The 51,623-nt window shown below is 47.8% G+C and carries 43 protein-coding genes (1 of these 43 running past the window's edge); 19 read left to right on the forward strand and 24 right to left on the reverse strand.

Annotated features, from left to right (window positions below):
* Window positions 1-276, forward strand: partial view of an O-acetylhomoserine aminocarboxypropyltransferase/cysteine synthase family protein gene (locus ACKI61_RS03905; protein ID WP_407456477.1) — the final stretch only. 1,029 nt of this gene lie to the left of the window's left edge; the window shows 276 of its 1,305 coding nt (coding positions 1,030-1,305); its start codon lies beyond the left edge, outside the window; the stop codon is at window positions 274-276.
* Window positions 277-398: 122 nt separating this feature from the next.
* Here the strand turns inward: ACKI61_RS03905 and ACKI61_RS03910 are convergent, their stop codons facing one another.
* The 5 genes from ACKI61_RS03910 to ACKI61_RS03930 form a co-directional block, all read right to left on the reverse strand.
* Complete coding sequence (locus tag ACKI61_RS03910; RefSeq protein WP_407456478.1) at window positions 399-1,763, reverse strand: aminotransferase class III-fold pyridoxal phosphate-dependent enzyme; 1,365 nt, start codon at window positions 1,761-1,763, stop codon at window positions 399-401.
* Between the two features lie 108 nt (window positions 1,764-1,871).
* Complete coding sequence (locus tag ACKI61_RS03915; protein WP_407456479.1) at window positions 1,872-2,672, reverse strand: ABC transporter ATP-binding protein; 801 nt, start codon at window positions 2,670-2,672, stop codon at window positions 1,872-1,874.
* 9 nt (window positions 2,673-2,681) lie between these two features.
* On the reverse strand, window positions 2,682-3,659 hold the full coding sequence (locus ACKI61_RS03920) for an ABC transporter permease (protein WP_407456480.1): 978 nt from the start codon (window positions 3,657-3,659) through the stop codon (window positions 2,682-2,684).
* A 63-nt stretch (window positions 3,660-3,722) separates the two neighbouring features.
* Complete coding sequence (locus ACKI61_RS03925) at window positions 3,723-4,769, reverse strand: ABC transporter substrate-binding protein (protein ID WP_407456481.1); 1,047 nt, start codon at window positions 4,767-4,769, stop codon at window positions 3,723-3,725.
* 84 nt (window positions 4,770-4,853) lie between these two features.
* Complete coding sequence (locus tag ACKI61_RS03930; protein ID WP_072977545.1) at window positions 4,854-5,408, reverse strand: carboxymuconolactone decarboxylase family protein; 555 nt, start codon at window positions 5,406-5,408, stop codon at window positions 4,854-4,856.
* A gap of 242 nt (window positions 5,409-5,650) precedes the next feature.
* Here ACKI61_RS03930 and ACKI61_RS03935 point away from each other — a divergent pair, with 242 nt between their 5' ends.
* The 3 genes from ACKI61_RS03935 (at window position 5,651) to ACKI61_RS03945 (ending at window position 8,078) form a co-directional block, all read left to right on the forward strand.
* Entirely contained in the window at window positions 5,651-6,493 is an 843-nt protein-coding gene (locus ACKI61_RS03935) for a metallophosphoesterase (RefSeq protein WP_407456482.1), read from the forward strand.
* Window positions 6,494-6,646: 153 nt separating this feature from the next.
* Window positions 6,647-7,234 (forward strand): hypothetical protein, encoded by a 588-nt coding sequence (locus ACKI61_RS03940; RefSeq protein WP_407456483.1) that lies wholly within the window; start codon window positions 6,647-6,649, stop codon window positions 7,232-7,234.
* 265 nt (window positions 7,235-7,499) lie between these two features.
* On the forward strand, window positions 7,500-8,078 hold the full coding sequence (locus ACKI61_RS03945) for a hypothetical protein (RefSeq protein WP_407456484.1): 579 nt from the start codon (window positions 7,500-7,502) through the stop codon (window positions 8,076-8,078).
* A gap of 12 nt (window positions 8,079-8,090) precedes the next feature.
* Here the strand turns inward: ACKI61_RS03945 and ACKI61_RS03950 are convergent, their stop codons facing one another.
* The 6 genes from ACKI61_RS03950 to ACKI61_RS03975 all read right to left on the reverse strand — a co-directional run bounded on the left by ACKI61_RS03950 (window position 8,091) and on the right by ACKI61_RS03975 (window position 13,724).
* Window positions 8,091-9,002 (reverse strand): PLP-dependent cysteine synthase family protein, encoded by a 912-nt coding sequence (locus tag ACKI61_RS03950; RefSeq protein WP_163414514.1) that lies wholly within the window; start codon window positions 9,000-9,002, stop codon window positions 8,091-8,093.
* Between the two features lies 1 nt (window position 9,003).
* A complete protein-coding gene (locus ACKI61_RS03955) occupies window positions 9,004-10,164 on the reverse strand; it encodes a trans-sulfuration enzyme family protein (RefSeq protein WP_407456485.1) in 1,161 nt (386 codons plus the stop codon).
* 282 nt (window positions 10,165-10,446) lie between these two features.
* Window positions 10,447-11,118, reverse strand: coding sequence for a histidine phosphatase family protein (locus ACKI61_RS03960; RefSeq protein ID WP_407456486.1), 672 nt, complete (start codon window positions 11,116-11,118; stop codon window positions 10,447-10,449).
* Entirely contained in the window at window positions 11,097-11,630 is a 534-nt protein-coding gene (locus ACKI61_RS03965) for a phosphatase PAP2 family protein (RefSeq protein ID WP_407456487.1), read from the reverse strand. The genes ACKI61_RS03960 and ACKI61_RS03965 overlap by 22 nt, the downstream gene beginning before the upstream one ends.
* Before the next feature lie 63 nt (window positions 11,631-11,693).
* Window positions 11,694-12,512: a hypothetical protein gene (locus tag ACKI61_RS03970; protein WP_407456488.1), complete on the reverse strand. Its 819-nt coding sequence runs from the start codon at window positions 12,510-12,512 to the stop codon at window positions 11,694-11,696.
* An 81-nt stretch (window positions 12,513-12,593) separates the two neighbouring features.
* Window positions 12,594-13,724: an ATP-binding protein gene (locus ACKI61_RS03975; RefSeq protein WP_072800073.1), complete on the reverse strand. Its 1,131-nt coding sequence runs from the start codon at window positions 13,722-13,724 to the stop codon at window positions 12,594-12,596.
* Window positions 13,725-13,888: 164 nt separating this feature from the next.
* Between ACKI61_RS03975 and ACKI61_RS03980 the strand changes: the two genes are divergently transcribed.
* The gene (locus ACKI61_RS03980) at window positions 13,889-15,061 is read left to right on the forward strand and encodes an acetate/propionate family kinase (RefSeq protein ID WP_407456489.1); all 1,173 of its coding nucleotides are present in this window, start codon (window positions 13,889-13,891) and stop codon (window positions 15,059-15,061) included.
* 149 nt (window positions 15,062-15,210) lie between these two features.
* Here ACKI61_RS03980 and ACKI61_RS03985 read toward each other — a convergent pair whose 3' ends face one another.
* The 3 genes from ACKI61_RS03985 to ACKI61_RS03995 all read right to left on the reverse strand — a co-directional run bounded on the left by ACKI61_RS03985 (window position 15,211) and on the right by ACKI61_RS03995 (window position 21,907).
* A complete protein-coding gene (locus tag ACKI61_RS03985; protein ID WP_407456490.1) occupies window positions 15,211-17,916 on the reverse strand; it encodes an Ig-like domain-containing protein in 2,706 nt (901 codons plus the stop codon).
* A gap of 202 nt (window positions 17,917-18,118) precedes the next feature.
* Window positions 18,119-19,957 (reverse strand): ATP-binding cassette domain-containing protein, encoded by a 1,839-nt coding sequence (locus ACKI61_RS03990; RefSeq protein ID WP_407456491.1) that lies wholly within the window; start codon window positions 19,955-19,957, stop codon window positions 18,119-18,121.
* 21 nt (window positions 19,958-19,978) lie between these two features.
* Window positions 19,979-21,907 carry a Gfo/Idh/MocA family oxidoreductase gene (locus ACKI61_RS03995; RefSeq protein ID WP_407456492.1) on the reverse strand — a complete coding sequence of 643 codons (1,929 nt, stop codon included), beginning with the start codon at window positions 21,905-21,907 and terminating at the stop codon, window positions 19,979-19,981.
* 419 nt (window positions 21,908-22,326) lie between these two features.
* On the opposite strand from ACKI61_RS03995, the gene ACKI61_RS04000 reads away from it, so the two are divergent.
* Window positions 22,327-22,545: a type II toxin-antitoxin system RelB/DinJ family antitoxin gene (locus tag ACKI61_RS04000; RefSeq protein WP_407456516.1), complete on the forward strand. Its 219-nt coding sequence runs from the start codon at window positions 22,327-22,329 to the stop codon at window positions 22,543-22,545.
* Between the two features lie 279 nt (window positions 22,546-22,824).
* Here ACKI61_RS04000 and leuS read toward each other — a convergent pair whose 3' ends face one another.
* Window positions 22,825-25,518 (reverse strand): leucine--tRNA ligase, encoded by a 2,694-nt coding sequence (gene leuS / locus ACKI61_RS04005; RefSeq protein WP_407456493.1) that lies wholly within the window; start codon window positions 25,516-25,518, stop codon window positions 22,825-22,827.
* 152 nt (window positions 25,519-25,670) lie between these two features.
* Between leuS and ACKI61_RS04010 the strand changes: the two genes are divergently transcribed.
* Complete coding sequence (locus tag ACKI61_RS04010) at window positions 25,671-27,239, forward strand: glycosyl hydrolase family 8 (protein WP_407456494.1); 1,569 nt, start codon at window positions 25,671-25,673, stop codon at window positions 27,237-27,239.
* A 45-nt stretch (window positions 27,240-27,284) separates the two neighbouring features.
* Here the strand turns inward: ACKI61_RS04010 and ACKI61_RS04015 are convergent, their stop codons facing one another.
* Genes ACKI61_RS04015 through ACKI61_RS04035 form a run of 5 tightly spaced genes read right to left on the reverse strand, consistent with a single transcriptional unit; the run spans window position 27,285 to window position 31,424 of the window.
* Window positions 27,285-28,280, reverse strand: coding sequence for a bile acid:sodium symporter family protein (locus ACKI61_RS04015; RefSeq protein ID WP_407456495.1), 996 nt, complete (start codon window positions 28,278-28,280; stop codon window positions 27,285-27,287).
* A gap of 32 nt (window positions 28,281-28,312) precedes the next feature.
* Complete coding sequence (locus tag ACKI61_RS04020; RefSeq protein WP_407456496.1) at window positions 28,313-29,524, reverse strand: SGNH/GDSL hydrolase family protein; 1,212 nt, start codon at window positions 29,522-29,524, stop codon at window positions 28,313-28,315.
* A gap of 25 nt (window positions 29,525-29,549) precedes the next feature.
* On the reverse strand, window positions 29,550-30,365 hold the full coding sequence (locus tag ACKI61_RS04025) for a TIGR02452 family protein (RefSeq protein WP_407456497.1): 816 nt from the start codon (window positions 30,363-30,365) through the stop codon (window positions 29,550-29,552).
* A gap of 58 nt (window positions 30,366-30,423) precedes the next feature.
* A complete protein-coding gene (locus ACKI61_RS04030) occupies window positions 30,424-31,146 on the reverse strand; it encodes a DUF4783 domain-containing protein (protein WP_407456498.1) in 723 nt (240 codons plus the stop codon).
* Window positions 31,143-31,424: an ORF6N domain-containing protein gene (locus ACKI61_RS04035; RefSeq protein ID WP_407456499.1), complete on the reverse strand. Its 282-nt coding sequence runs from the start codon at window positions 31,422-31,424 to the stop codon at window positions 31,143-31,145. Before ACKI61_RS04035 ends, ACKI61_RS04030 begins: the two co-directional genes overlap by 4 nt.
* Before the next feature lie 221 nt (window positions 31,425-31,645).
* Between ACKI61_RS04035 and ACKI61_RS04040 the strand changes: the two genes are divergently transcribed.
* The 12 genes from ACKI61_RS04040 to ACKI61_RS04095 all read left to right on the forward strand — a co-directional run bounded on the left by ACKI61_RS04040 (window position 31,646) and on the right by ACKI61_RS04095 (window position 49,214).
* The gene (locus ACKI61_RS04040) at window positions 31,646-34,129 is read left to right on the forward strand and encodes an N-6 DNA methylase (protein WP_407456500.1); all 2,484 of its coding nucleotides are present in this window, start codon (window positions 31,646-31,648) and stop codon (window positions 34,127-34,129) included.
* Between the two features lie 33 nt (window positions 34,130-34,162).
* The gene (locus ACKI61_RS04045; protein WP_407456501.1) at window positions 34,163-35,479 is read left to right on the forward strand and encodes a hypothetical protein; all 1,317 of its coding nucleotides are present in this window, start codon (window positions 34,163-34,165) and stop codon (window positions 35,477-35,479) included.
* Entirely contained in the window at window positions 35,479-36,852 is a 1,374-nt protein-coding gene (locus ACKI61_RS04050) for a restriction endonuclease subunit S (RefSeq protein ID WP_407456502.1), read from the forward strand. Before ACKI61_RS04045 ends, ACKI61_RS04050 begins: the two co-directional genes overlap by 1 nt.
* A gap of 13 nt (window positions 36,853-36,865) precedes the next feature.
* Window positions 36,866-37,801: a hypothetical protein gene (locus ACKI61_RS04055; RefSeq protein WP_407456503.1), complete on the forward strand. Its 936-nt coding sequence runs from the start codon at window positions 36,866-36,868 to the stop codon at window positions 37,799-37,801.
* Window positions 37,798-39,780: a RecQ family ATP-dependent DNA helicase gene (locus ACKI61_RS04060; RefSeq protein WP_407456504.1), complete on the forward strand. Its 1,983-nt coding sequence runs from the start codon at window positions 37,798-37,800 to the stop codon at window positions 39,778-39,780. The genes ACKI61_RS04055 and ACKI61_RS04060 overlap by 4 nt, the downstream gene beginning before the upstream one ends.
* A 271-nt stretch (window positions 39,781-40,051) precedes the next feature.
* A complete protein-coding gene (locus ACKI61_RS04065) occupies window positions 40,052-40,594 on the forward strand; it encodes a hypothetical protein (RefSeq protein WP_407456505.1) in 543 nt (180 codons plus the stop codon).
* Window positions 40,594-41,391, forward strand: a complete 798-nt coding sequence (locus ACKI61_RS04070; RefSeq protein WP_407456506.1) for a nucleotidyl transferase AbiEii/AbiGii toxin family protein — start codon at window positions 40,594-40,596, stop codon at window positions 41,389-41,391. The genes ACKI61_RS04065 and ACKI61_RS04070 overlap by 1 nt, the downstream gene beginning before the upstream one ends.
* A gap of 47 nt (window positions 41,392-41,438) precedes the next feature.
* The gene (locus ACKI61_RS04075; protein WP_407456507.1) at window positions 41,439-44,582 is read left to right on the forward strand and encodes a type I restriction endonuclease subunit R; all 3,144 of its coding nucleotides are present in this window, start codon (window positions 41,439-41,441) and stop codon (window positions 44,580-44,582) included.
* Window positions 44,582-45,277 carry a M48 family metallopeptidase gene (locus tag ACKI61_RS04080; protein WP_407456508.1) on the forward strand — a complete coding sequence of 232 codons (696 nt, stop codon included), beginning with the start codon at window positions 44,582-44,584 and terminating at the stop codon, window positions 45,275-45,277. Before ACKI61_RS04075 ends, ACKI61_RS04080 begins: the two co-directional genes overlap by 1 nt.
* A 28-nt stretch (window positions 45,278-45,305) precedes the next feature.
* On the forward strand, window positions 45,306-46,241 hold the full coding sequence (locus ACKI61_RS04085) for a hypothetical protein (protein ID WP_407456509.1): 936 nt from the start codon (window positions 45,306-45,308) through the stop codon (window positions 46,239-46,241).
* Window positions 46,222-47,685, forward strand: a complete 1,464-nt coding sequence (locus ACKI61_RS04090) for a hypothetical protein (protein ID WP_407456510.1) — start codon at window positions 46,222-46,224, stop codon at window positions 47,683-47,685. Before ACKI61_RS04085 ends, ACKI61_RS04090 begins: the two co-directional genes overlap by 20 nt.
* A 2-nt stretch (window positions 47,686-47,687) precedes the next feature.
* Window positions 47,688-49,214 carry a helicase-related protein gene (locus ACKI61_RS04095; RefSeq protein ID WP_407456511.1) on the forward strand — a complete coding sequence of 509 codons (1,527 nt, stop codon included), beginning with the start codon at window positions 47,688-47,690 and terminating at the stop codon, window positions 49,212-49,214.
* 6 nt (window positions 49,215-49,220) lie between these two features.
* Here the strand turns inward: ACKI61_RS04095 and ACKI61_RS04100 are convergent, their stop codons facing one another.
* The 4 genes from ACKI61_RS04100 to ACKI61_RS04115 form a co-directional block, all read right to left on the reverse strand.
* Window positions 49,221-49,406 (reverse strand): hypothetical protein, encoded by a 186-nt coding sequence (locus ACKI61_RS04100; protein WP_088628998.1) that lies wholly within the window; start codon window positions 49,404-49,406, stop codon window positions 49,221-49,223.
* Window positions 49,403-50,008, reverse strand: coding sequence for a nuclease-related domain-containing protein (locus tag ACKI61_RS04105; RefSeq protein ID WP_407456512.1), 606 nt, complete (start codon window positions 50,006-50,008; stop codon window positions 49,403-49,405). Before ACKI61_RS04105 ends, ACKI61_RS04100 begins: the two co-directional genes overlap by 4 nt.
* A 9-nt stretch (window positions 50,009-50,017) precedes the next feature.
* A complete protein-coding gene (locus ACKI61_RS04110; protein WP_407456513.1) occupies window positions 50,018-50,701 on the reverse strand; it encodes a hypothetical protein in 684 nt (227 codons plus the stop codon).
* On the reverse strand, window positions 50,688-51,623 hold a 936-nt coding region (locus ACKI61_RS04115), incomplete at its 5' end, for an AAA family ATPase (RefSeq protein ID WP_407456514.1). The genes ACKI61_RS04110 and ACKI61_RS04115, both read right to left, overlap by 14 nt.

Below are 51,623 nucleotides of genomic sequence, written 5' to 3' on the forward strand. Positions count from 1 at the left end.
GGTGCCGGCGCAATCCTGAGCTTTGGCCTTAAAAAGAACGACCGCGCCACCATTATCAAGTTCTTGGAAGCCGTTAAAGTTTTCAGTTTCCAGGCAAACATCGGTGACGCCCGTTCGCTCATTATCAACCCGTCTACAACCACCCACATCGAGCTCCCGGAACGCGCCCAGGAATTGGCCGATATCCACTCAGAAACTATTCGGCTTTCGATTGGTCTTGAAGACGTGAATGACTTGATTGCCGACCTGGAACAAGCCTTCGTCGCAATCCAATAGCGCGATTATAACCATAGTAAAACCTAAAAGGTGGCTGCATTTAGCAGTCACCTTTAGTTTATGGCACAAAGAAATTTAAATGGCGGACTCAATTGAGTCCGCCATGATAGAATTGGAGATGATTATTTTATTAAACCGTCGGCGTATTCGGTTATCGCCTTGTCGAGACGAGCAAAGATCTCTTCGATTTGGGCTTCGTTGATAATCAGCGGAGGTGCCACCAGAATCGTAGAGCCGCCGCCCATCGTGAGAATGCCGTAATCGTTGCGGAGTTTTGCGATGAAGTTTCCGAGGAAGGGTTCGCCCGCCGCATTCCTGCGAATCACGTCCTTATGCTCCTTGCTGTAGCTGAATTCGATGGCACCGAAAAGGCCCACAGAACGTACATCGCCAACGGAGGGGTGCTTCGCCTTGAGCTCTGCAAGCTTTTTCTTCAAGATGGGTTCCTGCTTTTTCACATTGCCCTTGACATCCAAGCGGAAATATTCTTCGATACAGGCAATAGCCGCCGCAACGCCCAGCGGATGCGCATTATAGGTAAGCCCTGCAGTAAAGGCATTTTCCTCATAATAATTCGCAATACGCTCGCTAATGAGCACGCCGCCGAGCGGAGCGTAAGCGCTATTCACACCCTTTGCAAAAGTAATCAGGTCCGGTTCCACGCCATCGGCCTGGCAGGCGAACCATTCACCCGTGCGCAAGAAGCCACTCATGACTTCGTCGCACACCATCAAAATTCCGTACTTGTCGCAGATTTCGCGGACACCCTTCAGGTATCCCTTGGGGTAAAGATAAACGCCATTAGAACCGGTGACCGATTCAATGAACACAGCCGCCACCGATTCCGGGCATTCCTGCTGAATCTGATATTCCAGGCGAGAAAGGAAATGCTTGGTCGCTTCTTCTTCGCTTGCAAATTTAATGTCGTAACCGTAAAGATGCGGCGCCGGATACTTGATAAATCCAGGAATCGTCGGGAACAGCGAAGCGCGTTCGCTTTCGCCCGTAAGGCTAGAGGCACCATAAGTGCTTCCGTGGTAAGATTCATACTTCGAGAAAATCTTGTCGCGGCCCGTAAACGCCTTCACAAAACGGATGGCGAATTCGTTTGCCTCGGAGCCACCCAACGTAAACAGCACCTTTTTCATGTTCTTCGGCGCAATCTTTTCAACCAAGAGTTCGCTGAGTTCGCCCGCTTCGGCAAAGGCATGACGCGGAGCGATGTAAGCCAAACGTTCCACCTGCTTTTGCACCGCTTCAATAATGTGGCGGTTATTAAAGCCGATATTCACGTTCACCAGTTCCGACGCGATATCGATGTATTCCTTGCCTGCACCATCGTAAACGTAGATACCGTCGGCATGGTCTACAAAGAACGGCTTGTAATCTTTATGGGGGGCATTCGCGAAAGAAAACAGGTTATACTTTCGGGCCTTTTCATAAGAGGCGGCATTTTCTCCCGCCACATAACTAACGTTATTTGACATAGTACTCTCCTTAATTTTGTGAACAAATATAGGTGCGATTTTACTCGCTGTCCAATACTTTATTTTTAGCGCTCGTTATCAATTTTTCCAATAACAAATCCCTCTAGACTAAATGATGTATTCCGGAGCAGTATTGGAGCGCGCCAAATTGAAGCGTTCCAAAATATTGCGGCGTTTTTCCAGGAACTGCGCCGAGCCTCTTTCACGCGGGAAGCTGTCGCGAATTTCAAGCACCTCGCTAATGCGCCCCGGACGCGGCGTCATAATCACGATACGATCAGACAAGTAAAGCGCTTCGTCAATATCGTGGCTCACCAAAATCATCGTAGTATTGCGTTCCTTGCGAAGTTCCAAAAGCAAGTTCTGGATGTCTGCACGGGTAAACGAATCCAGCGCTCCCATGGGTTCATCAAGCAGCAAGATTTCAGGATCATTAATCAACGCACGCGCAATTGCCACGCGCTGCGCCATACCGCCACTAATCTGGTGCGGGAAATTCTTTTCGAATCCGCCAAGACCGATTTTTTCGATAAAATCGTGAACCTTATCCTTATTCTGCTTATAAACGCCCCGAATCTTGAGGCCCATCGCAATGTTGTCTTCTACCGTGAGCCACGGGAAAAGGCAACCCTGCTGGAACACGTAACCGCGCTTGGAATCTGGCCCATGCACCGGTTCGCCATCAAGAATAATCTTGCCCTCTTGAACAGGATCGAGCCCCGCAATCAAGCGCAAAAGCGTCGTTTTACCGCAACCCGATGCGCCCAGAATCGAAATGAATTCGCCCTCAAAAACAGAAAGATTGATATCTTTCAAAATCTGCCGCGGTTCGCCCGTGCGTTCATCGATAAAGGAGCGGTTTACATCGCGAATCTTCAAGATTTTTTCTTTATCTAAAATATCCGTCATCAAAGCCTCCTATCGCACAACGCCTTTCTGCCAGCGAAGCACATAACGCTGTACTGCGCCAACCACTTTCAAAATCGCCGAGAACAGCACTGCCATCACGACAATCGCCGCAAACACCTTATAATACGCACTCCACACCTTCGAAGTATTGATGTAGTAGCCAAGACCACCCGGCTGCCCCATCATTTCGGCCATCACGAGCGTCGTAAAACCAAACGCAGCCGCCGTCATAATGCCCGTAAAAATCTGAGGCATTGCGTGGGGAATCGCAATATGGAAAATCTGGTACAGTTGCCCCGCGCCAAAAGTGCGCGAAAGTTCAAACAACGACTTCGGCGTACCCTGCACCCCGTCAGCCGTCATGGTCGCTACCGGGAACCAGGAGCAAATCGCAATCAAGAAAGTCGCCGCCGCAAACGAAGTCGGGAAAAGCGTCAAGGCAAAAGGCATCCATGCCACTGCCGGAATCACGCCGCAAATGTTGAGCACCGGCAAAATCCAGTAGCGAGCCTTCGGATACCAACCAATCAGCACACCAGTCAACACACCCGTCACCACACCCACCGAAAATCCGGCTACAAAAAGGCGCAACGAGTAAAGTGTATTCTGCCAAATGAATTTGGTATCGCCAATAAAGGCATCCATAATAATCGCAGGCCCAGGGAAAAACGGCTGCGGCAAAAACAGCAACTTGGTCCCGAGAATATCCCACGCCGCAAGCGCTAGGCCAACCGCGAAACGGAACTTCGCGCCCGCGAAAAATTTTGCCACCTTATCTGCACTCGCCTTGCGGACAAACAGCACCACCGTATAGACCGCGTAATAGACAATAATGGCAAGCAAAACTAAGCGGTATGCCAAATTGTCGTCAACTCTAAACCCGCCAAAAACATATTCCTTGATTCGCACATTCTCGGCTACCTGCGGAAAAAACAAGTTCACCAAGAAGGCGACCAGGAATCCTGAAATCGTCAAAACAATGTTCATTCAACTCTCCGTAAAATTTTTAAAAATGCGCCCTTGCGGGCGCCAAGCAACAAGGAAATATGATTACTTGTTCAAATCGACTTCTTCGTACAGATTCGCGACAAACTGGTCTGGATCCTGCGTGAGGTAGCCAATCTTCTTGAGCTGTTCGCTAAAGTAACGCAAGTCGCCCTTCACGTCGCGGCCAAGAGTCTTGCGCTGTTCCAGCGAAGTGTACACATAGCTCTTGATCAGTTCAACAGCCAGCGGCTTGTCTTCGATTTCGGAATACTTGCCTTCGGCAATAATGTCAACCGTTTCTTCGGGGTGTTCAGCAATCCAGGCTTCGGCCTTGTGAATCGCACGCAAGAGCGCTGCAATCTTTGCCGGTTCTTCCTTCAGAATCTTGGCAGACACATAAATGAAGCAGCAGTAGCGACCGTCAAACACCGGATCCTTCGCCACATCCATAATCACGTCGGCCTTGCCCGACTTTTCGTAAGCAGAAGCGAGCGGATCCCAAATGGCAGCGGCATCAATCTGGCCCTGTTCCAAAGCTTCAAGAGCCAAGTTACCATCGGCATAAGGCAAGAACTGCACCTGATTATCTTCGGGTTTGGTCGAAACACCTCCCAGCGAGAGCCAAAGGCTTGCAGCCTGATGCGGCGTGCCGCCGATTTCGTCAACGGCAATTTTCTTGCCCTTTAAATCAGCAGCAGTCTTGTAGGGCGAACCCTTCTTCACCAGCACCTTGATGCAGCCGATATGAATACCATCGACAATCTTGATGTCAACGCCATTTTCAATCGCCTGGAAAAACTGGAAGTCGGAATTGGTGAGCGCATAAGTGCCCTTGCTAAGTCCAAGTTTACGGGTTTCGCCATCGGCAGCAATCAACCTCGCATCAATCCCTTCTTCGGCAAAGAACCCCTTTTCCTTAGCCACGTAGAAAGGCGCACCGCACAAGGAACCATCCAGAATCGGGAGTTCCAAAGTGCCAAACTTGAACTGAGACTTTTCAGTCTGCTTTGCAGTTTGCTTATCAGAATTTTCGCCACCGCACGCCCCTACTACAAAGGCAAATCCGAAAGCGAGCAGGGCGGTGAGGTAAATCTTGTAGTTAGCTTTCATTTTTTAATTCCTTTTTAAAAAAGACGCCCCTGAAAATGGACTTCGAATATTTCCAGGAGCGCCAGGTTGTACGGAGAGTACAAATTACTTGATATTTTCTCTCCAAGTAGCGGGCTTGAACAGTTCCTTCAAAGGCAGAAGACGCTTGTCAACGTCAACACCCAAGACAGAATTGAAGTTGTTCGTCGCCTGCATCTGAGCGCCAAAGCCCACGATGATGATAATCTGTTCGTCGGTATAGAACTTGCGCAGTCCTTCGAAAAGTTCGTCGGGAACCTTAGTCGGATCCTTCACGATCTGCTGGCCCAGCTGCTGCAAAAGCTTTTCGTTTTCCGAAGTTTCGAAGTTGTTCGGATCAAGCCCCAGAGCCTTCAAATCGCTAATGAAGAACAGCGAGCAGAGAAGGCAGCCGTTCGTCGTAGAAACCGAGTGTGCAAAAATCGTTGCCGCACGCAGGCCAACCGCCTTTTCGAGGCTTTCCCAAGCGTCGTACCAGCCCATGAAAGCCTTGTAGATGCCGTAATCCTGGAGCATCACCAACTTCATGTTGGTCACCTTGCCTGCAGCTTCCAGCTTTTCGTAAGCAGCCTTTGCTTCTCCAGTCAATTCGTTTGGTTGTTTTAAATGTACTCTTGCCATTGTTTATACTCTCCTTGTGGTGCATTCGCACCGTTTTAGTTTTTGATTTTTGTTGAAGTCTTTTTTGGTTAAGTTTAATTTCCTACCATTTTTGTAGGCTTTAAGATAGAATAAGATGTTCCCCTAGTCAAGGCATAAACGTATACTATTTAACTATCGATTGTTATAGAGGAAAGTTATAGCAAAAACAACTCGCAGTCCGTCCCCTTGACGCCCCAAATACCCAAGTATAGATTTGAGGCATGACTTACTACTTTATCAGCGATTTGCATGTTGATTTCTATGCGCCGGTAACCCGTACTGTCGCCATACTACGCAAACATTTCGAAGACTACTTTGAACGCCACTTTTTGCCGGCGGATGCCTGCTGTATCGCGGGCGATATCGCAAACGATTACTTCACCTATGTGGAGTTCCTGAAGTTCATTGCCGAAAAATACAGCGCGGTTTATGTGTGCTTCGGGAACCACGACATCATCACTGAGCATCTGGGGCGCTTCGGAGCGGATAAAGAATTCACAACTTCTGAAAGTAAAATAAAGTACTTCCTTGCCGAGGCTGGGAAAATCCCGAACATTCAGTTGCTTGAAAACCGCATCGCAGAAGGCGTTGCGGGCTGCATGGGCATGTGCGATTTCAAGTACAAGCATTCGCCTGCCGCATCCGAAATTGCGAACAAAATCCTGTGGGCAACACGCTGGTTCGACGCTCGTCACTGGAGATACATGCAGAACAACGCCGACAAACTCTGGCGACATTATGACATCGTGTTCCGCGAACTTACTTCACATCGCCCGAAAATCATGATGTCGCACTTCCTGCCGCTGGAATTCGAGATGGCGGAACGTTACCGGCAAGACCCCTGCTCGAACTTCTTCTATTTCCACGGGGCGGAATACCTCGAGAACCTGGATGACGGGAGCATCTGGCAGGCGGGCCACACGCACACCGCCATCAAGCGCGAATACACCGACCCGCTAGGCAAAAAACATCTGCTGCTGTGCAATCCCGTGGGCTACCCCGACGAGAATCCTTATGCGGAATATGGGCTAAAACGGGAAGATTTCTTGGTAGAGGTGGAGTGAAATATGGAAAATGGATTTTCAAACCTGTACAAAACAACTACAAATATTCAAAATTGTAGTCGTTTTCTTGCTAATTTTTCAAAGAAATTCGAAATATCTATACATTTTCCGTATTTAGTTGAAATTTTACTGTGAAAAAAGTATATTTACGGTATGGCACAAAAGAATGTTCTATCCGACCAAAAACTTGTCTTTTCGAGTGACGAACTCCAAAAGCATGGCTTTTCGTATTACCAAATAACGAAAATGGTCGAACAGGGCAAACTTTTTCGGCTCAATAAATCGTATTACGAAAACGCGAACTTTGCCGGCGAGATGAACGATTTCTATTACGTTCAGGCATTTGCGCCCCAGGGGGTGGTGTGCCTTCTGAGCGCTGCCGTTTACTATGGTCTGACGACCTTCCGTCCCGATGCCATCGATGTCGCAGTTCCGCCAAAGACAAAACTTTCTTCGCAGCCAGAATCGCAAAGACTTTCGCTGCATTATTTCTCGGATAGGCGGCATACCGTTGGCGTGCGCACGGTAAGCGAAAACAAGAACACCTTCAAAATTTACGATATAGAAAAAACAGTCGTTGACGTTGTCTCTAACAGGAACAAGGTGGGGATCGAAGAAACCAAGGAAATCCTGACCAATTACCTCGCAAGGCAAGACCGGAACATAAACAAACTCTATCGCTATGCAGAAAAACTTTCGTGCCTGAAAATCCTGAAGACCTATCTGGAGGTTCTTGTATGAATGTCCAGTCGATAAAGGATAAACTGAGGAACGTCGCTAAGACGAATTTCAGACTGTATCAAGAACTGCTTACTGTCTATGGTTTGGAACGGGCCTTGTTCAGAATTGGGAAGTCAAAGTATAGAGAAAACTTCACGCTCAAAGGAGGTATTTTTCTTTATGCTCTCTATTTCTGCTTTTTTACAAAAAATTCCGCGATTGTCATCTTTTGACACTCGAAGAATGTATCTTTATGGGCAGAAACACTCTTTTCAGGAGGCATAATATGAAAAAGATGCTTTTTCTTCTGATTGTGACGATATTTCCCGCCCTTGCCATGGCGTCGCCTTTTGGTTTAAAGATGGGTATGTCGATTAAGGAGATTGCCAAGGAGTGCGAGGGCAAACCCGAGTTCGTAAAAAATGACGCCTACATAATCAAGCCTAAGAAAAGTCACCCGTCATTTGAGTATTATTTTGTTTTTGTTGACAAAAATAAGGGTTTGTATCAGATTAAGGCAATTTCTTCGGCTATCAGTACAAACGACTATGGAACAGAATTGCAGAGCGCTTTCAATACCACCAAAGACCGTATCGCAAAGAAGTACGGCGAAGCTACGATTCGTGATGAAATTGATCCGGAATCTGTTTTTCAAGAAGGCAATTATTGGATGCACACCTTAAAAGGTGGCGCACGTACTTTGGCCGCCATCTGGGGTAAGGGAGGAAAACTCGCCGACAATCTTGATATGGTTGTTCTCGAATGTTCCGCAAGCGAGATTTCTTCCCGCCAGGGATTCCTGATTCTTTATTATTTCTTCAAAAATGCGGATAAAATTGAAGACGAACAGGACTCCGTATTTTAGGTACAGCGCAATTTACTCATACAACCCTTTGCTAAAGTAACGGTCGCCGCGGTCGGGGGCTACGAACACGATGTTTCCGCGGGCGCCCGAGGCGATGAGCTTCTTGGCTGCGGTGAACGCGGCACCCGAAGAGGAACCTGCGAAGATTCCTTCTTTCTTGGCGAGTTCGCGGGCGCCGCCAAAGGCGTCGTCATCGTTGATTTTGATGACCTGATCCACCAGCGACATGTCCATGGTGTCGGCGATAAAGTCGTTGCCGATTCCTTCGATGTTGTAGTCGCCATGCTCGCCGCCGCCCATAGTAGAGCCGATGGGGTCTGCGAGCACGCCCTTAATGTTCGGGTTCTTTTCCTTGAGCGCCTTGAGGATTCCGCTGAAGGTGCCGCCACTGCCTGCGCCTGCGACCACGTAGTCGATTTGTCCGTCCAAATCTTCGTAGATTTCGGGGCCGGTGGTTTCGTAATGGGCCAGCGGGTTCGCCATGTTACGGAACTGTCTGAGCGAAACAGAGCCCGGAATTTGCGTCAGGAGTTCTTCGGCCTTCTTTTCGGCGCCGAGCATTCCGTCTTCACGCGGGGTGTTGATGAGTTCTGCACCGAGGGCGCGCATGAGCGTCTGCTTTTCTTGCGAGAACTTGGTGGGCACCACGAATATCACGCGGATGCCGCGGTTGAGCGCTGCGAAAGCGATGCCGAGGCCTGTATTGCCTGCGGTGGCTTCGACAATGGTTCCACCCGGTTTCAGGAGCCCCTTTTCAATCGCGTCGTTTACCATGTAAAGGCCGGTGCGGTCCTTGACGCTACCCGAGGGATTCCAGAGTTCGAGTTTAGCAAACAGGTTTACGCCTTCGGGGAGCCCGACATGGTTAAGTTTTACAAGCGGAGTCTTCCCGATTAAAGATTGCATCGATTCATAGTAATGCATATTACGCTTCCTTCGCGGCGTTAATGCCGGCGTTCAAATCCAAGATAATGTCGTCGACTTTTTCGATACCTACAGACAAACGAATGAGTCCGTCGGTAATGCCCACCTTCTCGCGAATTTCCTTCGGAATAGAGGCATGGGTCATGGTGGCCGGATGGCATACGAGGCTTTCAACACCGCCCAAACTTTCGGCGAGCGAAATCAGCTTTAGCGCCTTGAAGAATTTCTTGATGTTGTAGTTTTCGTAAAGTTCGAACGAAATCATGGCGCCGCCGTTCTTGGCCTGTTTCTTGTTGATTTCGTAACCCTGAGCAGTCGGAAGTCCCGGATAGTACACGTGCTTTACCGCTTCGTGCTGTTCCAGGTAACGGGCGATGCGCTCCGCATTTTCGGTATGGCGATCGAGGCGCACACCAAGCGTCTTGATTCCGCGAATCAAAAGGAAGGAATCGAAGGGGCCGAGCACGGCGCCCACGGCATTCTGATTGAATGCCAGTTTTTCCGCGATTTCCTTATTGTTCGTTACAGCGAGGCCTGCCACCACATCGCTATGGCCACCCAAGTACTTGGTCGCGGAATGCACCACGATGTCGGCGCCAAGTTCCAGCGGGCGCTGCAAATAAGGAGTCATGAAGGTGTTATCAACAATCGTCAGAATTCCATGCTTCTTCGCAATCGCGGCGACTCCCGCCAAGTCCGTCACGGTCAGGAGCGGGTTCGCCGGACTTTCGATAAAGAATGCCTTTACATCGGGCGCCACCTTGGTATCGAGCGTCGCCAAGTCGGTGGTATCTTCGATGGAATAGGTAATGCCGAGGTTCTTGAATACTTTGTCCAAAACGCGGAAAGTTCCGCCATAAACATTGCTAGAAATAATGATGCGGTCGCCCTGCTTAAAAAGCGAGAGCACCGTAGAGGTTGCGGCCATGCCGCTACCGAAAGCGAATCCCGCGACACCGCCTTCGAGGTCGGCAATCAGTGCTTCGAGCGCTGCACGCGTGGGATTACCCGTGCGGGAATATTCCCAGCCGGTATTTTCGCCGAGGCCCGCCTGCTTATAGGTAGAAGTCTGGTAGATGGGCACGTTGACGGCTCCCGTGACCTTGTCGCCATCGATGCCGCCGTGAATGAGTTTCGTTTCAATATACTTGGAAGTTGACATTTTTTGAAGTCCTTTAGCGCCATGCGCCATTTATTGTTAAAATTTGAATAAAAAAATCCCGCTCCGGAGACATAGCCGAGCGGGAATCTGTTTTAGATAAAAGCCTAAAAACTAGTCGCCCGTTCGACATCGACTCCAACAGAAACAACACTTGTTCATCAAGTAATGAGCCATTCTTTTATTTCCTATCATTTATGTAGGAATAATATAGACAAAAACAATAACGCTGTCAACCAAAAATAGGCTATTTGGTTATACTATTTTTCTTTGGCTTGTTATAGTTTAAAACAATAACCAGCCGGTATCAAGGCCTGTCACGGGCACAATCCGTTTCACATTCTTCTGTGCATCGGTAACCACGGCCATTCCCGTCAGATAATTCATCCAGCGTTGCGGCGTAAAGGTCATCTTGCAAAAGTGCGTAAGGCACGGCACCACCCAAGCATCGTGCGTTGCGAAAATATTAAAGCGGGCGCCACCCTTTTCAAGCATCATCGAAAGCATTTCTTCGGAGCGCGCGGCCAATGGCGCAAACGCTTCTTTATCGCCGCGCGGGTTACCTGCAGCTTCATTTTGTAGCCATTCGCAAATACCTTCGTAAAAACCGGCGCGCAGCACCTTGGTGTATTCATCGTAATCTTGAACAAAGTATTCTGCGAGGCAATCCATCTTTTGTATCGACGGATTTTGGATGCCGCGTCCAAGGCCAATATTCAAAGCCGTTTCAACGCAACGGCCTACCGGACTCGAAAAGAAACTCATATCGCCTTCGGCAGGAATGCTCTTGCCAAGCGACAGGGCCTGCTCGCGCCCACGCTCCGTAAGGCCCACATGCGCACCAAAGTCAGGATCTTCGGGAGTTATATGCCTGCGTTCCCCATGCCGCACCAACAGGAATACGCGTTCGTCAGACGCAAGCGAAGCAAAGAAATCTACAGCGGGAGTAAAATCCATACCGCATGTCCAATGACAAAACTCAAAACGCCCAGCAAGAAACCGCAAATAATATCCGTGAGCCAATGCACGCCAAAATACACGCGCAAAAGCCCCCACGTAAGCGGCAACAGCATCATGATCCAGCCGTACTGCGGCACCGCATAGAACACCGCCGAGGCCACCGCCAAGTTGTTCATGGTATGGCCAGACGGAAAGCTGTACTTGTCGAGAGGCGGAACTTCCGCCTTGATTTGCGGATTCACCGCAAATGGCCTCGGCCTCTTGGTAGTAAGCTTCACAAGCTCATACAAGCCCAGCGAAACCACCATCGCTACCAAAGCCTGCACCAAAATCGGCCAAAAATTGGTCCAGCCCAAATGCAAAAAAAGGAACAAAGCAAAAACGCCCCAAATGTAGCCGTCACCCAGACGCACATAAAACTTGAGAAACTTCGTCGTCTTCTCGGAAAAATGCCGGTTAGTCCAATAAACCGACACGCGATTATCAAATTCAGCAATTTTCTTGAACATCAACGGGGAATTTAGTAAATAAGCCGCCGCTAGGCCAAGCCCCTGATAAATTCCGGGGACAATTTAGAAGATATAGCCTATCGACGATTCAATATACCAGTATTTATGTTCTAGGCGATAATCTCCATATTTAATCGCACCAAGGGAAACCTGATAATGTTTAGCAAATAAATATGACGCACCCACGTAATTCATGAAAATCGGTGGAAAATCAAACGAGACATCGTAGCCATGTACATTATCGAACATTTGCGGATAAAAACATGTAAACGCATATGTCAGAGCCATATTCTTTACCGGCAAAATATTAAGATACGCTTCCAAGGCGGCAGTCATTTTCCATTCGCCGTCCCACTCTTTATCTCGAGAATCGTCCATATCCCCAGCAAGCGTATGTTCGATATATAATTGATGGCCTTTCAATTTTTCTTGTTCTAACGCTAATCCGATGTTTAAAGCAATGCCCATTTCAACAAATTGATGCATTTTTCCAATGCCCATTTCAAAATAGGGAAACGGATTCAAACCGAGACCAAAATCATATAGGGTTTCTTTTTCTTTTTCGAAATGATCAAATTCTAATGTAACCGGAAAACGAATCATTCTATAACGAATATCAGCCTTTTGGTTATAGGCAGGCGAACCTTTTTCTAAAAAATCTTGTTCGTTATATAGACGTGACAACGGCATCGTTTCTTTATCAAAAGTACGAACACCCACTTGAACTCGATTTACAAGGGTATCTTTATCTATAAAAACACCAAGCCCCTTATTGGGAGTGGGCATATACGCTTCGATAGAGCCTTCATACACCAACGCACGCGAAGTCGAACAAGCTGTTAAAAAGAACGCTATAGCAGCAAAGCAGATTATTTGTTTCAAACCACAACCCTCTTGGTCAGCAGAAGATTCTCAACGACCAGGTAACCATCTCCCCCAAGCCATACGCTCGGGGGAATTTTTCTAAAACTCCCGTTCCAGCCAACGAGACAGGAATACATCATAAACTTGGTATTCCTGTTTTTCTTTGGATTCAAGCGTCAACAGCAATTCCTTTTCTTGCAAGGATTCTGCCGCACGGCGAGCGTTCGTGGAGCTACCAATGTTGTATTTCTTCAAAAACACGGTTGATGTCAGCTTACTCACGCTACCTTCTTTTGCAACAGCCACCAAAAGCAACCATTGCTGACGAGTAAGGAGTTCTCGGTACTGCAAAAAGTAATCGGATTCTCTTTCTAGAATCCTGTTTGCGGCATTTTTCACCACATCAATAGTCACGTTGCCACCGACAGCAAACACTTCGTTGCAAAGGGTCTGGGTATAAAATGTGTGGCGACGCGTCCACTCCAAAATCCAATCAACAGCACCGGCATCAATCGTTCTTCCCACCTCGGAAAAATGGCCCCGAATAAATTCAGCATACTTATCGGAATCGATTTTTCCAAGTGTCAGCAGTTTGGTGCTAGAAAAGAACGGACGACCCGCACTTGTAAACATTTCGGCCATCAACTTCTTCTTACTGCCACAGAATATAAAACGAATGTTTTGCATAGACTGCGTATAAGTTCTAAGCAAGGCTTCGGCCGTCTTTTCGGGATACTCCGTAATTTGTTGGAATTCGTCAAACGCCAACACAACCGGCTTTTCGCGGGTATTCAAAAATTCAAGCAGACTTTTGAGAGTCCATTCCTTTTCCGAAACGGTTCCGTAGTTAAACTGCAACTGCGGCGAACCCGAAATGGAATCATAAGTAAGCGTGGGGCGAAGCGTCTTCAAAAAAGTTACGAACCCTTTGCCAATAGATGTCTTTTCAGGAAATTTGATCAGGATGGCTTCTGCCAGGGTCTTGGTAAAATCTTCCAAGGTCAACGTCGCGAATATGTCAACATAGAGAGTCTCGTAATTCAGGCGCCGACGCTTCATTTCGGCAAAGGTATGCAAAATCAATCCCGTCTTTCCGTACTTACGCGGAGAGACCAGTGTCGTATCGGCACCGTTCTGAATATTCAATATAATAGCGGCAGTTTCGTCATCTCTGTCGCAGAAATAGGCCGGCGATTTATACCCTTTGACAATGAACGGATTTTCTTGCATAAAGACCTCTCTATACTAATATACAAAAATTGCCTAAAATAGGCAACCTATTTTAGGCAATTTTTCAAAGTCGACCCAAAACGGCCATTTTTCCCGCCCCCAAAGCCAGCGGCCCCCTAAAATGCTATTTTTTCTCCCATAATCAATTACCAAGGTTTTTTAATATGCGCGTACTCGTTCTTAATTGCGGCAGCTCCTCGGTCAAGTTCGCCGTTATCGACACCCAGACCAAAGAATCCATCTCCAGCGGCCTCGTCGAAAATATCGGCGTAAATGGCCACGTCAAGGCCAAGGGCCCGGTCGGCAACATCGATTTCAATTTCGACTGCCCCACCCACGCCGAAGCCGTCGCCGAAGTGCAGAAGTTCCTCGCCGAACAGAAGCTCACCGACACCATCGAAGCCATCGGCCACCGCGTAGTGCACGGTGGCAAGTACGTGAAGAGCGAAAAGGTGACGCAGGAAGTCATCGACTACATCCGCAGCATCACGCTGTTCGCCCCGCTGCATGAACCCGCACACGCCACCGGCATGGAATGCGCCACCAAGTTCTTCCCGGGCCTCCCGCAGGTCGCCGTGTTCGACACCGCCTTCCACCAGACCATGCCGCGCAAGGCCTACCTCTACGGCATCCCCTACAAGTTCTACGAAGAAGACAAGATCCGCCGTTACGGCGCACACGGCACGAGCCACCGCTTCGTGACCGGCGAAGCCGCCAAGATTCTCGGCAAAAAGCCGGAAGACTGCTGCTTCATTACCGCTCACCTCGGTAACGGTTCCAGCTGCTCCGCCATTTTGAACGGCCAGTGCGTTGACACCACCATGGGCTTTACCCCGCTGGAAGGCCTCATCATGGGCACCCGCTCCGGAAGCATCGACCCGGCAATTCTCTTCTTCATCAGCAAAAAATACGGTTACGACATTGACCGCCTCGACAAGCTCGTAAACAAGGAATCCGGTTTGCTCGGCCTCTCCGGACTCTCTAACGACATGCGTACTTTGACGCAGGCCGCAAGCGAAGGCCACGTGGGCGCACAGATTGCCCTCGAAACGTTCGCCTACAGGCTCACCCGCGAAATCGGCGGCATCGCCATGGCACTCCCGCGCATCGACGCGCTCGTGTTCACCGGCGGTATCGGCGAGAACAGCAAGCTTGTCCGCAAGATGGCCATGGACAACCTCAAGATTCTCGGCTACCAGATTGACGAAGCCCGCAACGAGAAGAACGGCAAGGAATCCGGCCACATCATCAGTAAGGACGGCACCCCGACCGCGATGGTCGTCGCCACCAACGAAGAACTCCTCATCGCCCTCGACACCGAAGCTCTGGTCAAATAGGCGCGAGGTCGCTCCACCTTATAGGCGTCGCTCTGAATTATCCCCCCCCCAAAAAAAATGATATAAAAGAGGCTCCCAACGGAGCCTCTTCTTAATCTCAAAGCGAAGCGAACTCAAAGGCGCTCTGCGCCGAGCCCATACCTCACAACCTATTTAATCGTCCAGCTCTGGCGATTCACCTGCAGGATCTTGCGACCCTGTACCTGGGCAGCAGCGTTACGCACCTGCGCCTCGGAAACCGGAAGCCTGTGCGACCACATCACGCGGCCCTGCATGTCGAAGATTGCCACGGTCCCCTGACTAGCCATGATAGCGTTCTGCCAGTTTGCCTTCGGGGCGGCAATCACAGGAGCAATCGAGGTCCTCGGATCATCCGCGGCAATCAGGTACACCTTGAAGGTGACGAAGGTTGCCGCATCGGCGGCCTTCACTTCGAACGAGACCAGCTTGCCCGGAGCAAGCACCTTGTCTTCCTTGTTGCTTGCCGTCAGCAGATTGCCATCCTGGGACCAGTCGAACCATTCGTTGAAATTATTGGTCGGCGTCACCGTGAAGGTCAGGGAGTCGCCATCGGGATCATAAACATAGTCATTGAAATCGATGACTCCGCTCCAGGGGCCAACACCCACATAGACGGTATCCAGTCTGACATTGTTCACATACTTCGGCTTGTCCTGTTCGCACGCAATGTGGGCCGGAATAGCAAACTCGGTCGTAGCGCCCTTCTTGTCCTTTACAATCAGAATCACTTCGGCATCGCCACAGGCATCGGCCACAGACCGGACCATGAGCACTCCGGTACTAGAAATCGAAGGATTCAGCAGGCTGTCGTCGCTGCGGGCCGCAAAGACCAGATCTGTCGGAGCATCAGTATCATCGGTGAACCAGCTCTGGAGTTCCTTCTTGGAGAACTGCTTCGGCGTGGGGAAATCTTCTTTAAGCGCTGCCAAACGGTTGCCAACCGTATCAGCCACACCATCAACAACCTGCGGCGGCAAATTCTTGCGTTCAACAGTCAGTGTCACCAGAGCAGGCTGAGATGTATCACCCTCGGCATTGACAACATAATACATGAAGGAGTCTTCGCCTTCGTAGTGGCCAATTTCATAGGTGAAAGAACCATCTTCGGCAAGGGTTACCGTGCCTTCAATCGCTCCGTCATACAGGTAAGCCTTCAGAGAAGACTTGGCATTGTCGGGATCCTTGTCGTTGGCAAGAACGCCCTTCGCCTTGAGAATCTTGTTCACCGAGTCCTGCACCACCGTATAGGAATCGTCAACGGCAATCGGCGGATCAGAAACCGGCTTCACCTTGACGTAGAAGAACACGTTGACCGATTCTTCGCCCTGGACATACAGGGTCACCTTGGCGACGCCGTTCGCATTTTCAATAGAGCTGATGTCGATCACATAGCTATCGCCTGCCTGAACATGAACATACGCGGCCGTTACGACTCCGCTCGCCTTGACTGCAAGGGGAACATCTCCTGCAAGAGCATCTGGGTCAGCGAACACCACATCTTCGGCAGAGATGTTCACGGTAAAGATTTCAAAGTCTTCATTAACCTCAACGGTATCACCAAGGGCATACTCGTCGGTATCAACCGTAAATGCCGATTTCACGACAGTCACCGTAGCAGAGTCGTCCACGTTCTTGACATTGATTGTCACCGTAGCAACATTACTCGTACGCACTTCGTAGGAGGCATCTCCCGAGCGGGCAGTCTCGACCACGCGATAGGTAAACGAATCCGTTCCGAAGAAGTCCTTTTCGGGAATGTAGATAAAGGCACCGGTCGACGGAGTAAAGGTAAGCGCTCCGTGTGCCGTAGAATCCACAAGTTCTGCGACAAACTTGTCGCCATCGGCATCATAGTCATTTTTCAAGATGTTGTTCGACGAAGTAGCCGTCACTGCAAGTCTCGTCTCTTCCTTGGTTTCGAAGGAGTCATCTGCGGCAACCGGGGCATTTTCGCCATCTACCGTTTCCACGGTAAACTGGTAGGTTGCGCTCTTCTTGGACGCATCGGTCGCGGTCACCTTCACCGTGGCGCTACCAGAGGGATTCTCCGTCGTCTTCAGATTCAGCGTTCCCGTCTTGTAGAGCGAGTCGGCGAGCACGACATCGCCCGTGATGGCGACCGTGTAGGTCAAATCTTCGCCATCGGGATCCACAAACATCTTAGTCAAATCATAGGACAGGGCTTCGCCCTCATTCAGCACCACTTCATCACCATTCTGGTACGGGGGCTGAAGTACCGGGGGGTTGGTTACGCATTCATCAGCCAAAATAAAACTGATGATTTCCACCGTATTGGTATTAACACTCGAAGTCGCATGGGTATTCTTATAGCTGAACTGCACACCCAACTGTTTGCTGACATTCCAGGCAACAGTTGTCGTTGACTTCCAGCCTTGCTTAAGGTTCGCAAAAGCGATAAAAAGCTTCTTCGACCCAGCAGCCAATTCTGACCCATAGTAATTGTCATCAGTAATGGTGGACTGTCTAAAGTCAATGCGGAAAGGGGCCGTAGACCTGTAGGTCAAGCACGCTCCCTTGTACGAGGCAAGCGAAATGGGTACATCCTTGTACGAGGAATTCTGTTCCCAAGTAAAGCCGAAGCCCGCTCCATTATCCGTCTTTCCTGGCTTGGCTACAAACTCCGCGACCTTGACATTGTCTGCTGTCGTAGATGTATCTACAGATGCACCCGTTCCATAATCGAATGCATACCAGTATGCAGGTTCTTTATCACCCGGACCGTCTTCGGTCCAGACTGTAGCCGACGCGGCAAAAACCGAACTCGTCATGGCGCCCAGTAGGGCACCCATCCATAAAGCTATCTTTTTACCCATAGTTGACCTCTTTTTCTTTTATCAATCCACCAATCCTAAATGTAATATAAACGTAGCAAAGCCGTCAATAGGCTTTTTCGTGTTGACAACCCCTAGACAGGTGCTAAAGAACAATCTGAGGCATTCAAATTGCAAAGATTCCTATACAAAATTGAGTTTCTCACCTTAACTTTCGCCTAGGTACACCACCTCTAAAAACCCATCAGCCCAGCGAGTCTAGTTCCTCGTAGCGTTCGTAGGCCTTTTCGAGTTCCGCCTCGCGGTCGGCGATCTCTTTCTGCAGCTCCACGATACGGGCGGCATTGGTGAACACCTCGGGCTTCGAAAGTTCCGTCTGGCGTTCGGCAATTTCGCTTTCGAGCTTTTCGATTTTTTCGGGGAGGACGGCGTATTCGCGCTCCTCGTTGTAGCTGCGCTTTTTCTTTTTCGCGGCCGACGCCCCTGCACCCTGAGACGGCGAAGCATCAGTAGCCCCCGAGTTCTGCGCGGACCTCGCCTGCTTTTCCGCTTCCTTTTCGGCGGCAATACGCGCCGCGGCGGCAGCTTCCTTGTCGCGGACCTTTTTCTTCGCCTCGTAGTCGCTGTAACCGCCCACCGATTCAAAGACGTTTCCGCCGTCTTCAATCGCCAGAATACTTGTCGCAACAGAATCCAAAAAGGCGCGGTCGTGGCTTACCGTAAGCACCGTTCCCTTGTAGTCGGCAAGGAGTTCCGCGAGCAGGTCAAGCGTTTCCATGTCCAGGTCGTTCGTCGGTTCGTCGAGCACCAGAACATTGCTCGGGTGGCTAAAGAGGCAGGCAAGCAGCAGGCGGTTGCGTTCACCGCCGCTAAGCGCACTGATGGGGCCACGGGCGCGGTCTGCCGAGAACAGGAAGTCCTGCAGGTAGCTCAACACGTGGCGTTTCACGCCGTTCAGCGTCACATACTGCTGGCCATCGGCAATGTTTTCCACCAGGGACTTGTCTTCGCGGAGACGGGTGCGCATCTGGTCAAAATAGGCTATCTGCAGGTTCGTTCCCAGGCGCACGTCGCCGGAATCGGGAGTGAGCTCGCCCAAAATCAGCCGCAAAAGCGTCGTCTTTCCGGAACCGTTCGGCCCCACGATTCCGATGCGGTCTCCGCGGGAAACTTCCGTCGAAAGCCCGCTGATGAGCGGCGCGCCGTCGTAGGAGTAGCTCACGTCGGTAAGGCGCGCCACCAGGCGACCCGAACGGTCGGCCTCGGTGATCTGCATATTCACATTGCCCGTTCGGGTGCGGCGCGCAGCACGCTCCTCGCGCATTTTTATGAGCGCGCGCACGCGGCCCTCGTTCCGGGTCCGCCTCGCCTGGATTCCCTTGCGAATCCACACCTCTTCTTCGGCGAGCCTCTTGTCGAAAAGCGCGTTCGCCTTGTCTTCTTCGGCAAGCGCCTGGTCGCGGAACTGTACGAACTTGTCGTAGGGGAAATCCCAGCAACGCACGCGGCCACGGTCCAAGTCAAAAATGCGAGTCGCCACCCGACGCACAAAGGTGCGGTCGTGGCTAACAAAAAGTAAGGCACAATTCAAGCGCGTCACGATTCCTTCGAGCCACTGGATCGCCGGAATGTCCAGGTGGTTCGTGGGCTCGTCCAGCAAAAGTAAATCAGGGTCCTGCGCCAAGGCCTGCGCAAAAAGCACGCGGCGCTTCTGGCCTCCGCTCAAGCTGTCGTAAAGCGCATCGGGGTCTATCCCCGTCTTTCCAAGAATCGCCTCGGCATGAGTGTCATGGCTGCCATCGGCCAACACCCCCGCCATCACCACATCGCGGACAGTCCCCTCGATATGGGCAGGAATCTCCTGGATCATGCGCGAAATCTTGAGTCCCGATTTCTTGACGATGTCGCCCGACTGGGCCTCCATCTCGCCGCTGAGCACCTTGAGAAGCGTGCTCTTACCGCAACCGTTACGGCCAACAAGGCAAATCCGGTCGGACGCCTCGATGTCGAAGCAGACGTTGTCCAAAAGCGGCGCATTCGCGCCTATGCGCAAAAGAAGGTTCTGGGCAGAAAGAATCGGCATGGCACAAATTTAGAATTATGCCTAACCGTTTTTCCTTTCGTACCGAACAAAAGCGAACTTTCGGCTGTCAGGCGACCAGGAATTCACATTGATCGTTCCCTGTCCACCAAAAAGCTTAAGGATTGTTCGCGGCGTGCTCCAGCCAAGTTTGTCGCTACCCGTCATCAAGCGGATTTCCACATTCTTGTTCGGCACATGCTCGCCGGGGCGCACATCGCGTTCATGGTAGGCAAGCATCACGACCTTCTTGCGGTCCGGCGATATATGCGGGAACCAGGTATTCCAATGCGGATCGTCGGTCATCTGTGTCTGTTCCGAGCCGTCGGACTTCATGCGCCACGCCTGCATGCGACCGCTGCGCACCGAGTTGAACCAAATGTATTCGCCGTCGCAGTCGTATTCGGGGCCGTCATTCAAGCCGAGCGCCACCGTGAGCTGCGTCTCGTTCCCGCCCGCAGCAGGAATCGCATAGATGTCGTATTCGCCGTTGCGCTCCGCACAATAGGCAAGCATCGAGCCGTCGGCGGTGACACCGTGGAGGTAGCTCGGGGCAAGCGGCGTGACAAGCTCCGGCATACGACCGTCGAAGAAAATCTTGTAGATGCGCGAAAGCCCGTCTTCCTTGGTGTGGTGACTCACGAAAAGTCCCTGGCCATCCGGAGAAAGCACATGGTCGTTGTTGCAATTATTGACAAAGTAACTCGGCACTTCCGTCACCTCGCCACTTTCGATTTCAAGTCTGTAGATGCGACCTTCACTATTGAAAGTCAGGAACTTTCCATCGGCACTCCAGTTGGGCGCCTCGATGACCTTGTCGAATTCCTTGAGCAACCTTGTTTCACCCGATTCAATATCGTAAACTTCGAGGAAAGACCTGTCGCCGCTGCGGTCCCACACTTCGCCCGGGCTGAGCTCGAACGGGTAGGACACTCCCCAGCTTTGACGGAGCATGTCCATCTGCGTCATGATCTGCATCGTCTTTCTGTGCGGCATCTCGGCACATTCCTTGAGTCCCCTTTCAAGGGCCGCCTTGCAGGCAAGCACCTCGTACTCGTAGCAGTTTTCGATGCGCGGCGGCGTGAGCGATTCCAGCAGGGTTCCGCTACGGTCGAACAGCTGAATTTCCACCATATCGTTCAGGTTCTGCACGCGGATAAAGCCGTTTGCACCGTAGAGAACGCCTTCGTTCTTAAGCGGCGCCACCATCGAAGTCTTCAGGTGCGCCACCTGCCCGTTCGCATAGGTAAGGTCGATCCAGTCGGTCGCATCGACACCCGTATCGAACTTGACGCAGCTCGTCTTCGTCTGCACGATGTGGTTTTCCACTTCGCCACAGGTGCCGCCAATCTGCGGATCCGTCAAGAAGATATCCGCAAAGGTCAGGCTGTAAATGCCAAGATCCAAAAGGGCGCCCCCCGCAAGCGCCGGATTGCGCAGGCGCTCTATGTGCGACAGCGGCATCGAGAAGTCGGCTTCCACGCTTTCAACCTTGCCGATTTTTCTCGCCAAGATCCAGTCCTTCACCATCTGCACGGCAGGCAGAAAGCGCGTCCACATGGCCTCGCAAAGGAAAACGCCCTTTTCTTCGGCAAGGGCGACCACTTCGGATGCCATCAGCGCATTTGCGGTGAAAGCCTTTTCGACCAGCAGATTCTTGCCGTGCTCAAGGCAGAGCAAAATGTTGTTGTAATGTTCGGAATGCGGGGTCGCCACGTAAATCAGGTCTACCTGCGGATCCTCGGCCAGTTCAAGGTAGCTGCCGTACGCCTTCTGAAACTTGTACTCGTCGGCAAACTTTGTTGCCTTGTCGAGCGTGCGCGATGCCACCGCGTAAGCTTCCACACCCATGCCGCGGCTCTCGAGCGCCTTGACCGCAGCCGCCATCTTGGTCGCAATATGCCCACAACCCAAAATTCCAAGCTTCAGAACCGACTTGCCAACTGTTTCCATTTGCAATAACCTCAAAAAAATGCGGACTCCCGCGACGCATTCAATATACACTTATTTTTTGCATGTCAAAAGCCCGCAACCGCCTATAAATGGACTCATGCGTAAACAGCGCCCCCCCCCTTTATACAAGATGCGCGCCACGCTCCGTATCCACCAGGAAATCAGGCTGTATATTCACATAGTAGGTCACCCGGCCCTTGCCAGACCAGTCTTCGTCATGATAAGGGTCGGACACTATTCATTCAGATGTCATAAAATGACAAGTTTTGTAATTTTCTGTTCAGAGGGGCTCTATACGACCATTCCAGATTTTCGAGGGGATTGAGGCGTCTTTAATGTTCTGTAGCGGGTAAATATGGATAAAATTTAATACAATCAGCGCAAGAATCGATTCAAAGCTCAAAACGCAAGCCGAAAGCCTGTTCAACCAGCTCGGGATGAACATGTCCACGGCAATTACCGTCTTCTTGAAACAGGTCGTCCGTCTCCGCAAAATCCCGTTCGAGATCGCCCTTGACACTCCCAACGACGAGACTATCGCCGCCATGGCCGAAGCAAACGAAATCGCGTCAGGAAAACGCAAGGCCAAATCCTACAAGAACGCAAACGCAATGATCAAGGACATCCTGGACGATTAATGGAAATCTAAACCACATCAAGATTTCGGGCGATGCGCTCATATTGACGCTGACGCGAACAGGTTCGCACAGCGATTTGTTCAAGAAATAGGAAGAAGGCGCAGGGGAAGCCTGCGCCATTACCTTGCTGTTGAAAGTGCTGCCAATACTCATTTTCGTGGGGATTGTGGTTTCGCTTATGTTTTGCGGAGGGTGAAAAAAAGACCGCAGCGGTTAGGCTACGGTCTGAAATGTTTTGGATTGCTTCGGGGCTTCGCCCCTCGCAATGACGTCGTGGAATTACGCCGGCTTAACGACGATGTTGACCAACTTACCCGGCACAACAATCGACTTCACGACGGTCTTGCCGTTCATGAACTCTTTAACGCGGTCGTTGTCCATGGCGAGCTTCTCAAGTTCGGCCTTGTCCATGTCCTTGGCGACAGAGGCCTTCGCGCGGACCTTGCCGTTCACCTGGAACACGACTTCCACGGTGTTTTCCACGGCCTTGGAGTGGTCGGCTTCGGGCCAGGCGACGTTCGTGAGGGATTCGTTGTGGCCGAGGATACTCCACATTTCTTCAGCGATGTGCGGGGCAAACGGGTGCAGCAACTTCACGAAGGTTTCGCACGGTTCGCGGTAGCGCTTGTCCATCTTCATCATTTCGTTGTTGAAGATCATCAGCTGGCTAATCGCGGTGTTGAAGCTCATGTTTTCGATGTCGCTCGTGACCTTGATGACGGTCTGGTGCATCACCTTCTCGATAGCTTCGGGAGCAGTCTCGTCAACGAACACCGGGGCTTCGTCAGAATCACCCACCACGGAGCGCCAGGCGCGGCCGAGGAAGCGGTTCATGCCTTCGATGCCCTTGGTCTGCCACGGCTTCACGGCGTCCAGCGGGCCCATGAACATTTCGTACAAGCGAAGGCTATCGGCACCGTAGTCGCGCACCACGTCATCGGGGTTCACGACGTTCTTGAGGGACTTACTCATCTTCGCCACAATCTGCTTGAGCTCGATGTCGGTTCCCTTCTTGAAGAACTTTCCGTTCTTTTCCTCAACTTCGTCGGTCGGGACCTTGGAGCCCGCGGCATCTTCGTAAGCGAAGGCGAGAATCATGCCCTGGTTGAAGAGTTTCTGGAACGGTTCGTCGGTAGAGACGAGGCCAAGGTCGAAGAGCACCTTGTGCCAGAAGCGGCTGTAGAGCAGGTGGAGCACGGCGTGTTCGGCACCGCCCACATAGAGGTCCACCGGCATCCAGTACTTTTCAAGTTCCTTTGCCACAAATGCATCGCCGTTGCAGGCGTCGATGTAGCGCAGGTAATACCAGCAGCTGCCTGCCCACTGCGGCATGGTGTTCGTCTCGCGGATACCCTTGCGGCCGTTCTTGTCCGTAACCTGGAGCCATTCGGTGGCATTTGCGAGCGGAGACTGACCGCCGTCACCCGGCTTGTAATCCTTGAGTTCCGGCAACAGCACCGGAAGTTCGGCGTCATCGACGGTAGAGATTTCGCCGTCTTCCCAGTGGATAATCGGGAACGGTTCGCCCCAGTAGCGCTGGCGGCTGAAGAGCCAGTCGCGGAGCTTGTAGTTCACGGTGGCCTTACCGATCTTGTTCGCTTCGAGCCATTCGATGACCTTCGCGATACCCTGCTTCTTGTTGAGGCCGTTCAGGCAAAGCGTGTCGTTCTGGCTGTTGATGTAAGTGCCGTCGGCAGCCCAGCATGCTTCGCCAGCGAGAACCTTCGGGCGAACGTCGACCGGGCAGCTTGCATCGGGTTCCATGATGCAGATGACGGGCAAATTAAACTTCTTCGCGAAATCGAAGTCGCGGGTATCGTGAGCGGGCACGGCCATGATAGCGCCAGTGCCGTAGCCGGTCAAAACGTAGTCAGCGACCCACACCGGAATCTTGGTGCCGGTGAGCGGGTTCACGGCGTAGCTACCGGTAAACACGCCGGTCTTTTCCTTGGCAAGTTCCGTACGGTCGAGGTCGCTCTTCAAGGCGGCGGCATGCACATATTCTTCCACGGCAGCCTTCTGTTCGGCAGTCGTGAGTTCCGGCACCATCGCGTGTTCCGGGGCGACGACCATGTAGGTGGCACCGAACAGCGTATCGCAACGGGTCGTATAGACGCGGAGCTTCTTTTCAGTCGGCTTGCCGTTAGCGTCGGCAATCGCAAAATCCACTTCGGCACCGTAGCTCTTGCCGATCCAGTTCTTCTGCATGTCCTTCACGCCCTGCGGCCAGTCGAGCTTGTCGAGGCCCTTCAGCAGGCGGTCGCCATACAGCGGGATGCGCATGAGCCACTGCTTCAGGTTACGGCGTTCCACTTCCTTGGTGCCGCACTTTTCGTGGCTGCCGTCGTTCAAGACTTCTTCGTTTGCGCAAACAATCTTGCAGTGCTTGCACCACCACACCTGAGCGTCGGCGTAGTAAGCGAGGCGTTTCGAATCCTTGTACTTGCGGACTTCTTCCTTGCCCTTGGCTTCCACATCGGCAGGAATCGGGAGTTCTTCGATGGGGCGGCCCTTCTGCTGGGCTTCATCGAACCAGGTGCCGTAAAGGCGCTTGAAAATCCACTGCGTCCACTTGTAATACTTCGGGTCGGTGGTGTTGACTTCCTTGTTCCAGTCGTAGCTGAGGCCGAGGCGCTTGATCTGGCGGCGGAAATTGTCGCAGTTTTTCTTGGTGGTAATGGCCGGGTGCGTACCGGTCTGAATGGCGTACTGTTCAGCGGGGAGGCCGAAAGCGTCCCAACCCATCGGGTGCAACACATTGAAACCGCGGCTGCGCTTGTAGCGGCAGATGATGTCGGTGGCGGTGTAACCTTCGGGGTGGCCCACATGGAGGCCTGCGCCACTCGGGTACGGGAACATGTCCAGGCAGTAATACTTGGGCTTGGACTTATCGGTGCCCGTCTTGAAAGTCTGATGTTCTTCCCAGTAGGCTTGCCACTTGGTTTCGATCTCTTGCGGATTGTACTTTGCCATTTGCTTTATACCTCTAACGCCACGGCGAACCCGCCGCGACCTCATTAAATTTTCGCGCTAAAATTTAGAAAAAATGACCGATCCCAATTGGGGCCGCGTTTTCTTTTTACTATATATCCTATCAGGGATGACGTTTGGGCAATGGAGGCTATATGCATTTTTTTAAGGTTTTGTCCCTCTGTGTCGTAGGGGCCATCAGCTACTCTCAGGCAGTCCTCGACCTGCCCAATGCGCAGCCCAAGGTAGACGTTTCCTACTGGAAAGCCGCACTCGACAGCACCTGGCAGGGGCTCATCCGCAGAAACATCGACCCTTACTCCAACGGCAAGGGGCTCATTCACCGCCCCAAAAGCGAGACCCCGGGTGACGCCGTGAGCGAAGCCGTCGGCTACGGCATGCTCGTCGCGCTCTTCGCCAACGACCAGGACCACTTCAATACCATCTGGGAAACCGCCAACGAAAAGATGTGGGGCGGCTGCTATTACAACTGGCAAATGGCACCCGACGGCAAAATTAGCGGCACGGGAGCAGCAACCGACGCCGAAGAAGACGTCGCCCTCTCACTCATCTTTGCAGACAAATTAGTTTCCGCAGGCAAGTGGCAGCCCTACACATCAACAAAGTTCGGCTACGGATACGCCGACCACGCCAAGAAAATTCTTGACTGCATGTGGAGCAGCGGACAGATCACAAGTTCCGGCATTCTCGCCCCGGGCGCAGGCTGGGGCGGCGAAGACTTCGTGAACCCCGGCTATTTCTCGCCGGCATGGTACAAGATATTTGCAAAGTTCGACAGCAATGGAGACCGCTGGAACAAAGTCGTCGAAAAGACCTACGAGATTCTGGCCAACAGCCCCGGCTACAGCATGGGTATGATCCCCGACTGGATGCAACCCAATGGAGGCTGGGTAAATAGCGGACTCGGCTACAACGCCTACTTCGACAGCCGAGCCTTCTTCAAGGACGCCATCCGCATCTTGTGGCGAGTCGCCATTGATGCCATTTGGTTTGACGAATCGCGAGCTAAAGATTTTCTCAAGAATGCCCTCGCCTTTATCAACGGAAAGGGCGGCCCCTCTGCAGCGAACTTCTACCAAATTGAAAAGCCCGGCGAGCTCCTGCCCGCCGACGACATCTGGACCGATTTCAACGACAGCAAGAACAAGGACACCTGGCGCTACCGCCGCGAACACAGCCACCTGACCATTGGCATGTGGGCAACTGCAGCGATGGCGGTGGGCGAGAAAACAGACCGCATTGCCTTCAGCGAAGAGCTCGGCAAGTTCTACGAAGGCGGCGACTACTTCGGCGTCGCCAAGGACCCCACCGGCGGCATCGAGGACACGCTCCACAACGAGATGTACTTTGACCAGTTCCTCGCCTGGTTCGGCGCCTCGATGATGAGTGGCACATTCGTAAATGTCATCGACGCTATCGACAACCCCAAGGAAAATACCCCGGGTGACGAATCAACGCTTGGCATCCACAGTTCTTCAAAGCGCATCGCCGCAAAAGACGGCATCCGCCTAAACCGTATGGGATCTACCGTGCAGCTTTCGCTCCACGCCGACGCTACATGGAACGTCTACGACATGAAGGGACACAAGGTAGCAAGCGGCTACGGCCGCGAATTCCAGTGGAATGCTGCAAGCCGAGGCGTCTACACCGTAACGGCCCAGAGCAAAAACAGCCGCTACACCCGCAAACTGATCCTGAACTAAAAATTCGGAAAAATTTGATTGAAGGCGCGGTTCTACCGCGCTTTTTTAGTGCGCCTTTTTCTTGTCGCGCCAAGCGAAGATATTCGCAAGCACCGTTCCGCTGATGGAATGGTAAGCGCAGCTCAAGGCGCAGGGCACCATGCAGAGCACCGCTTCGGGATTCTTCGCCACATTCTCGGGGTTCGCAAAGAACGCCATGGCAAGCACCGTCGCCATACCCGCATTCTGCACACCGACTTCGATTGCAATCGTGCGTTTTTTAGCGGTATTGAACTTGAAAAGCCGACCCACGCCGTAACCTAGAACATAGCCGAGCGCATTGTGGCAGAACACCACTGCAAGCACCAGGAAAATCAGCGAGAACCCGTTGGTCAAGAGCTGCGGGCGAACCGTCACCACCACACCCCCGACAATCAGCATGAGGCCAATCACGCTCACCGCGGGCATGTTTGCCTGGATTTCTTTAAACACAGCGCGTTTACCCAGGAAATAATTGCAAAGGAACCCGATGGTAATCGGTGCGATGGTCACATACAAAATATTCAGGAACATTCCCTTCGCGTTCACATCGATGCTGGTATCCGCAAGCCACAGCACAAGCAGCGGGGTCATCAGCGGTGCAAGCAGCGTGCTCACCATGGTCATGCTCACGGAATACGTGACATCGCCCCTGGCCAAAAAGCTCATGACATTGCTCGAAACACCACCTGGGCAGCAACCCACCAAAATGATGCCCACGGCAAGGTAGGGGTCCAGCCCAAAAACCTTTGTAAGGCCGAACGCCACAAACGGCATGATGGTGTATTGCGCCACCGCACCAAGCAAAATGTGAAGCGGCTGCTTCATCAAATTGCGGACATCGTCCATCGAAATGGTGAGGCCCATGCTCAGCATGATGACGCCGAGAATAATGGAGGATACGTTCCCGTGAACCCAGCCAAATGCGATGGGCACGAAGAATGCGACAATTGCGCTTGCGATAACGAAGGGGGAAGCGTAGTTAGAAAGCAGACGGCAAAAAGCCTTGATCAACTTAAGCATGTCCCAAATATAGGAAACGGCAACGAAAAAAGCTACTTAAGCAGTTCTTCGGGCACACATTCGGCCATGGCCTCGTACGCCTTTGCGCTCGGGTGCAAATGGTCGCCCGAATCGAACCCACCCTCGAACTGTTTCGGGTTGTCGTGACCGCGCACCGCCTTGTCAAAATCGACGCAGCCGTCAAAATCGGGGGCGGTACGGAGCCATTCGTTGAATGCCGTGCGGATGATATCGCGGTTTTCGTTGTAGGTGCGCCAACCGTAAATGGGCAGGAGCGTCCCGCTGTAAACCTTGAGCCCGAGCTTGCGCGCGTGCGTAATGTAGAGCGTGCGGACTCCGTTGATGAGGTCATCTGCCGTGGGCATGTCGCTCCAGGGGCGGAACTTGTTGACTTCCACACCGACAGGGTGGATGATGTCGTTGATGCCATGCTGGATAATGACAGCGCGAGCACCCGCTACGTTCATCTCGATGGGGAAACGCGTGGCACCTTTAAGGCCGTAAGCGGCGTAGGTGATACAGCTGTATTCGCGGAGGATTCGTGTGCCGCTCACCGCGCGGCGGATAATCGCCACGTTGTTGAAACCCTCGCGTGCACAACGAAGCGTGAGGTAGTCGGGCCAGTCCTGCGCGGTGATGGAGTCGCCAAAGCACACCAGCGCAAAGTTCTTTTCTTCGGTGAAAATGTCGATGGTGTTCAGGAAATAAATCCAGTTGGTTTTGCGCGTTAAGTCGTCAGGGAGCGTTGCCGATTTTGCGAAGTTGCCGTAGCTGTACTTGCCGCCCGAAAGCGGGCCCGTGATGGCCGTGCCCGCGTTCATCTGCGTGAAGTCTGCGAAGTAGAGGCTTACATTGAATGTTTCGCCTGCGGTCACGTCGAATGCGATTTCGTCGCTCAGGATTTCTTCGCCCGCGGGAATCGTGCCAGAAGTGCTGCAGCCGAATGTAATTGCTGTAGGCGCATATTCGGACTGCGCGGCACTTGTTTCGCTGGCAGTGGACTGCGCGGAGGTTGCCTGGGAATGCGACGAGGACTGCGCGGAATGCGCGACATACGCCTCGCTAATCGTCACGGGTTCCGTGCCGGTAAGGTTCGAAAAATGGAACCGCAACTTGTTCCCCGAAAAGCACGCGCGTATCGGGTAGCGGAGCGTCAAGTCCTTGGCGTAAGTGGCTTCTTTGCGGTCTGTGATAGAGGTAGCGTTGCCCCAGCAGGCCACCCATTTCGAAAATTTCTCTGGCATGTGCCAAAGATAGATAAAATGGGAGTTATAGCAGTGCCTTGCAGAATTCCCTGTAATTCTGTTCGTATTCGGGGCGGCAGAATACCGCGAACTCGATGGTCTTGAAGGCAAAAAGATAGTCCTTGATAACCTCGGCGTTGGCGGCCGCCACGACCTTCGGGTCGTTCATGAATGCACCGCAGCCGAACGCGCCCAGCACGATGTTTTCTACTTTGTTCAAAATGGCGATATCCAGGATGCGGCGGAGCCGCTTGATGTGCAGCTGCTTGAGCGCCTCGTCGATAATGCTGACATCTCCATAGCGCAGGTTCGGTGCCGCGCACGTGATGACATCCACGTTGTACCAGTCCGTTTCGCCCAGCAGTTCGGGGGCCGAGACATCGGTCTTGAACACGGTCACTCCCGGCGTGTAGATGCAGTCGTCGGTATGCAACGCGGTTCTGTTGCGGCGGTGTGGCTCGTAGAAGAGTTCCCACATCTTTGGGTCGGTAAGGCAGCTGTACAGGGTAGAACACCTGCAGAGGCATTCTTCCTGTGCGCCCGCCCCCGTCGTGACGCCGCCGCCCGGGTGCGATGCCGAGGCGAAGTTGAGCACCGCGACCCTGGTGCCCGCATACGCCTGCGCCGCCTCGAACGTGCGCTTCTGCGAAACGATGACCTTGGCCCGCTCCGCATGGATATTCCGGCTCTCGACAGCGACGCCCTCGCGTTCGCCCGTAAACTTCTGCGCCCGCCTTGACTGCGCGATGGACTCGCGGAGCCGCGCATTTGTGCGGCAACGTTCCGCCGTGTCGTTGAACACGGTGACATTCAATTCTCTATAATTGATTTTATTCTGCATACTTTTAATATCGCTTTTTTGCGGGGAAATGTCAAGAGGAGGGGGCGGCGAGGGCGACCTATTCCCCCTCTCGCAACAGCCTCTCGAACAGTGCGCGATACCCCGCGATACCTTCCAGCTGCATGATGGTCGTAATCTTGTTGCCGGCATCTTTGCTTGACGCCCCGCAGTGGAAAAGTTTCTCGCTGACGGTCCCGAAATCCAGATAGATGTACCTGTCGTGGAACACGTTCCCCGTGGCACGAACATCGCCAAGCTCCACATCCAGGCGTGCTGCCCTGAAGTCCGCCAGCATGCTCTCGGTCAGGCGGGTACGCCCGTGCTGTTCGCTGAAAATCTGGACCGAAACACCCTTCGCCACGCACCGCAGCAAGTCGAGAGTCTTTACATCCAGGTAGTCGTCCACAATCAGCACCGACTTCTTCGCCATGCCGTAAATCTGCGTGTAGGCGACATCGGCCTCAAACCGCTGCCCGTTCAGAATCAAGAAGTGCATGAAGGTGCTCGGGTCAATGAAATTTTTCATGACTTTTTGTAGGTCCAGGTTCACCTTTCCGAGATTTTCACGCATATCATGGACTTCACCAGAAAGTTCCCTAATACCGGCAGAATGTTTCGCGATATCCCTCGAATTTTGTGCAGTCTGCAATGCGATTTGAGCAATTCCGTCATTTCCTAGCAATTGCTTGTTCTCCGCTGCAATGTAGTCCTTCATCTGCTTGAAAAGACGGATGAGGGCCTTGCTCTGTGCGGTCGCCTGCTCGCCCTTAAGAACCGTCATCGGTTTGATATCAAAAATTTTGATATCAAACCGGAGAATTCCGTTTGTGTTATCTGAAACCGGAAATCATCGTCAAATTTTTCAATGTTGTTTTTCACCTGCTGATTAAAGGCTCCGGTGCTATACCCGTAAATCTCCGCCAAGTCGGCATCGAGCATGACCTTTACCCCGCGGATGGTATATATCCGCGACTTGAGCAAATCCTCGTCTATCAGGGAAAATTCGGACTTTTTCGGCACGATGGCCCCGGCCGCACTGGCCACAACATCTTTCTTCATCGTCAACTCCTCTGGCATACAAGCGAAAAACACCAAAGACTACACACTTGTGCACTAAATATAGATTCAAAAATCCAGTTTGTCAATAGGCCCACGCGATTTTTTTGAAAGGGGGAGGCCGCCCCCTAAAACCCCGGACGCAACAAAAATATCGCAACTCTCACCCCCATTTATATATATTTACGAAACAAACTAAGCCCCTCTCTACCTAGCGTTTTTATATGGCTATCAAGAAGAACGAACTCTACTCTTCTCTCTGGGAATCTTGTGACAAACTGCGCGGCGGCATGGACGCAAGCCAGTACAAGGACTACATTCTGACGCTCCTTTTTGTGAAGTACGTGACCGACAAGTTCAAGGGTCAGAAGTACGCCGATATCAACGTCCCGGCAGGCGGTAGTTTTGACGACCTCGTCGCGCTCAAGAACAACAAGGACATTGGCGAAAAGATGGACAAGGCCATCGCGAAACTCGCCGAAGCAAACAACTTGACAGGCGTCATCGACAACGCAAAGTTCTTCGACAATTCCAAGTTCGGCAACGGCAAGGACATGGTCGATACCCTGACCGGCCTCGTGTCTATCTTTGAACGCCCGGAATTCAATTTCAGCAACAACAAGGCAGGCGGCGACGACATTCTAGGCGATGCCTACGAATACCTGATGCGCAACTTCGCCACCGAAAGCGGCAAGAGCAAGGGCCAGTTCTACACCCCGGCAGAAGTCAGCCGCATCTTGGCGAAAGTCATCGGCCTGGGGAAAGTCAAGAACAGGAACACGACCATTTACGACCCCGCGTGCGGTTCGGGCTCGCTCCTCATTCGCGCAGCTGACGAGGCCCCCTTCGACATCGCCATTTACGGCCAGGAAAAAGAAACCACGACGGCAGGCCTCGCAAAAATGAACCTGGTTCTCCACAACAAGGCAAGTGGCGAAATCAAGTCGGGCAACACGTTCTCGAACCCGCAATATTTGGATAACGGCGCGTTGAAGCGTTTTGACTTTGTGGTCGCGAATCCTCCGTTCTCGCTCAAGAACTGGACCGACGGCTTGCAGGAATTTGGCCGCTTCGATGGCTATGACGATCGCCCGCCCGAAAAGAACGGCGACTACGCTTGGCTTTTGCACATCCTCAAGTCGCTTAAGCCCACCGGCAAGGCGGCAGTGATTTTGCCCCACGGCGTGCTGTTCCGTGGCAACGCCGAAGAATCCCTCCGCCGAAACATCATTGACCGCGGCTACATCAAGGGCATTATCGGGCTCCCTGCGAACCTTTTCTACGGCACGGGCATTCCCGCCTGCATCATCGTGATGGATAAGGAAGACGCTGCCGAACGCCAAGGGATGGGCGGCGGCATCTTCATGATTGACGCAAGCCACGACTTTGTGAAAGACGGCCCCAAGAATCGCCTGCGCGAACGCGACATCCACAAGATTGTGCAGACCTTCGTGAACCGCATCGAAGACGACCCCAAGTACGCGCGCTTTGTCCCGATGGAAGAAATCAAGGTCAAGAACGGTTACAACCTGAACATCCCGCGTTACATCGACAGCGGCGACGCTGAAGACGAGCAGTCCATCGACGCCCATTTGAACGGCGGCATCCCCGCGGGCGACGTGGATTCCTTAAAACGCTACTGGGATATTTTCCCGGGCCTCAAGAACAAACTCTTCAAGAAATTCCGTGCGGGCTATTACCAGCTCAAGGTAGAAAAAGACGAAATCCGCAGCGCAATCTTCAACGACGAAGAATTCAAGGCCTACGCCGAACAGATTGACAACGCCTTTGACGCATGGCTCAAGAAGTCTTCCAAGAAGTTGATGAACATCGACGGCACGGTAGATGTGAAGAAGTTTATCATAGAACTCTCGGAATCGCTGATAAACGAATTCCGCCACATTGAACTCGTGGACTTTTACGACGTTTACCAGGTGCTGCTCGCCTACTGGCAAGAAACCATGAGCGACGACGTTTTCGTGCTCAAGTACGACGGCTACATGGCCGGTGCCGAAATCGTGAAAATCTTCAAGAAAGAATCCAAGAATGGTTCGGCAAGCTCACCAACCGGAAAAAATGATGGCAAGAAAAAGGCCGAGCCCAAGGAAATCGGCTGGGAAGGCAAACTTTTGCCCAAGATCGTCATCGAGCGCGTTTACTTTGCCAAGGAACAGGCCGAAATCGAACGCGCCGAACAAGTTGTCGCCGAAAGTGAGTCCAGGCTCGAAGAATTCGTGGAAGAAAATAGCGGCGAAGGCAGCGTGCTGGCCGAATACACCAAGGAAGAAAGCGAAGACCTGGACGCAAAGAAAATTGCCACCAAACTGAAGGAACTGAAAAAGCAAAAGACAAGTGGCAAGAGCGAAGAATACGAAGTGCTCGCCAAATACACCGAACTTGCCGACACCGCGAAAAAGCAGGCTGGCATTGTCAAGGAACTGAACAAGGCCCTGGACGAATCCGTCAAGAACAAGTACGCGGAACTCACCGAAAAAGAAATCAAGGACCTGCTCGTAAAACAGAAGTGGAGCTTTGATATTTTCGAAGGAATCAAGAGCCTCTACGACACCACCAGCCACAAAATTGCAACCCGTGTGACCGAACTCGCCGACCGCTACGAAAACACGCTCCCTGACCTCGAAGCAACCGTCGCCGACTACGAAACCAAAGTCAAGAACCACCTCAAAGAAATGGGATTTACCTTTTAAATAAATTCTATAATCAAAAAGGGCATTCACTATATGAACGCATCACAAAGACAATCTATCCTTGATGTCATAGACGCTTTTTTTAGCGCCGAAAGCCAAAATCTTTTTGAAGAGGCTATGAGCAACAAGTATAAAGACGGTCTTCCAGAAAATGAATACTTTCTAGATTATTCTGTCCCTGACTTACTAGCCTTAGCAAAGAGAGTCTGCAAAAACTTTGAAATTAGATTGAATAGCGATGATTGGCAGCTATTGCCGTTTAATAACATTCCTGGTCAAACGCCCCAAGCTAACCTGCAGAGCTATTTACAGATGATCGTTGTTCATTTGAAAAATGCTAAGTATAAGGAGGTTGCCCAACCGTTACGTAATTTGGTAAGATATCAAATAGATAATGGATTTTATGGCATTTCCAATAAAAATACAATAACATCCACTGCGGATATAGAAAGCAAAAGCATTCAGATTTCAGAAAAATTGAAATCTATTGATGCTTTGAAAAAGGATGTAATGGATGTAAAAAACACAATAAACGAAGAATTAAAGAAGCAGGGGGATTTAAAAAAACAAATTCAAGATAATGTAAAATCAGCCAATGACAGCTTATTGAAAATCTCTGGAATTCAAAAAAATACGCAGACACTAGAACAATCCATCACCGATGCAAATACAAGATGCTCAAATTTGATAACTGCGTTGCAAAATAAAGAGAACGAACTCCAAGAAAGGGAAAAAACTATTTCAGAACATATTAGTAAAACTGAGGCCTTCATGGACTCGTCCAAAGCCGTTTTTGGTGAAATCGCAAGAAATAGGTCAGAAGCAGAAGGACATCTTGCAGAAATAAAAAAGATGATGGGCTATATTGCTGACGGCACATTAAGCCATAGTTTTAATATGCGGAAGCAACGCATAAGCAAAAAAGTCACATTCTGGTTGATAACAAGTCTCGTAACATTAATTTTGACAATCATTTGGATTTGTGTAGTATTTACTTGTTTGAAAGCGAATACTGGTATGATATGGGCAGACATTTTGATAAATGTCATTAAATCTTCCTTGATGGTATTTGCATTTGGATACTCTCTAAATGAATACAATAAAGAGCGAACTTTATACGAAGAATATGCCTTTAGAGAATCAGTCGCCATTACATTAACCGCATATTTGCAGCAACTGGAATCCTGCTCTAAGGAAGAAATGCAAAAATTACTGATGGATACTGTTGAAAAATTATACACGAAACCAATTATATCGACTAAAGAGTACAAATTTTCAAAGCTAGACGCGGAATCGATTGCCGAATTGGTCAAACCTATTGCACAAAGCATAAATGAGTTAAAAAAATAATGACTGATAAACCAAAATTAAAACAGACCGAAGTCGGGATGATACCAAGCGATTGGGAAGTTTTGCCTATTAAAGGCTTATGCACAAAGGTAACGGATGGATCCCATGAAAGCCCCAAAGAGGTTGATAATGGATATTATATGCCATCTGTCAAAGATATGACGGATTTGGGATTTTGCTTCTCTGACTGTAAACAAATATCAAAAAATGATTATTTAAAATTAGAACGAAATGGTTGCCGTCCAGAAAAGGATGATGTTCTTATTGCAAAAGATGGTTCTATTTTGAAATACGCCTTTGTTATGGATGATGAATTACCGATAGTAATATTGTCGTCTATAGCAATCCTTAGACCTAATAAGAAAAAGATTGACAGCCATTATTTCGCTCATTATTTCAAAAAAGAAGATTTTGTAAACAAAGTTCTTTCTGACTATAAAACAGGGACTGGTGTTCCAAGAATTGTTCTTAATAATTTTAAGGAAATTGAGATTGCGTATCCGAAAAAAATAGAAGAACAACAGCGCATTGCAAACGCCCTCTCCGATGTTGACGCCCTAATCGCGAACCTAGAAAAACTCATCGCCAAAAAGAAAAACATCAAACAAGGTGCAATGCAACAACTCCTCACCGGCAAGAAACGCCTCCCCGGATTCGGCTCAGACGAAAGAACGGGCTCACGCCCTACAGACGAAAGACGAAAGGAGTGTCATTCTGAGCGAAGCGCAAAGCGCGAAGTCGAAGAATCCAGTGGCTACAAAATGACCGAACTCGGAATGATTCCCATTGATTGGGATGTGAAAAATCTAGGATCTATCACACAAAATTGCTCTTACGGTGTAAGCGCAGAGGCCGTTTCTTTTAATGGAAGAACCAAGTATATTAGAATTACTGATATTGATGATGATAGTCATAGATTTATACCATCTCCACTAACATCTCCTTCTTTTTATGAAAATAAGCATGTCGTTCAAGAAAATGATTTGCTTATCGCTCGAACTGGAGCAAGTGTTGGGAAAACTTATTTGTATGATTCTAAAGATGGTAAATTGATATTTGCGGGCTTTTTGATAAAAATGAATGTTTGCGAAGCAAATTCAAAATTTGTATTCTACAGCACATTAACAAAATACTATCAAGATTGGATTGTCAGTGAATCCGCAAGAACGGGGCAGCCAGGCGTAAATCTTCAGCAGATGAAAAAGTTACAAATAGCGCTTCCTCCTACCATCGAAGAACAAACTGCCATCGCAAACGTCCTCAGCGACATGGACACCGAAATCTCGGCCCTCGAAACCAAACTCGAAAAATACCGCACCCTCAAAACCGGCATGATGCAACAACTCCTCACCGGAAAAATCAGACTTTTATAAGGGAGATATCTTTATGCATAGACAAGAAAATGGATCTGAAATCTGGAATATTGAGCCTTGTTGTTTTGAACAAGACCATATAAAGAATGTTCAAGATAAATTGGTAAAGCGAATAAACGAGTCTTTTGAAGAATATTGTAAAGGCAATTTGCAGGAAATGATAGAAAAATTAGATTCTGTTAAATTTTCGCTTAAAGATATTGCGTCCCATACAGTAGAAAATGCTAAGAATGTCTATGAGGCTGAAGCCCCATCATACAATGACATTTTTACTAAAGAACGTATGGAAGAAGAATCTTTTGATCGAAACACCTTCAAAAAAACGACATTGAGGAACAGGTGCCCTATTATACGACAAACATTACAGTCAAAGCAAAAAGGGCTAAAAAAGTTCAAGATAAAGTTCAATGAAGCTGACTGTAAAGAACTTTGGGAGAAAGTAAATAATATCGTAAATTTTGCTTTTGATTACAAAGGCGAAGAAAATGAAAGTAAGTATTTGAACATTTCTTCTTATGAAGATGTTGGTCTTGGCAGGCTTGATTCCGATGATTGTTCATTGTCCGGAGTTATTGGAGGCGGAATAAAAAGTCTAATCGCTTATATGCGTAACCCGCAGTGGTTCCCGAGTAGGAGCCGTAATGCGATTTGGGCCCTTTATTTTCTGACCGATAAAGATTCTTTTGGATGCCGAATGGATTCAGAATTTATAATGGTTAATATTCAAGAGAACCAGATTTCTCAAAATTACTTTTACCCATATTCTCTTTTCTCGTATTACGCACTGGTAACATACAAAACACTAAAGGAAAATTTCAATGCGTTGGGAATAGAACTAGATCAAAAATACAGATATGCCTATGTAGATTCTTTCTTTGAATATATTGCAAAAAAGAATGAATATGATATTACGACGTTGCAATCAAGATTGAGCGAGGATTATGTATGATTTCTTATGAACAAATTCAGGAAAACTTTTCAAGGAATTTTCCTAATCAAAAATATTCCCTCTCAGATATTCAAAAAAAGTGTATAAAAAAAATAGTGGAGGGCACGAGCACACTTTGCATAATGCCCACAGGAGGCGGAAAATCCTCTGTTTATTGGGAATCTGCAATGGAATTGGGAGGCTGTGCAATAGTAATTTTCCCGTTGATTGCTCTAATTGAAGAACAAAAAAGTAAGTTGGAGAAAGAAGGTGTTGAAGTTTTGGCATTGCATAGCGGTGTGAAAAATCAAATGCAGTTAATGCTAGACTTCGCACACAAAAAAATTAATCCTAGATTCATATTCGCAAGTCCCGAAAAGTTGGCATGCGATGGTTTGCTTGAATATTGCATAAAGCAACGAAAGGACGATATTCATTTAGTTGTGATTGATGAAGTTCATTGCGTGAGCCAGTGGGGAGATAACTTTAGACCATTCTACAAGCGAATCCCAAATTTCCTTAATGATGTTTTTGGAGAGAAATGGCCTAAAATATTAGCCATGACGGCTACTTTAAATGCATATGAAATAAAAGATATTTGTGATTCCTTTAAAGTTTCCAAAAACAATATTTGTAAGGATAGAATTCTCTTTAGGCCAAACATCCACTTAGTCAAGGAAAAAATCTCCGATGAAAATACAAAGACCGAAAAACTATGGAGATTATTGTCTAGGCATAAGGGAGAAAAAACACTTGTATATGTGTATCGAAAATACTTCAAGAGAGGCGTTGTGGAACTTTCAGAGGACGCCATTGCTCATGGATTTAAGGCTACTGCATTCCATGGTGATATGGATGCACAAACAAGAATGGATATTGTTGAAAAATTCAAAAATAATGATATTGATGTTGTGTTTGCGACAAATGCGTTTGGAATGGGAATAGATATCCCTGATATAAGGGTAGTTATCCACTTCATGATACCGGAATCTCTAGAGCAGTACTATCAGGAAGTTGGTCGTTCTGCGAGAGATGGCAAAGATGCAAATGCCTATTTGCTTTATTCGGCAAAAAATATTGATATCAGAAGAAATTTTTTCATCAAGAACTCGTACCCAACACCGGATGAGTTGACAAAATGCTACAAGACGATATCGGATACAAATGGAGATTACGTTCCTTTAAATTTCCAAGATGATGAACTTTTAACAAGTTGTTTCCCGTATTTTATTGAAGCCGGTTTAATTGAATATGTATGCAAAGGTTTTTCTTCGTTCAGCGGATTAAAACAAATAAGTAATCCTGAATTAATGGCTATATACAAGAGTACTAGTACGCAAAATTTTGTTTTTACACTTTTTAAAAATAAGGATCTAACCCCCAAAAAACTCACTGAATTAGTGTATTCAAGCATTGTAAATGGACAAGCAAGTATAGGCAATACCATCGATAAATGTATCATTGTCAAAAAAAATAAGGATACCATTGAACAATCGGATTTGGATATAATCGCAGAATCAATAGAGAAAAAAATCAATTATAGAAACGGCTTGTTAGACCTGTTATTATTGATCTTAGAAAAATGCTCAAAATCTAACCAAATACATCAGGAAATTGGCAAATATTTGGGAATGAATAAGTTTGATTTGCCTTTGGTATATACAACAAAAAATGGGATCCCAGTTCGTAGTATGTCGGAAGTCTTGATTGCAAATATGTTGTATGATGCAGGTATTCATTTTAATTACGAAGAGGAATTACACTATTCTGGCAAGCAAGCCATTATTCCTGACTTTACCATTAGGTGTGCACATGATAAAATTTTGTGCTGGGAACATGTTGGTATGTTGGGCGTTGAAGAATATGACGAAAATTGGGATAAGAAAATCAAAATTTATAATGAATTATCCCCGAACATCATTCTTGAAAAAACATATGATGGCGGATCGTTGTCAATCGTTGCCGCTGAATTAATTGAGAAAATTAAGAAAATGATATAGAATGTAAAATACTGACAAACCGTTTGTAAAATTTTCTTGCCCCTCTTGCCAATTTTCTGAATATTAGGTACATTACATCCCAGCGCGTCATTCCCTAGAAAGGAATGATGCGCTTTTGCTTTATCTGGCTTTGCCGTAATGCGAGGGCGTTCCTAGTAAAAACAATAAACGCAGGAGGCCCTACACCTTGCAATTTCCGATAAAAATATGTATTTTAGTAAATGTATGTAAAAATATAAAAATTACCTACATTTACAAAACTGAGAAAAAGATGGCAATCCTATATAAACAGTGCCTTGAAAAGTACGGTTCCGACTACCAAATCCAGCAGGAAATCCTTGCCGGTAGGCTTTTCAAGTTGGAAAAGGGTGTTTACTCTGAAAAAAAATATGAATCCGCAATGGTGGTTGTTTCGGTGAAATATCCCAAAGCGGTGTTTACCATGGATTCCGCTTTTTACCATTACAACCTGACAGATACGATTCCCGAAAAATACCATTTGGCTACCGCGAAAAACACAAGGCAAATCCGGGATTCGCGCGTGGTGCAGAAGTTTGAGAATAGCGACACGCTTTATCTTGGCGCAGAAAATGTGGAGTTCGACGGTGAAACTATTGTCATGTACAATCGTGAAAGGATGCTGCTGGAGCTTCTTCGCAACAAGAACAAGTTGCCTTTTGATTACTACAAAGAGATACTGGGGAATTACAGGCACATTCTTTACGAACTGGATACGCAGCTAATTCAGGATTATTTACCACAGTTTCCAAAATCCAATATGATTAGTCAAGCCCTGCAACTGGAGGTCTTTTGATGAATCTTCAAGAAACTGTTCAGGTTGAGATAGAAAGAGGCCTTTCGGATTTGAACGCAAGGGCGAAGGTCTGCCAAGACATTGTGCTGAAGTCCATTGCTTTAGGAGGGCTGAACAGGAACATCACCGTCAAAGGTGGTGTTGTAATGAGGGCGAAAACTGGGAACATCCGTAGGGCGACTCAGGACTTGGATATTGATTTCATTCGCTATTCCTTATCGGACGATTCCATTGATGACTTTATCGCAAAAATGAATACGCTTCAAGGCGTTTCCGTTAAGCGGACCGGAAAAATTGAGGAACTGAAACAGCAGGATTACAAGGGGAAGCGCGTTTACGTAGAGATTTCTGACGATTCGGGCTTCAAGATAAAAAGCAAGATTGATTTCGGCGTTCACAATAAACTGGATATTGCTCAAGAAGAGTATTGCTTTGATATCGCATTTGACGAGAGTGGAGCTAACTTGCTGATAAATTCAAACGAACAGATGCTTGTTGAAAAACTGCGTTCACTCCTGAAATTCGGGACCAACTCAACCCGGTTCAAGGATGTTTTTGACATTTTCTATTTAAGCCAACATGTTGAATTGCTGAAGTTGAGACGGTGTATGGACGCCTATATTATTGGCGATGTGCAGATGCTTGAAAATAGTGGGCAAGACGTGCTGAACCGAATCCGGCGGATATTTTCCAATAAAAACTATTTGAAGCAGATGGATGAATCGGGCAAAAACTGGCTGGATGTACCCGTAAATGAGGTTGTGGAAGGGATTCTTGATTTTTTTGAACGTCTTTGATTAAAAGATAAGGTTATATTTATGCAGAACCCGTTCAAGGATCTGCAATGGCCGAACCGAATATCAACATTCCCGAACGCAAGACGCAGGCAAAGGTAATCAAGTTCTTCAAGGACGAATTGCATTACGATTACCTGGGCAATTTGTGCGAAGTGGCAAACAAGAACATTCGCGATGATGATCTGTTTGCATTCTTGGTGGGCCAGCAGCACTATTCGGAAACGGTCGCACGCAAGGCCATCGCCGATTTGCAACATGCGGCGGGCGACTTACAGCAAGGTTTATATTCTGCGAACAAGACGGTTTACAATTTACTGAAGTATTCGCACCCTGTTTCTGATGCGGATGGCGAAAATATCAGCGTTTATTACATTGATTTTGAAAATCCGGCCAACAACCATTTTGCCATTGCCGAAGAGGTGACGGTTAGCAGTTCTTTCGGTTCCAAGCGCCCGGACCTTGTCGTTTATATAAACGGCATTGCGGTTGCGGTGATTGAACTCAAGAAGAGTTCCGTTTCTGTTGCCGATGGCATTCGGCAGAACTTGACAAACCAGAAGCAGGAATTCATCGAGTCGTTCTTTACTACGATTCAGTATTGCTTGGCGGCAAACGAAAGCGAAGGTGTCCGCTACGGGACAATCGCCACGCCAGAAAAGAAATATCTGACCTGGAAACAGGAGGCGTTCCGTGAACGCTTGCAGGAACTGGACGACAACGATTTGATTATCGATGATAAGAGTTCGTCGTTTGACGGCGTTCTCTTCGAGAGTCTTTATTCGCTGTTCAACAAGGTCCGCTTCCTAGACTTGATTCATAACTTTATCATTTTTGATAATGGTGTAAAGAAGGTCTGCCGCTACAATCAGTATTACGCAATTCACCGCACGTACAACAGGATTACCACGCAAAAGAAGGGCGGTATTGTATGGCACTCACAGGGTTCGGGCAAATCGCTCACGATGGTCTGGCTTGCCAAGCGATTGCTGTTGAACAATCCGAGCCGCAGGATTTTGATTGTCACTGACCGCGACGAACTAGATGACCAGATAGAACAGTTGTTCAAGGGTGTGGAAGAAAAGATTATTCGCACCAAGAGCGGTCGCGATTTGTTGAACCGTTTGAATTCTACCGAAGGTGCTATCATTTGTTCGTTGGTTCACAAGTTCGGTCGCCGTGGCGGCGAAGTTACTGATGGCGATTACGAGAAGTTCTTGAAAGAAATCAAGGATTCGCTCCCGCCTAACTTTAGCGTGAAAGGTGATTTCGTTGTATTCGTGGATGAGTGCCACCGCACACAATCGGGCAAGTTGCACAAGGCGATGACGGCTTTGATGCCTAAGGCGATTTTCGTGGGCTTTACCGGCACACCGCTTTTGAAGAAAGACAAGAAGACGAGTCTGGAAGTTTTCGGAAGCTACATCCATACGTATAAATTTGATGAAGGGGTGCGCGACCACGTGATTCTTGACTTGCGTTACGAAGGTCGCGATGTCCCGCAAGATTTGCGCTCCCGCGAAAAGATTGATGAATGGTTTGATCTGAAAACTCGTGGCATGACGCCTGTCGCGAAGGCGAAACTGAAAGCCCGCTGGGCGAATATGCGCACGGTTTATTCGTCTTACGACCGCCTGAAAGCGATTGCGAACGACATTATCCTTGATTTTGCAAAGGATGCCCGTTTGGCGGAAGGTCGCGGAAACGCTATCCTTGTCGCGGATTCCATTTTTACGGCTTGCCGCTTCTACGAAATTTTTCAGGCATTGGGTTTTAAGAAATGCGCTATCATTTCTTCTTATACGCCGAATCCGGGCGACCTGCGTACCGATACGGTGAGCCTCGATGAGGACACGGAAACTTTCAGGAAATACCAGATTTACTTGAAGATGGTCGAAGTCGAAGAAGGCGACGATACCTCCCGCATCGACAAGAAGGTGGAAACTTTTGAAAAGGAAGCCAAACGCAAATTCGTTGAAGAACCGGCTAATATGAAGTTACTTATTGTAGTCGATAAGTTGCTGACCGGTTTTGATGCTCCTCATTGCACATATCTGTATATCGACAAAAAGATGCAGGACCACGGCTTATTCCAGGCGATTTGCCGCGTAAACCGTTTAGATGACGAAACGAAGCCCTTCGGTATCATCATTGACTACAAGGAGCTTTTCGACGATGTGACCGACAGTATGAACAAATACACATCGGGTGCATTCGAAGGCTACGATGACAGCGATGTCAATGGCTTGATTAAGGACCGCGCGACTGAAGCCGAGAAATATTTCAACAAGATTCTTGAAGAAATCGAGACGCTTTGTGAAGACGTGAAGCCGCCTAAAGATGAGTCGGACTATATTCACTTTTTCTGTGGCGAAAATATCAGTTGGTTGAACAATCCGGAAGAATTTGAGGCACTTGCCCGCCTGCGTGAACGATTCTATTCGTTGGCGAGTAGTTTGGCTCGCGCGTTTGCCGAGTTGAAATCGCAAATTCTGTCGTTGCCCTATACCGAAGCCGAATGGAACGAAAAAGAAAAGCGTACCAATGATTACGTGAATTTGCGTCAGGTGATTATGCAGGCGAGTGGCGACTTTGTTGATTTGAAAGCTTGTGAACCCGACATGCGCCACCTTATTGACAATTACATTGCCGCTGGCGATTCGACAAAGATTATTGAATTTGACGACACGACTTTGCTGGATATCATTGAACTTTGCAAGTTTGATTTGACGGCTGGCAAGAAGAAGGTCCGCGAAAGCGCTGCCGAAAAAATCGAAAATAACATCCGCCGTAAAATCGTTGACCAGATAAATGTCAACCCTGCGTACTACAACAAGATGTCAGAAATTCTTGACCAGTTGATTGAAGAACGCAAGAACGGCCTGATTGAATACAAGAAGTTGCTGGAACGCTATATTGAACTCGCCAAGATGGTGAATTCATCGGCCGCAAGCGAAGATTATCCGGCCTCCGTCAAGGGAAGTGCCGTAAAGCGCGCGATTTACGATAACTGTGGAAACGATGAAGAGTTGGCGAATAAAATTTACGATGCAGTCATGAGTAGCATGCAGGCGGATTTCCGCAACAGCCCTGTGAAAATCAACAAGATTAAGCGTGCTCTTTCCGAGGTCTTGGACGATGATGCGGAAGTTGATCGCGTTTATGAACTCATCAGCAAGCAGAGTGAGTTCTAATGCGGATGCAAGTGTCGGGCATTACAGTTGCCGTTATAAAAAAGGATATCAAGAACATTCACCTTTCGGTGATGCCGCCCGATGGCGCTGTGCGAATTTCTGCACCGCTGAACCTTTCTGACGAATCCATCAAGATTTTTGTGCGCACCAAGGTTGCCTGGATTAAACGCCAACAAGAGAAATTTGCAAATCAGGCTCGCTTGAGCGAACGTGAATATGTTTCCGGCGAATCCATTTTTATTTTCGGACGTCAGTATTATTTGCGTGTAGAACATGACCGTGCAAATGGATTTGTAATAGACGGGCAAAATGTGGTTCTGACTGTTCGCGAAGCAAGTACCGCACAACAGCGCGAAAACTACGTGAACGAAAAACTTCGCGAAATGCTTGTCGCCGAAATTGAAAAACGCTTGCCCGCATGGGAAAAGAAAACGCATCTAAAGTGCAACGGTTGGCAGACAAAAATCATGCAGAACAAGTGGGGCAGTTGCAACCCCGCAGGGAAACTCTGGTTCAATCTGCATTTGGCGCATACGCCTATCCGCTGCCTGGATTACGTGATACTGCACGAACTCCTGCACCTGAAAGTCCGCCATCACAACAAAGATTACATCGCACTGCTCGACAAGTACATGCCCTTTTGGCAAGAAGTCCGCAAAGAACTCAATGATTTTGTCCTCATGCCGATGAAGTAAATCAGATGAATGATATTAAAGGAGAAATATGAATATTGAATTGAGTAATAACACATGCAAAAAACTTCCTTTAGAATTATTTAGTTATCTGAATGTTATAGAGATTGCTGAGGAGTCCAAAACATATAGCGATTTTAAATCTGTTTTGACTAAGCTCGGCATAGACAATAGTTTTTTGAAAAAGCCTCCTTTCTGTCACTTGAAATCAAACGCATATACATGGGAATATTGTGTTTTGGGATTTTGGCTTTCAAAATGTGGGAAAGAGTTGTCAACTCCACAATATAATAACTTGAAAGCATCTCATAAAGGTTTGGATATATATGGAAAAAAAAGAAAGCGTGGTAATAAGAAGAAAAAAATTTGGGAAAGTTTTTATAACTGGACTTTTACAGAAGAAGAACGTGATTCTAAAGAAATATTGACATTAGAAAAAAAGGTTGCACCTTTTGCTAAATATCTTTGTACAAAGCAAAGTGCATTAAGGGTAATAGAACCAGAACATATTAAATCATTTAAGAATGCGGCTAATGCCTTCTTATCATATTTATGTAATGATGTGGACCAAACGGCTATAATAAAGATTGCTAAACAACGAGAAACCGATATTCGGTTATTTCAATTGTTGACATTGACAAAAAGTGAACATGACAATCACATATTTGTTGTTTCATTGCTTTTTTGCATGTATGGCTATAAAAGTCATTTGACATCGGGCGGGATTAATGTGGAATTGGGAAAAAAAGTTGTTGAAATTCTTAAAGATAATCAGGTGCCGGATGAAAGTTTTAAGGAAACTTTAATAAATAAACTTGAATCGAAAATTGAAAATGCTAAAGAAAATAGATTTACCCCACCCTATGTCTCTGTTTATAATAAAGTTAAAAAGCTGAATATTCAAAAAAGGTTAACTCTCTGGCTTAATTTGATTAATGAGGCGTTTGATGCAAGCCAAAAAAAATGAATTTTATATTGCAACATATAGTGCGCATTGCTCTCTTTTAAATGAAATTGCAAAAAAAGGGGATATCAAAAAAATATATGTCGATGCAGGTGGAATGAGTGTTCCATATTCTTTAAAGGATATGGATTATTTGGAATGTTTTACTCCATGTACAAAAAAGACTTTGCATGCCAAGATTGTTTTGGAAAAAAATGTCAACTCCAATTTCGTTTGGCTTTGGACGGGAAATTTACGAAAAGCAACATTCGAAAGTCAAAATATTCTAATGTATTTACCTATTTCTAAAGGCCATTTAAAAACATTAGAGAACGAATGGTTTGGTAAAGTTCCTGAAAATCATATAGTCTTTACCACTGATGGTGATAAAATAACTAATGCAGAGATTCTGCCGAAAGATAATAAAAAAAATATTTGGGGGGCTTTGGAGGAATCGGTAAATGCTTGTACAGATCCTGGTGAAATTACGGATATATATGCTTTTTCTCCATGGGGCTCAAAAGAATTTGTCAAAAAGGGTTTAGATTTCTTTTCAGAAGCAAAAATCCATTTGTATACTAGAGCGGAAGATGCGAAAAATCCGTTGTGGGTGGATTACACTCCCAAAAAGAATAAGGATCGAGTGCTGCGATTTGTATCAAAAAAAGAGTTTCCCCATTACAAATGCATATTTGCATTGAGCAAAAAGAAGATTGTTTGGTGCTATATAGGATCCGCAAATTTTACGCAATCGGCTTTTTTTTCAAATAAGAATGTTGAGTATGCATTATTTTTTGAGAAGATTAATGATGCAATAAAAGAGTTATTTAATTTCATATCAAATGAAGTAAATTGGTGCAAGCGAAAGCCATTATCAGGCAATGAACAAGAATATGATGAAGACGGACGACAATACAATAACGAATATGCGGTAAATGAAAATTTTGAAGAAAGAAGAATATCAAAAGCTTTTCAATCATATTACACAACGAAAAAAAGCCAGAAAGAACTTGATGATGCTTATGCAAAAGATACTGTACTTTCTAGAAAATTCTGTTTAGATGAATCAAAGAAAGAAAAAAAATACAGATTTAAGGTGTTGTATGTGGGGAAATATATTTATAAAATTTTGATTTTGGACTCGGGATATTGCATTTCTATTTCTAGAACAATAAAACAAGACTATCCATTAAATGCATCTGATGAAAATCGCATTTTTGATGACCTAAAAAAAGATTTTGATGGAACGGGGAAACCGCTGTCAAAGGAGAAAAAAGGAAAACAATTGGTGCATAACCGTAATTTACGATTTCCTATAAAATATGCAATGGATCCTGCTAATAAGGAAACTATTAAACGATGGTTTCAATCGCTTTCTAAAATTAAAGAAAAAGATATTAGAGATGAAGATAATTTAAAAATGTATAAAATTTGGTTCCCCTTGCTGAAGAAAATTGTAAAAGGTTAAAAATGGATAATCTAATCTTAAAAGCGCAAAAAGCGGCAATTCTTTCTTTACAAAGTGCAATACAAAGTTTTTGTGCTTCAAAGAAAATGAAAACTCGCGTAATTCCTCTAGCTATTCCCACGGGGTGGGGTAAAACTAAAATTGCTGTTCAAAGTGTGTTCAAAGCGGATTATCAGGGTCGGTATGAAACGTATAAACCAACATTTATTTTGTGGCCGCAAAAGGAAAGTCATATTGAAGGAGTATGGGGTGGTAAAACTGAATGGGACGGGATAGATGACGATGGGCGTGTACCGACAAAACTTGTTGAGTGTGACGACTTCAAATCAGACGATTATTATTCAATAAATGATACACTTCGGTTTCGTAATTTAAGAAAAAAAACAAAAAAAACAGCTCAAAAAGTAGCGTTCTTTTCTAAAAAGTTGTCATGCTTGATAAAGCAAACGACAGGCCCAATTGTATTTATAATTGATGAATGGCATTCAAAAAAAATTATTGAAACCTATGAAGAAAGGAAATATAATGAAACTCCGGAAGAATTTTGGCGACATTATTTATTACAAGAAAATACAAAAAAACAAGGAAGAAAACGCAAATTGTTTGTCTTGTTGTTGTCTGCTACACCAATTGCGACGACCGCCGCAATGGATTCAGCTCCTTCTGAGATAGAAAAAAAAGACGGGGCGCAAGAGGAAATTGCAAAATCTGTGAAAAGTTTTAATGAACTTACTCGGGTTGGAAATCAAAATAGGCAGTACAACCTTTACCAGATTTATCCAGATCTTATTGACGAAGAGGCTGAAAAATTGGGAAAATATACAGGCGTAAAACTGCCGAAAGTCAAAGGGAAAGATACTTGGGCGAATCAATATATTTCTTTAGATACTTCAAAAATTTCTATAAAGAGACAATACGAAGAAGAACAGTATGAGTTTGTAAAAAATGAAAAGGACCTAAAATTTAAAACGTTCAAGCAACTCCTAAAGCGAAATCCAAATAGAAAGTTTGTTGTGTTTTGCCATTATAAAAAGGTTGCTTTGCAACTGCAAGAAAGACTAGGAAAGAATGCTGTCTTCTTAAGAAATAGTGGGAAAGCAAGATTGGACGAAATAAAAAAATTTAATGAATCGCCTATAAATCAATCTTTTCAAGTGATGATTTTGATGGATTGCGATTCTCAAGGCATCAGTTTGCATCAATCTAACGCGTGGCTTGTTCATTATGAATTATCATGGAATCCTATTAGAATCATACAGCGTTATGGACGTGTTTGGCGATTGAGATTGAAAGACAAAAAAAATGAAGAATCTCTAGAATTGACATGTCCTAAATCTTTTTATGTGCCATTTACATATTCTGGAGAAGAGGAACAACTTAATAGATTGTATCGTCGATGGGATTTTTTATCAAAATTAAGTAAAGATAAAGACGGAGAAAGTAAAAGCAGTTCGCATAAGCCGCTTATGAATTTAACTCCTATTCCGTATAAAATTGCGCTAGGAAGGCGTTTAACTCCGAAACCATAATATTTTTTATTTCTTCCTCAGCTTCCCGCCGGCGAATACTACCAGGAGGGCTCCAGCGGCTACGCCGCCGACTTTCTTGAGGTCGCTCCAGAATTGCCGCCGCTTTGCCTTGCACTGCTCGCAAAGCTTTTCGGTGTCTTCGGGCTTGTCGCAGCCGCACTTCTTGCATTTGTTCCAGAGTTTTTGAGTCATAAGCCTTTCCTCATTCCTCGTATTTTCTGCTTGTGCATCGCCTTGAGCCTTGCCCTGTCGCTGTTAAGGGCGGCAATGATTCGGGCGGCGCTTTCGATTTCTTGGATGTTCATTCGTGTCGGCAGGTTCCTGTAGAACTTCTTGAAATCCCTGTCGCAGATGGTTCTTTCGGGGATTCTGTCGCTGAGTTTCGCGTTGTTCCCGAATATCACGAGGTCGATGAACTTGTCCTTGAGTGCCGGGAACTTTTCATGTAGGGCCATGATATGCCCGTAATTCTGGTGGTGCGGATTCTTCATCGAGTATTTCTTTTTGCCCCAACTCGCGATTACAGTCCATTGCTTGTCGTAGGCGCTGCCGACAATCAGCCCGATGTATGTCTTCTTTTCTACGACGAGGATGCCTTTCTCGGTCACGGCGATAATGTCGATTTGCTGTACGCCATGGCTCCCTTCCACATAGACATCCCTGAAGACTGTGCCCTTGCTGATGGCGCAGATTCTGTTTGCCGTGTGCTTCTCGCCGATGTGCCCGACAATCTGGTTCTGGAAGAACCACATGCAAAAGACAATAATACCGAGAATGACTATAAACGTTATCATGCAATAGTCCTACTCAAAATACAAATGGAAATTACTCCACCTTTCTAGAGAATGTATCCCATCCTCAATAAAATTCCAGGTCTCCGCATAGTCCCCAGGAACTGCAAAATCCTTAGACTTGATAAACTCTAGAAATGCTTCGGGAGCGTCACCATACAGGTCATCGAATTGGTCGGCCAATGCGTTCTTTTCGCTGGTGGTTAACTCCCTAGCTTCGTTATGCAAAACGTGTTCCTGATTCCGCGAGAAATAGAACATCTTGTACGGTTTCTTGTTGATTTCCGTCTTGCTTCTGAGAAGTTTTACAAGCCCGAGTTTCTTCTGGTTGCGTTCTACAATTTTCTCAATATCGTCGGTTTGTATGTTTTGCAATGTGTATTGTATATGCGTTGCTTCGGCGTTATTGATGACGGCTGTATTGGGAATAAATGCGCCATCGGTATCAATCAAGTGAACAATTTCCAATAAGTCGGATGCTTTGAAATGGTACCGTTCTTGCGTGAACTTCACGATTTCGTTGATACGGCGAATCACATTGGACGCATTGACATCGTCCTTTGTCGTGATGTCGCCTTCGGTGATGGCGAAGTGAATCTTTTCATTGCTGAGAATGGCGTCAAGGACTGTGCCCAAGGCGGTCTTGTCGGTAATCCCCTCGACAATGAACAAGATGACTTTCTTAGTTTTTCCCATTGACGATTTTTCCCGCCTTTCTGAATGCTCTGGCAATCTTGAAATGGTTGGTTTCTTGGTAAATGGGGTCCTTCTGTCCGCCGAGGCTGATGCTTCTCAGGTAAACGCTGCGCGGATTGTTGTTCGTCTGCAATCCGGAAAGTCGCGTGTAGCGATTTTCGGGGTTCGTCGTCGTGAAAATCAGGGATTCCTTCTTGATCATTTCTAGGGGGCGTAGATTGTGCGAGGTGAACAGCAGTTTGCCATTCGCCTTCTCCTCGATAATCTCGAGAATTTCGCCCAGCAGGAATTCGAAAACGCCAGCATCCAGTTCGTCAACGGCAAGGAACGTTGAGGGATTGTTATAAACCGAGATGAGCAGGCTAAGGATAGAGATAATCTTCTTGATGCCCTCGGATTCAAACAAGAGCGGGATGGCGGGATTGTCGTCCCTTTGGGAAAGCAGTTCGAAACGAATGCCTTCTTTTCCATCGGGAGTCTGCTGCGGCCCTTCGTTTTGCACAACAACTTTCAATCCGGGGACAATTTCTTGAAGAACGATATTCAACTCAGTGAAGGTGTTGCTGATGATATCAAATATCGGTTTGCTATAAACTGTTGGACTAGTTAGCGATATTTGGATTGTTCCGTACGCCAGATTTTCCTTTTCCTTGTGTTTGAAATTAAATGGAAGCGAAAAATCAAGGTTGAACGGACCGTTGCCATTGTTTCTGATGACAAAGAGATTCTCGTTAGCAAAGTGTTTCAGTTGTTCAATGGTATTGATTCTTTCGACATCAATAAGCTGTGACTCGCGGACAATTTTCGAAAAGTCATTCGAGAAAATAAAAGAGCGCCTTTCCTTGCCGGCAATTTCACGAAGAACGCCGAGCTTGATGGCGTAATCCTTATTGGAGATAATCGTTTTCCAGTCGGCTGCCGG

This window comes from Fibrobacter sp. (assembly GCF_045601785.1).
Classification (GTDB): Bacteria; Fibrobacterota; Fibrobacteria; order Fibrobacterales; family Fibrobacteraceae; genus Fibrobacter.

Coding starts and splice junctions, on each gene's coding strand:
- ACKI61_RS03910 (WP_407456478.1), bottom strand. CDS start 1,763: ATGTCAAATAACGTTAGTTATGTGGCGGGAGAAAATGCCGCCTCTTAT.
- ACKI61_RS03915 (WP_407456479.1), bottom strand. CDS start 2,672: ATGACGGATATTTTAGATAAAGAAAAAATCTTGAAGATTCGCGATGTA.
- ACKI61_RS03920 (WP_407456480.1), bottom strand. CDS start 3,659: ATGAACATTGTTTTGACGATTTCAGGATTCCTGGTCGCCTTCTTGGTG.
- ACKI61_RS03925 (WP_407456481.1), bottom strand. CDS start 4,769: ATGAAAGCTAACTACAAGATTTACCTCACCGCCCTGCTCGCTTTCGGA.
- ACKI61_RS03930 (WP_072977545.1), bottom strand. CDS start 5,408: ATGGCAAGAGTACATTTAAAACAACCAAACGAATTGACTGGAGAAGCA.
- ACKI61_RS03935 (WP_407456482.1), top strand. CDS start 5,651: ATGACTTACTACTTTATCAGCGATTTGCATGTTGATTTCTATGCGCCG.
- ACKI61_RS03940 (WP_407456483.1), top strand. CDS start 6,647: ATGGCACAAAAGAATGTTCTATCCGACCAAAAACTTGTCTTTTCGAGT.
- ACKI61_RS03945 (WP_407456484.1), top strand. CDS start 7,500: ATGAAAAAGATGCTTTTTCTTCTGATTGTGACGATATTTCCCGCCCTT.
- ACKI61_RS03950 (WP_163414514.1), bottom strand. CDS start 9,002: ATGCATTACTATGAATCGATGCAATCTTTAATCGGGAAGACTCCGCTT.
- ACKI61_RS03955 (WP_407456485.1), bottom strand. CDS start 10,164: ATGTCAACTTCCAAGTATATTGAAACGAAACTCATTCACGGCGGCATC.
- ACKI61_RS03960 (WP_407456486.1), bottom strand. CDS start 11,118: ATGGATTTTACTCCCGCTGTAGATTTCTTTGCTTCGCTTGCGTCTGAC.
- ACKI61_RS03965 (WP_407456487.1), bottom strand. CDS start 11,630: ATGTTCAAGAAAATTGCTGAATTTGATAATCGCGTGTCGGTTTATTGG.
- ACKI61_RS03975 (WP_072800073.1), bottom strand. CDS start 13,724: ATGCAAGAAAATCCGTTCATTGTCAAAGGGTATAAATCGCCGGCCTAT.
- ACKI61_RS03980 (WP_407456489.1), top strand. CDS start 13,889: ATGCGCGTACTCGTTCTTAATTGCGGCAGCTCCTCGGTCAAGTTCGCC.
- ACKI61_RS03985 (WP_407456490.1), bottom strand. CDS start 17,916: ATGGGTAAAAAGATAGCTTTATGGATGGGTGCCCTACTGGGCGCCATG.
- ACKI61_RS03990 (WP_407456491.1), bottom strand. CDS start 19,957: ATGCCGATTCTTTCTGCCCAGAACCTTCTTTTGCGCATAGGCGCGAAT.
- ACKI61_RS03995 (WP_407456492.1), bottom strand. CDS start 21,907: ATGGAAACAGTTGGCAAGTCGGTTCTGAAGCTTGGAATTTTGGGTTGT.
- leuS (WP_407456493.1), bottom strand. CDS start 25,518: ATGGCAAAGTACAATCCGCAAGAGATCGAAACCAAGTGGCAAGCCTAC.
- ACKI61_RS04010 (WP_407456494.1), top strand. CDS start 25,671: ATGCATTTTTTTAAGGTTTTGTCCCTCTGTGTCGTAGGGGCCATCAGC.
- ACKI61_RS04015 (WP_407456495.1), bottom strand. CDS start 28,280: ATGCTTAAGTTGATCAAGGCTTTTTGCCGTCTGCTTTCTAACTACGCT.
- ACKI61_RS04020 (WP_407456496.1), bottom strand. CDS start 29,524: ATGCCAGAGAAATTTTCGAAATGGGTGGCCTGCTGGGGCAACGCTACC.
- ACKI61_RS04025 (WP_407456497.1), bottom strand. CDS start 30,365: ATGCAGAATAAAATCAATTATAGAGAATTGAATGTCACCGTGTTCAAC.
- ACKI61_RS04030 (WP_407456498.1), bottom strand. CDS start 31,146: ATGACGGTTCTTAAGGGCGAGCAGGCGACCGCACAGAGCAAGGCCCTC.
- ACKI61_RS04035 (WP_407456499.1), bottom strand. CDS start 31,424: ATGAAGAAAGATGTTGTGGCCAGTGCGGCCGGGGCCATCGTGCCGAAA.
- ACKI61_RS04040 (WP_407456500.1), top strand. CDS start 31,646: ATGGCTATCAAGAAGAACGAACTCTACTCTTCTCTCTGGGAATCTTGT.
- ACKI61_RS04045 (WP_407456501.1), top strand. CDS start 34,163: ATGAACGCATCACAAAGACAATCTATCCTTGATGTCATAGACGCTTTT.
- ACKI61_RS04050 (WP_407456502.1), top strand. CDS start 35,479: ATGACTGATAAACCAAAATTAAAACAGACCGAAGTCGGGATGATACCA.
- ACKI61_RS04055 (WP_407456503.1), top strand. CDS start 36,866: ATGCATAGACAAGAAAATGGATCTGAAATCTGGAATATTGAGCCTTGT.
- ACKI61_RS04060 (WP_407456504.1), top strand. CDS start 37,798: ATGATTTCTTATGAACAAATTCAGGAAAACTTTTCAAGGAATTTTCCT.
- ACKI61_RS04065 (WP_407456505.1), top strand. CDS start 40,052: ATGGCAATCCTATATAAACAGTGCCTTGAAAAGTACGGTTCCGACTAC.
- ACKI61_RS04070 (WP_407456506.1), top strand. CDS start 40,594: ATGAATCTTCAAGAAACTGTTCAGGTTGAGATAGAAAGAGGCCTTTCG.
- ACKI61_RS04075 (WP_407456507.1), top strand. CDS start 41,439: ATGGCCGAACCGAATATCAACATTCCCGAACGCAAGACGCAGGCAAAG.
- ACKI61_RS04080 (WP_407456508.1), top strand. CDS start 44,582: ATGCGGATGCAAGTGTCGGGCATTACAGTTGCCGTTATAAAAAAGGAT.
- ACKI61_RS04085 (WP_407456509.1), top strand. CDS start 45,306: ATGAATATTGAATTGAGTAATAACACATGCAAAAAACTTCCTTTAGAA.
- ACKI61_RS04090 (WP_407456510.1), top strand. CDS start 46,222: ATGCAAGCCAAAAAAAATGAATTTTATATTGCAACATATAGTGCGCAT.
- ACKI61_RS04095 (WP_407456511.1), top strand. CDS start 47,688: ATGGATAATCTAATCTTAAAAGCGCAAAAAGCGGCAATTCTTTCTTTA.
- ACKI61_RS04100 (WP_088628998.1), bottom strand. CDS start 49,406: ATGACTCAAAAACTCTGGAACAAATGCAAGAAGTGCGGCTGCGACAAG.
- ACKI61_RS04105 (WP_407456512.1), bottom strand. CDS start 50,008: ATGATAACGTTTATAGTCATTCTCGGTATTATTGTCTTTTGCATGTGG.
- ACKI61_RS04110 (WP_407456513.1), bottom strand. CDS start 50,701: ATGGGAAAAACTAAGAAAGTCATCTTGTTCATTGTCGAGGGGATTACC.